The sequence below is a fragment of the Candidatus Colwellia aromaticivorans genome (assembly GCF_003333305.1).
In the GTDB taxonomy this organism is placed as follows: Bacteria; Pseudomonadota; Gammaproteobacteria; order Enterobacterales; family Alteromonadaceae; genus Colwellia; species Colwellia aromaticivorans.
The window spans coordinates 1-57,671 of sequence record NZ_QOLD01000076.1 but is presented as its reverse complement, the minus strand read 5'-3'; the positions used below and the strand labels follow the sequence as shown (position 1 = coordinate 57,671).

Below are 57,671 nucleotides of genomic sequence, written 5' to 3'. Positions count from 1 at the left end.
GTCTAAATCTTTTAGTGGGTGTCTGATGTCCATTAGCACGACTAAGCCTTTTAAACTTTGACGTTTTTCTAAGTATTCACCTAAGGCTTCTTGCCATTTTTTTTTCATTTCTAGTGGCACTTTGGCAAAACCATAACCGGGCAAATCAATTAGGCGTTTATTGTCACCTATTTCAAATACATTGATTAGTTGAGTACGACCGGGAGTTTTACTAGTACGAGCCAAGCCTTTTTGATTGGTTAATGTATTTAATGCGCTTGATTTACCCGCATTTGATCGACCAGCGAAGGCGACTTCAATACCACTGTCTTCTGGTAATTTTCGAATGTCCGGCGCACTAATGGTGAAGGTCGCTTTACTTAAATGTATTGTTTTAGAAGACAAGGGCTTAACTCAGTTGAAAAAGTAAAAGCGCATTATAACGTTTTCTTTTCCTTTTTTTATTAAAAAATAAACAAATTAGTAAAATACTGTGTTTTTTCAGTGATTTTTTCTTAGATTTTGTTACAGACTGTGTATATTAGTGTAAAATGCCGTCACTTTTTATTTATTTAGTTTTTGACAAGCAGAGAGCAACTCAATGAAAAAAATTATCTTTTCACTACTGTTAACCATGAGCGCTGTTAATACAGCAATTGCCGTAGAAGGCAATGTCGATGCGGGTGAGGCTAAAGCGGCTATGTGTGGCGCTTGTCATGGTGCAGCAGGTATTAGTCCTAGTCCTACTTATCCTAACCTTGCTGGCCAACAAAGTGCGTATATCGTTAAGCAATTATCTGATTTTAAATCGGGTGCACGTACCGATATGATGATGGCGCCAATGGCGGCAAATTTATCTGAGCAAGACATGGCTGATTTAGCGGCTTTCTTCTCAAGTCAAAAGCGTGTTAGCGCACAAGCAGCAGCGAGTGATAATAGTTCAGCACCTGCAGCTGTTTCATCAGGCAGTGTAGATATAGTGACGTCAACGCCAGCCAAAGCAATATATGCGGGTGATGTTAAAGCAGGCCAAGAAAAATCAGCTATGTGTGCATCTTGTCATGGTGCTGATGGTAACAGCCCTATTGCTATTTATCCTAAACTAGCAGGTCAAAGTGCTAGCTATGTTGCTAAGCAATTAGCTGATTTTAAATCAGGTGAGCGTGTAGATCCTGTTATGGTTGGCATGGTTGCCGCTTTATCAGAACAAGATATGAATGACCTAGCGGCATACTTTGCTGTGCAAATACCAACAGCAGGTCAAGCTGAAGGCAGTGATATTGGTCATAAATTATATTTTGGTGGTGATGCAAATAAAGGTATTACTGCTTGTGTTGCTTGTCACGGTGTAAAAGGCAAAGGTATGGCTCAAGCTGGCTTTCCTGCACTTGCGGGTCAAAATGCAGATTACTTGAAAAAGCAAATTGCTAGTTTCCGTGAGGGTAGTCGAGGCAATGACCGTAGCAGTATGATGCGTAATATCGCCATTAAATTATCCGATAGTGATATTGATGAGCTAGTCAACTATATGTCTTCGATTAAATAGCATTTATACAGTTATTGTGTGATTTTTATAAAAAGCAGCGTTTATCGCTGCTTTTTTAGTTTATATCCCCTAGAATATTAGTAGCTTAGATATAAAACAAAGTTAGGATGATTTGAATAAAACAAAAAATGCCAAACAATTAATTGCCTGTCGGCAGTGCGATGCATTGTATGACGCTCCAATGCTAAAGCAAGGGCAAAGTACAATATGTACTCGTTGTGGTTGTACCTTGACTGAGCGCAAAGTAGATTCAATAGAACGTGGTTTTTATTGGTCGCTTGGGGGAATTATGCTATCAGTCCCTGCGATACTATTGCCTATTATGGGGGTGACTCTAGTAGGGCAATATCATCATGCCTCATTATTAGATTGTATTTTGGCACTTATTGACCGTGGTTTTTTTATGATTGCCACTTTAGTTTTTTTGTTCACTTTGGCAGTACCCGTTGTTCGTTTGTTGGGCGCTTTTTATATTACCTATAGCTTCAAGTTTAATCGCTTAAGACCGTCACTATTACATTTTTTTCGCGCCTATCACCATTTAGACAACTGGGCGATGCTAAATGTTTTTATGTTAGGTATTGTTGTCTCTATGTATAAACTGCTTGATGATACTGAGCTTTCAGTAAATATGGGTTTGTTGGCATTTATTCTCTGGCTTATCTGTTCAACGATGGCTTCAAGTGCGTTAGACCAAGATTATATATGGCAAGAATTGGAGAATGAATTTGTCGATTAAGACCGCCCAAGAAAGTGGTCTAGCGCTTTGTCCAAAATGTCATAAACTCAACGATATGATGCAGAGCTCTGGCAATAATGCACGAATACAATGTGTGCGCTGTCATGGCATGTTTTACCCACGTAAACCGCGTAGTTTACAATATACTTTAGCGTGGAATGTAGCGGCATTACTCGCCTTTATTCCGGCAAATCTTTATCCAATAATGATTCTTTATTCGATGGGTATTGGCGATCCCAACACGATACTGTCTGGTATTGGTGAGTTTATTGATCATGGACTGTATCCTATTGCCGTCATTATTTTTACTGCCAGCATTATTGTGCCATTACTTAAAATTATAGGCTTGTTTTTACTGGTTTATAGAGTACATACTGGGGTGAGGTTACGACCAGATAAGCACAGTAAATTTTATCATGCATTAGAATTTTTAGGCCCGTGGTCTATGCTGGATGTTTTTGTGGTAGCCTTACTTGTCGCTGTAGTGGAACTTGGCTTTGTAACCTCCGTTGCCGCAGGGCCGGCGATTAATTATTTTACTTTGACGGTCATCTTTACCATGATTGCAGCAAATAGTTTTGACCCACGACTTTTGTGGGATAAAAAACAAGGTAGTGAAAACACTAAGGAAGAAAATGACTATTGATAAATCATTAAATGATAGCAGTGAAAAACTTTCAGCTGAAGTTGTACCACGCCAAGGTATTTCAATTGTTTGGTTTGTACCTTTTATTGCGCTGATTTTTGGTGGATGGTTGGGCATTACAGCCCTGTCTGAACAAGGAACATTTATTACCATTGAGTTTGAAAATGGTACCGGTATTGTGCCAAAAAAAACTGAAATTCGTTATAAAGGTTTGGTTACTGGTTTGGTTGACAAGGTAGTGCCGTCCGAGGATTTACAGTCAGTTATTGCCCATGTAGAAATATCGAAAGCATTTAGTGATTATTTAACTGAAAATACACAGTTTTGGTTAGTCAGTGCTGATATCTCCTTACAAGGGGTTTCAGGTTTAGATACTTTACTATCAGGTAGTTATATTCATATTATTCCAGATACTAACGACGATGCTGATAATCAAGATCATTTCATTGCGCTAAAAGAAGCACCACAACTTGATATGACTACGCCTGGATTACATCTTACGCTGCAAACAAGCGTGTTAGGCTCTATTAGTGAAAACTCGCCGATTACTTTCAAGCAAATTCCAATTGGTTATGTCACTGGTTATCATTACGCAGAAGAAAACCAAGCAATAAATATTAATATTTTTATTGAACAAGAATATGCCCACTTAGTAAAAGAAAACTCATTATTTTGGAATACTAGTGGTGTGCAAGTTACGGCTTCAATATCTGCGGGAATAAAAGTAAACACTGATTCATTAGCGTCTATTATCGCTGGCGGTATTGCCGTTGATACGCTGAGTTATCAAGAAAAATTGTCATCGGCTAAAAATGGTCAAACATTTCCTCTACATGCCGATTTTCAATCGGCAGAAATGGGCTATGAAATTGAGTTAACGTTAGACTGGAATTCAGGCATTAATCACAATGCTACCATTTTATATCAAGGCCTAACTATTGGTGCAATAGAGTCTTTTAGTAAGATAGATCCGAAAAGTAGAAAAATAACAGCCAAAGCTAAAGTGAACCCGAGGGTAGTGCCTTATTTAACGGATCAGTCTCAGTTTTACTTAGTATCACCACATATTGACTTAACGGGTATATCGAATGCTAAAACGCTCGTAAGCGGTACTTATATTAGCATTCGTCCGTCCTTGCAAGGTCAGCCAACAGACAAATTTGTTGTGTTCAATTCTAAGCCACCTTATCAATATACTGAGCCAGGTTTGCATTTAGTACTTCAAGCCAATGATCGTAATTCTTTACAAGTGGGTAGTAATGTTTATTACAAGCAGCAGGCGGTAGGTAGTGTACAAACAGTTGAAACTATTGGTGCTAAGCAGCATTTAATACATATTCATATTGAAAAGGAATACCAAGATTATGTTTCAGTTAATAGTCATTTTTATAACAATTCAGGCCTAAAAATTAAAGCAAACTTGCAAGGTGTTAATATTGAAGCACAATCACTGCAAAGTATTTTAACTGGCGGTATTTCTTTTACTAACTTTGAGCAAGAAGCGAGTGATAGAGGGGTAGTTAATGGAGATACATTTAACTTGTTTGCAAATCAGAAAATTGCACAGCAGCGTATTAGTTTTACTTTAACCACCTCTGCAAATGAGCCTATTAGTGTTAATACCAGAATTTTACACCGTGGTGTTGAAATAGGTGCTATTCATAAAGTTGAAATGCAAGGTGATAATAGTAAATTGTACTTAGGTTTGTTACCAAAATACCAATATATCCTGCGTGAAGGCACGCAATTTTGGTTGGCAAAACCTAATCTTTCTTTATCTGGAGCATCGGATATTGATGCTTTGTTAGGTGGGAGTTATATCACTTTTAATCAATATGCAGAATCAGATGAAGACAAAAAAGATTTTATTTTATTAACGTCACCGCCAGCGAAGCATGCTAGTGCCGCCGGTTTACAATTAAGCTTGTTAAGCGAGAATGCTAGTGTTGCAACACCGGGCAGTAGTGTTAGTTATCGCGGCGTTACCGTAGGACAAGTGGATAATGTTACCTTGGATAAGAAAGCTGATAGGGTACGCGTTAATATCACGATAGATGAAGAACATAAATCGTTAATACAGGCAAGTACACGCTTTTATAATGCTAGTGGCATCACACTAAATGGCAGTTTTAGTGATTTTGTTGTTAAAGCCGAGTCTGTTGATGCCATATTGCGTGGTGGTATTAGTTTTTATAATCCACCCGTTAATTTATCTGGGAATGTTGCGGTTAAAGAATTAGAGAACTTTAATTTATTCGAGCATTTTGAACAAGCTAGCAATGCGGGTTTATCTATTAGCATACACTTTAATGACTTTACGGGGCTGAAAATAAACACCAAAGTTGCTTATCAAGAGCAAGAAATTGGCAGAGTGGAGCGGTTAGTTTTTAATGACGATGAAATTGGTGTTACTGCCCTCGTGCTGTTAAATGATGTAGGGGCAAAATATGCCAAAAAAGGGAGTAAGTTTTGGCTAGTAGAACCGACAATAGGTTTAGTGGGATCGAAAGATGTTGCCCATTTACTTGATGGCGCTTTTATTGCTCTGCTCCCTGATACAGATTTATCAAATGATGTAAAAATTGAGTTTCAAGCATTGGCGATGGCGCCAACAGTGACCCAATTATCTTATGGGTTGAATGTAAAGTTAATCACGCAGCGTTTAGGGTCAATTCGTGTCGGGAATCCGGTGTTATATCGACAAATTACGGTGGGTAAAGTCATTGGTATAGACTTGTCACCAACAGCAGATACGGTGAATGTGTTTATTAATATTGCCAAGCGCTATGAGTCTTTAGTAAATAGCGGTAGTAAGTTTTGGAACACTAGTGGTATTAACATTGAAGCAGGTATTTTTTCGGGTATTAATATCGATTCAGAGTCGATTGAAACACTCATTGCTGGCGGCGTCGCTTTTGCGACTCCAGAGTCTAGTGATAACGATGGCGAGCAAGACAAGCTGAGTTTTACTTTGCATCAAGATGTTGATAGCGATTGGCTCGAATGGCAGCCAAAAATATCTATTGGGCAGTAAATATAAGTCATCAAAGAGTCTGTGCAATAAATTGTGCAACTGCTTCTTCAGGTTGTTTTGCTTCGGTAATGGCTGTTACCACGGCAATACTATCAACGCCTGTTGCTAAAACTTGTGGCGCACGCTCAAGGTTAATGCCGCCAATGGCAACAACGGGAATAAGATCGCTGTTACTCTGCTGGTCATTATCGAGGTCTGTTGATGAGGCACCTTGTTGTCTCAGTGCTAACAATTGTTTTAAGTTACTGATCCCCTGAATTTGCCCTGTCATATCCTTGGTTTTAGTGGGGAAAATTGCCCCAACGGCTAAGTAGGATGGTTGTAATTGTTGTGCTAATAAAAATTCATAGCAGCCGTGAGTGCTAATTCCTAAGCGTAAGCCCGCTTGTTGTATTTGTGCTAAATCGGCATCAGCTAAATCTTCTTGGCCAATATGCACTCCGTAAGCGCTATGCTTTATTGCTAATTGCCAATAATCATTAATAAATAGTCGAGTTTCATAGTCTTTTGCTAAGGCAACTGCGTCAATGATCATCTGCTCTAATTCATCTTTGGCTAAATTTTTCACTCTTAGTTGAATGATTTTAAGTCCTAAGGGCAGTAATCGCTTGAGCCAATACAGTGAGTCGATAACGGGATATAGGCCAAGTTTTTCGCCTTGCAAAGCTAAGCTATTAAAGCTTGGCAAGTTTTGGTTTTTTTGCGTTAATTCATCACTAACTTGTGGAAAATATTGCGCTTGTTTTGGCCATGAAAGTTGCTCGAAAGCACCATAATATTGATGACCGTTTATTGCATTCAGAGGTACCGTTGCAGCTAAGCCTTGATTAATAAATGCTTTACTTAAGGTAAACGCATCGCGCAGTAAATAACCTTGCGCTAAAAAAGCAGCTAATGCGCTAGCAAAGGTACAGCCACCACCATGACTATAATGACTGGCAAGGCATGGAGAGCTAAGTTGATAGCTAATGCTTTGTAACGTTTTGTCTTGGTTATCTTGCTTAATAGTATTTAGTTGATAGTAACACAAATCAATGCAAACGCTGTTAATGTCACTATGTCCTCCTTTAACTACTACGGCATTAATAGCAAAATCTTGGCCTATCTTTTGTGCTAAAACTGCGCTATTTCCTGTGGTATCCGCTAAGGTTTTTGCTTCGATTACATTTGGTGTAATAACATCTATTTGCGTTAATAAAGGTGTTAATTCGGCTAGCGATAGTGTATTGAAATTACCACCAACACTGGCTTGACCAACGGGATCGAACACCGTAATTAATAAACTATTTTCTTGTTTTAATTTAGTAAGAGTTGTCGCTAACCATTGCACTTGCTCAGCGTTGGCGACTAAACCAATTTTGATCACAGTGGGCTTTTTATCCTCAGATAAAATATCAACTTGTTGCTGTAATAACTCAACAGGTACAGCATTAACTGAACGCAAGGTTGTTGAGTTTTGTACCGTATTAGCGGTAATTAAATGACAAACTTCTACCCCTAAGGCATGACCCGTTTTAATGTCTGCAGCTATGCCAGCACCACCGGAGCAATCACTACCAGAAATGGTCCATATTATGGGTTTTTTCTTACTCATATTAATCATGTCAGTCATCAATGTCACTTTTTCATGCGTTTGAATTTAAATAATCTAAATAAAAAAATAGCGTAAAGGCTAAGTTAGTTGACTCTTCTGCAAGGCGAATACGCGGAGCCTAGTTTACTAGGTGAGCATATTCAACGCAGCAGGAGAAGTTAAGTAACGACGTATTTATTAGCTATTCTGGTGCCAAAACGGTGTATCTAGTGTGGGTGTGCTGGGGTGGGCCGTTTGTCGTTGTTGCATCACGCCAGCCACATAAGCTTGTTCACCAGCCTCTAACGCGTGGCTAAAAGCTTTTGCCATTAATATAGGATTATCAGCTAGGGCTACCGCTGAATTGAGTAGTATACCGTCATATCCCATCTCCATTGCCAAGCAAGCATCAGAGGGTTTGCCAATGCCCGCATCCAAAATTAAGGTAGCATCGGGTAAACGTAAGCGTATGGTTTCTAGGTTATAAGGGTTCATCAAGCCTTTACCCGTGCCAATTGGTGATGCCCACGGCATAATTACCTGACAACCTAAATCATAAAGGCGCTGACACAAAACAAGATCGTCGGTGCAATACGGCAGCACTTTAAAACCATCTTTTATTAGCTGTTCGGCGGCATTTAGTAACTCAATAGGATCCGGTTGTAAATTGTAATCATCGCCAATTACTTCCAACTTAAGCCAATTGGTTTTAAAAATTTCACGACTCATTTTTGCCAGTGTTACCGCTTCTTTTGCGGTTTTACAACCGGCGGTATTGGGTAGTAAGTGACCGTTCACTTCGGTTACGACTTCTTGTATGTATCGCCATATTTGTTGACCCGATTGTTCAGCAGGATTTTGACGTTTCAGCGAGAGGGTTACTACTTGTGAGCCACTGGCAAGTATGGCTTGTTTCATCACTTCTGGAGAGGGATAAAGTGCACTGCCAATAAGCAAGCGACTATCAAGCTGGTGCCCATAAATATTAAGCGCCATCATTAACCCCCTTGTATTGGCAATAGCACATCAAGGCTATCGCCATTTTTTACTAAGGTGGTGTCGTAATCTGCTTTACCAACAAAGTCACCATTAAGCGCCACCGCAAAAGTACTCTGTTGTGGTTCAATAAAATGTAACGTTAATGCTGAACTGACACTAATATGTACTTCATGGCTTAACGAGTAGGCTTTGCCGTTAATATGAATATTCATTAAATCATCTCTTCTTGTCGTTGCTCTGTGCGTAAATAATCGCTATAGGGCAAGTTATCGTTGGTATTATTTATCCGGTTATTGACCAGTGCTAACACTTGCCTAAGTACTACAGGGGCAATTAAAAATCCGTGACGGAATAAGCCATTCACCTGTATTAAACTGCCCTTGTGAGTAATTTTCGGCTGATTATCACTAAAGGCTGGTCGACACTGACTAACGTGTTGACGAATATTGGCTTCAGCAAACCCCGGATGCACGCTATAAGCCGCACTGAGTAATTCCATCGCTGAGCGAACCGTCATGGGCGAGTCATCATCGCTTTCTATTTCAGTGGCACCCACTACATAAAAACCTTTTTGCTTTGGTGCGATATAAAGCTGATATCTGGGGTGCATTAACCTTACGGGCCTTGAAATATGTACATCGGGTGCAAATAGCTGAAATAACTCACCACGCACTGAACGTAAATCACTTAATGGTGCACAATCACGCTGACTATTTTTAGATGTTGCGCCTGTGCCTCGACAATCAATCACTAAATCAAAACGCTGGCACTGTTTATCTCCACCGTGCAGGTAACTTATCGTGCGTGTCTCGTCAGTGGTGTTGATTTCATTTTTTATTTCACCCTCTATTCCTATGACCTGACATTCACTTAACCAGTTAAGCTTATTGCCTGAGCTGGTATGTTTATTTTCTTTTTCCAGTTGTTTTCGCAATGCCACTAATAAGCGACGATTACCAATCTGACCTTCTTGCGGAAGATATAAACCCTGATTAAAACTGCGCCCTATTTCAGGTTCTAGCTTGAGTAATTCAGCACGGCTGAGCGTATGTAACGCGTGCTCGGGATAATTATTTTTAAGGTGCTTAATAAAACGTTGATAATCACCTTTATCTTGCTCATGACTTACCATGATGGCGCCCGTTTGTTGAAAAATAGTGTGTTCATCTAAACTGTCGAGCAAAGTTGGCCATAAACGTAATGACTCAAAACCCATACTAACAATATTAGGCTCACAATGAAGTGATTCACCCAATGGTGTTAATAAACCTGCTGCAGCATAGGCAGCACTGTTGTGGGCGAGCTTATTATCCTTATCAAATAAAGTAATGGTTACGCTTTGAGACTGACTTTGTCTAAGCTTTTTGTCCCGAAGCTGATCACCCCGAAGTAAAGACAGGGCGACTAATCGCCCCATCAATCCTGCGCCAACAATGGCAATATTCATCGTTTATCCGCCTAAAATCATATTATTGTCATTCCCGAAGTGCTTGATCGGAGGAGCCAATGGATTCCCGCTTAAAACACCGCGGGAATGACGAAATAACGCTATTCAGCAAGTTGGTAGATTTCACTACCGGTCGCTTTAAATTCAGCAGACTTTTCTTGCATTGCCTGTTCAATGGCTTCGTCAGCCATTCCTTCAGGGAGCAGGGTGATGGTTTCATCAAGCAGCTGAATCTTAATCGCGTTTTTATCGCTCTTACCTTCGAGATTGGCAGCGTATTCTCGTACTTCTTGCGAGATTTTCATTGAGCAAAATTTCGGACCACACATTGAACAGAAATGCGCTACTTTGCCCGACTCTTGTGGCAAGGTTTCATCATGGTAAGCTCTAGCTGTTTCTGGATCTAAACCAATATTAAATTGATCATACCAACGGAACTCAAAACGCGCCTTAGACATCGCATTATCGCGGATTTGTGCACCTGGATGACCTTTCGCTAAATCGCCAGCATGAGCGGCAATTTTATAAGTCATCAAACCTTCTTTTACATCTTCTTTATTAGGTAAACCTAAATGCTCTTTAGGTGTTACATAACAAAGCATGGCACAACCGTACCAACCAATATTAGCGGCACCGATGCCAGAAGTAATATGATCGTAACCAGGGGCAATATCTGTGGTTAATGGACCTAATGTGTAGAAAGGTGCCTCTCCACAATGCGCTATTTGCTCTTCCATATTTTCTTTGATCATATGAAGTGGTACATGACCTGGACCTTCAATAATCGTTTGCACATCATGCTGCCAAGCGATTTTAGTTAACTCACCTAAGGTATGTAATTCAGCAAATTGCGCTTCATCGTTAGCATCGGCTACTGAGCCTGGACGTAAACCATCACCTAAAGAGAATGACACATCGTACTGCTTTAAAATTTCACAGATATCTTCAAAGTGCGTATAAAGAAAGTTTTCTTTATGATGCGCTAAACACCATTTCGCCATAATTGAACCACCACGCGAAACAATACCAGTGACACGCTTGGCCGTCATTGGCACATAACGTAAAAGCACACCTGCGTGAATAGTGAAATAATCAACACCCTGCTCTGCTTGTTCAATTAAGGTATCGCGGAAAATTTCCCATGTTAGGTCTTCTGCAACGCCATTTACTTTTTCAAGCGCTTGGTAAATAGGTACGGTACCAATAGGCACAGGCGAGTTACGCATGATCCACTCACGGGTTTCATGAATGTTACGACCCGTCGATAAATCCATAACCGTATCAGCGCCCCATTTTGCTGACCACACTAACTTCTCTACTTCTTCTTCTATAGAAGAGGTTACTGCCGAGTTACCAATGTTAGCGTTAACTTTAATTAAGAAGTTACGGCCGATAATCATTGGCTCGCACTCAGGGTGGTTAATGTTCACAGGGATAATTGCGCGACCACGAGCTACTTCATCACGAACAAATTCAGCGGTAATTTTCTCTGGAATGCTAGCACCAAATGATTGACCTTTGTGTTGTAGCAGTAAGGTTGCATCTTTTACTTCTTCGCGCTTTAAATTTTCACGAATGGCAATATATTCCATCTCAGGCGTGATAATACCTTGGCGAGCGTAATGCATCTGGGTAACGTTTTTGCCTTTTTTGGCGATACGCATTTGAGGTAAATGTTCAAAGCGAATACTGTCAACACCTTCGTCGGCAAGGCGTTGTTGTGCGAACTTAGAGCTATTAGACTCTAAAAACTCTACATCTCCACGAGCATCAATCCACGCTTCACGTAAACGAGGAATCCCTTGGTGCACATTGATTTCAACATTTTCATCGGTATAAAACCCTGAAGTATCATAAACACATAGTGGTTCATTTTTTTCATATACTGCAGTGTCTTTATTACCACTAACTAAAGTATCAGATAAGGTGATTTCACGCATACCCACTTTAATATCGTGGATTTTACCAGGGACATATACTTTTTTAGAATTTGGGAAAGATTGGTCTGAAACATTTTTTAAGAATGCTTCTGCCGCTTCACGTTTTTCGCGCCGAGTTTGTGATTTTTTTTCTGTATTTGTAATATTTACTGAGTTGGTCATGGTCGCACCTTGTTTTTGTTTTTCTGCTTTATTTAAAATAAAATCAGAGAAAGATAAAAATAGGCGGAGCTTTTGGCAAAAAGAGAATTTAATGACGTGTTGTTAGTAACAGGTTATTATGCTCTTTCTTGTTTCCTACGCAGATATTAATCTGATCAGGTTTTACGGATCCCGCTTTCGCGATCTCAGCCTTTGGCACTCCGACAAGTATTGGGTTAAGTGTTATTAGATAAAACTTAACGAGGCTGATTCTAACTTGAGCAATACTCGATAAGCAAGCATTTTAAAATAGAATAAAAGTTAGTAGTGAATTGTTCACATATTTTTTATCGTTGATGCTAAATAATGATTGATTAAAGATGTTGATATCAAAAGCATCAAAACCACACACTGATAGATTATTGACAAAACCATTGAAATCAATGCTTTGTTGGTACTTTTGACACTATAAAAGGCAAAAAAAAGCAGTAACTGTTTAACAAGTTACTGCTAGTTTCGATAGAATATGTTTACTCTTCGTTTGCTGTTTCGCTATTTTCTGTTGTTTGTTCTACTTCTTGTTCTTTTTTATCTTGATGGTCTTCGCCACCACATCCGCCACAACAACCCATAATATACTCCAATAAGTAAAAATAATGACAGTATAATACCCGAGTAATTTACTCGGGTACTTGATCAAGATCAGGCTTTATCGATTTTCTAAACGATTAAAGTCAAGTAGCCCAGCAGATTCTCCATGATGCTTTTTATACCAAGCATGCAATCTGTCAGCATATACCCAGAAGTTTTTATTGGTGCGGCGCACAGAAAACCTATCTTTAAATTGGCGGTATTCTTCTTCCGTCTCTAAGTGTTCTAAGGCTCCAACAAATTCACCAAGCTGTTGTTCACTCACTTGAAAAAAAGCGTTTGGATAGGTGCCGACAATACCGTTAAGCACTGTTAAATTATCTTTGTCTGGAAGACGCCTATCACTTTCAGAAAATAAATGAGCAACATTCGTATGGGCACTATTATTTATTAAGGTATAAAAAAACTCACCTTGTTTACCATTCACTCGTAAATAACTCACTTGAGGTAAAATACTGACAGGTATTCCCTTTATATTATTGAGACGCATTAACTTATAGTCATTATTATTGGATGAACGGCTAGTTGAGTGATTGTCAGAGTTGGTTGTTAAATTATAGTTGTTTGCTGTTTCATTTTTTGTATAGTGCGCGACTTTTTGTAATAGCTCTTTTTTTGTGTTTTGGCTTTTGTAAGTAATATTGCTTTCTGGCAACTGATAAAAAGTACCGGAAAAAATATAGTCTTTAATTGTATCACTGGTATTTTCATACCAAGATTCATGTACTAGTTTTCGATCTTGCTTAGGTAATAAAGCAATAAAATTACTTTCAGCTTCCATACGCAAAAAATCCATAAATAAGCGGGTTTTTAATTGGTGGCCAACATTACCGTAAACATCAAAACCGGCTACTAATAGATAGTGAATACGCTCCAATAAGGGATAAGTAATGAACCAAGCTGTTTTAGGTGTTTGGCCGATAAATCCTTGTAAAACGGAAGCACTATCAAAATGTCTAAAAATCGTTAAGGTGGCATTAGGATTTCCTTCGCCTGTCCAAATTAAATCGAGATCTAAATCCTGTTGTTTAAAGTTAATTTTTGCCATGTAATTTAGTTTGTTTTCTAGGTATTGCTTTTCACGGTTGGCATATGATCGCCAATACAACAAAGATAACGCTTTATCACTGGTGGCAGCAGGTAATTGTAATAGGTCACTATTGTCATCGATAAAGCTATCGGTGTGATAATTATCAATGCCGTCAGGGTCGGCAAAAAACACCCAGAAATGATCTTCAATGACATTTAAGGCAATTTGCCCACGACAAACCGGGCCTTTAATGAAGTTCATAATTGAAAACTGTGCTTGGTCTAACAAAAATCGGTAGCGAGATTTTGTTGGTAATGCTTTAAATGTAATAAAAGGATTTGATGCGCTCTCTAGTTGATAGCTAGGTAATTGGGTTACTTGATAATCTGGCGTGATAAATAATTTATCTAAGTAATCTAGTTTTGCTAAATCAAAGCGATAAGGCATATGTCGTTTAGCAATGATGCTATCATTATTTTTTAACAGGCGATAATACACCCGTGGTTTATTTTTAGCATTACTATCACCGTTAAATGGTGTATTAAAAGGGCGTCGAGTACTTATAACCACTACATTTTTCTCTGGTGGTGTATGTGATCTGACTAATTTGAAATAATTATTACTACCAGACTCAAAATATAAATTAGCAAGGTATAAGTGCTCGAATAAATAACGGGATACTAACTGTTGTTTATTGTTACTAGCATTTAGCCATTTTTCCCATTTCTTTATGATTTCTTTTTCATTGGCTGTAATGGGGTCAGGTTGTGCTAAAAGAGCGCCATTTTCTATCCATGTACTTAATTGTTGGTGTTGTTCAATATTTAAAGCCGGTAGCGCATATGGCATTCCTGCTAATGGGTATTGGCTTTTATATTGTTGGAATTCTTCTATAGTGGGGCATTGTTGATTTCGGTTTAAAGAAACATCAAAACTACTATCTAGCAAGCTAGTGTCGGGCAAAGGGTGCTGCTGTTTTAACTGTAGCATTTGATACATAACACCGGCATTGGTGTTGGCTGTAGGAGACTGTTGGCGCTCGTTTAAAACAGGAAAAAAACCTTCTTGACGAAATGTTTGTATTTTTTCTTTGTCTACTTTCTCTAACGTACTCAGGCTATGGTTGGCTTTTGCTGTAAGTAAGCGTTCACCATTGTATACTTGGGTTTTATTGGCACCACGCTCTAAACCTACACGGCTCTCCATCTTTAATTGACATGGTGCATCAAAACAACCATGACAAACCACGCAACGATTTTCAATAATAGGTTTAATTATTTTGTTGAAATGATCATTTTGATCCGGCGTTATTTTGCCAGTTATCAAACGATTATTGGCATCTGCTATGCCATAGTGCTTATCATATTCGTATATGCTTAACGTAGCACAGCCAGAAAGAAGTACGAGTATTAAAAGCCATTGATATTGACGCATAAAATTTATGGGTAGCTACAAAGTGAGGCAGTAATTTTATTCTGCTTAACTCTGCCTGTAAAGTGTTCAATAAAGGGAGTTTTTACAGACAAAGTTAAAAACAAAAAAGCTACGCTTGAGTGATTTTTTTAATTAATGGACTTGCGACAACCGTCGCAAAAACTACATAACTACAGGCACAGGCAATTTGAACAATACGGGTATAGAACTTTTCATCAGCATCGGAAGTGCTTAAGGTTGCGCCAAAAACTAAAATGATCACCGTGGTAAAAGCCATAGCATACAACGGAACCATGGGTTTTTCTGAGAATATCGCTTGAGCAAAGCTAATAACGACACATGAAAATAACAACACTAGAAAGATAAAATCAGGTGCCAATGTTAGTAAGTTATACATGGCAATGGCAACTAAGCCACCAATGGTATTGCCAACAAGTAACGCTTTACTCCCTTTAATGCCTGCTACTAAATCAGGTTTTTGGGCGAGCAGAGCAATAAAAGCAAGAATAAGTACGGAACTACTTAGGTTAAAAGCAAAGAAAAATATCATAACGGGCATGATCATTAAGGTGCTTAATATCGCAAATTTCACCCGTTCTGGTTTTTCGGCTAGTAATTGTTCTGTTAACTTATTTTCTTCGAGCTTTTTATTGTCGTTTACTATCTCTTTATCAACAATTAATTCATGCATTAGCATGGTTATCACTAATGAAACAAAGCATGAGAATAAAAAACCAACGGTAAATATATGTGCAATATCCTGGTGTAGCAAGCCCATCATAGGAATGACGGTAAAGCCAACTAACAGCATAGTGATTACTAATTCATTACCGCCTGAATTGTTCCAATAAGAAATCCAAAAAATTAGCAGGGTCATTATTAAAATAAAGACAATAGGAAAGGGCAGCAGTAGCCTAGTAATTATCCCGCCTAAAATAAAAGCGCTAACGATAATAAGGAGAATAGCGACTAGCTTTTTAAAGGATAATTTACCCTTGCTACTACCTAAAAATTTAGCCACAAAAATAGGAGTGATAAACGCAAATGGCCAGTTGGCGACATAGGCAAGTACTATGGCAAACAGTACCCCAATAAAGAAACGTAATATCCTTATTTCTCGTTGGGTTAGGTTAGTAATTGTATGAGGTAATAAATTAGCCAATGTAATGTTCATTATTTATATAAACCTAGCCGTCAATACAAATAAGCTAACTTACTGGTTAGCCAAATTGATATTTTACCCAACCCATTAAGAAGGAAGTTGTTACCTGTATAAGTGATCACATCCGCTTGACCACCTTCTCTTAATAGTTGCTTAGCTACATCGTCATTAAACTTAATGATTACAGTAAAGCGTTGTGCTTCACGCATCCAGCCTGTAGTTTTTCCTGGTGTAGGAAGTTCTCCTTGCACACTTTTGTCAAAGCTAACACCGTAACCAATACTCACAATAATGCCGGAAAACATTTCGCCGGGTGCTGAATCAAGTACTATATCAACGGAATCCCCTTTTTTTATATTGCCAAGGTTATTCTCTCGGTAAGAGGCTTCTATCCAAAAATAATCAGTATCAATAAAGGTCATAATTTTACTGCCTACAGCTGCATAATGACCTACATTAACTTTAGCGTAAGAGATTACACCATCACTTGGAGCGGTAATTTTAGTGCGGTTTAAGTTGAGCTTAGCTTGTGAAAGAGCCGTTAAAGCACTTTGAATTTTAGTATTCTCGCTTCCTTGTTTACCTAATAACTGTTGTGCTTTTTCATAAGATGCTTGAGCATTGATTACATTTTGCTGTGCGCCAGCTAATACACCTCTGGCTTCGTCACCTTGCGCTTTAGAAATTACGCCTTGCGCTTCTACTTGAAAAATTCTATTTGCATTGGCTTCTTTTGCCACTAAGTCGGCTTTTGCTTTTTCTACGTTTGCTTTCGCCGCGGCAACTGATGCTGTATCTGCGCCAACATTCTGTCCTGCTAGTTCTAATTCAATTTGCGCTTTTTCAACGGCTAATTGATAGTCACTTTTTTCTATTTCAAAAAGTAACTCTCCTTTTTTTACTATCTTGTCACCACCAATATAAATTGTTGATATTTTACCTGCTACTTGCGGCACTATAGGTATTATAAAGGAGCGTACTCGCGCTTGATCTGTGGTTGGTGTAATACGGTCACCAATGACATACCAAAGAAAATAGAGTAATGACAGAGCAATAATTATTTTGGTTAACTTTTGGGTAAAGTCTGCTTTGTTTTTTGTTGTTGACATGTTTATCTCGTAATTGTCTAAGGTAACTTAAAAACGTTAAGTGTTTTCAGGCTGAGAGTGAGCTAACCAATCCATCACTAATTGATATCCTAATGCTAATACTACAGCGCCAACAAATAAGCCAATAATACCTGACAGTATCATGCCACCAATAGCACCAAGCAAAATGATAATCATAGGTATATCCATGCCACGGCCTAAAAATATAGGTTTAAGAACAGCATCACTCATGCTTACGATAATACTAAATATTAAAAAAGCGATAGCTGGCGCAGTGTCAGCTATTGAAAAATAATAAGCCGCAATTGGGCCTAAAATTAAAATAGGAGGGAGCTGTGCAATAGCAAGAATAAGTACGGCAATTGCCCAAATACCAGCACCGGGTATGTCTGCTATTAATAAACCAACACCAGAAAGTAAAGATTGAATAACAGCGACGCCAAGCACACCAGTTGCAACACTACGAATGGTAGCAATTGTTGTGGTGATGGTTCTCTCGCCACTCTCATTCATCAATCGTGACATTAGTGCGCTGATACCCTGATGGCAGGCAGCTGATTTAGCCATAAAAACCACGGAAATGATTAATGAAATAATAAACTGGGCAACACTGCCACCAATACCTGCAACGGCAGAAAGTAATGAAGTAGAAAGGCTTTTTATCTGCTCGGAGTATTGACCTGCAACTTTTTGAATATCTTGAGAAGCTGCTTGCCAAAGATCATATGTTTGAGCACCAATTAATGGCCATGCTTTTACGCTTTCATCGGGGCGAGGTATTTTTAATGAACCATCTTCAATTCCTTCATAAAGGTATTGTGCCGAGTCTATAGAGGATGATGACAGGCTGATTGCCGGTAAGGCGATCAGTGATATGCCAATCAAAGCAATAATGGTTGAGGCTAATTTTTTATTACCTTTGAGTATATTACTTAATTTCACATGTAGAGGGTGTAATGCAACGGCTAGAATAGCGCCCCATATAACGATGAGTATAAAAGGCTTTATTATCTGTAAACACCAAAATAAAATTAAAGCGAGTGCACTGAGCTTTATGGCTATATCAATAACACGTCGATTAAATACTAGTTCACTGGTGTTTTCTTGTTGATTGCTCATTTATATCCCCTGTGTTTTATGGCTTTTGTTTTACTTTTTTATGACTTGTGAGGTAGTGTTGACATTCTTGAACCAACTAAACTAGCCACTAAAATGGCAAGGTAAAATTGTCCAATGATTGCTTCCAAATAGACTAAAAATCGTGCCACGGGTAATGTTGGTGCAATATCACCAAAACCTAAGGTGGTAATGGTAACAAAAGAGAAATAGACAAAATCAGGAAATAAGGTAAACCAATGGCTATGCTTTTGCATAACTTGAAATGAGTTGGGAAATTCAAGTTGCAATAACGTATAGGTTACAGCCCAAATCAACCCTAATAATAAGTATAGACAGATCGCGCCTAGTATTTTATTGCCATCAATGTCACCAGTAAATAATACTTGTTTAGCGGTTTTAAAGGCGGTGAAGATGAAAAAACTTAGTAAAAGTAGCAGGTAAAATTGATCAAAACCGGCACTATCAAGCCAGTTAGATGCCATGGAAATGGTTAAAATAGCCAGAGGGAAGATAAAGGTTTTTCTTAAAATAAAGTGCTCAGACTTAACACCCCAAACGGCCACTAGTAATGTGATCACTGTGGTTGATTGCATTAACCGTTGTACCGAATCACCAAAAAACTGTTGTGCTAGTGCAGTGCCTAATAATAAGAGGATTAATGCAAAAGTAAGATAGATAAAATTGTCTTGTTGATCCATTTTCTTCACAATTAATACTCCTTATTTTTCCTATTGCAAGCTAAACAGACAGCTCAATACGTGGCTGTGCATCTTCACTACTATCTATTTTCGGTGAACATAACAATAGTCTTGAAGAGGCAATATTGCCATGCTTGATGATATATTCTTTAAATACCTCTTCACGTTGCTCTGCAATTTCTTTGAGTTGTTTTATCTTACTTTTATCGGTTATTTGGTTGCCTGATTTAAGGTCAATATCTGCAGGCGTACTAACAGCGCAAATATTTACTCGAGTATCTTCTTTATCTTGCATTAAGGCAATAAAGGCTTGTAAATACGCTTGTTGATCTTCATTTATCGCTATTTGTTTAGCCTTATAAGGTAAATCTTCAAAGCGTAATTTTAGGGCGAATTCACCTACCGTCATAGCCGCAGAAACAATATTGGCGTAGGGAATAAAGGTTTTCAATAAGTACTCTTGTGTTGCCATCAATATGGCTTTTTCTGTGATCAAGCTAACAATACTACTCATACCAAATTGCGGGTCGGAAGTGGAGCCGGACAATGGTACATCAAGCTCTACATTACCATGGCTATCTTTTAGCATGCCCATGGCAAGATTTAAGGGTAATGCACCTTGATCTATTAATGCGCCAGTTTCATCACTATCAGCTATGGCAGTTTCTAAGCCTTGTAAGAGTATAACTATATTGCCATCAAGTTGTTCGCCCTTAAGAGTGACGTTAATATCGGTATTGAGTTGGCCACTTTTTAATTCTAATTGCATTGCTTGCTGCGTGTAAGTAGAAACAGCACGAAGGGATAATTCTTTCAAAAAACCGTTAATATGATGTATTGGCTGTTGTAAAAAGGGCTGAGTGAAGCCTTTAAAATCGAAATGGGCGTATTTATTGCTGCGGCCAATTAGCTCAAACGGTGTTTGATTGTCCTTTTTATCTTGGGCGTTACTCAGCGCGCCTAGCGTTAATTTATCAATAAATACGTTTCGTTTACCTGCGGGCTCGACACTATTATCTACAAATGATAATTGATTATCATTGATTAATAAAAATTCATTTATTGATACAATAAAATCGGCCTTTGTGGCATTTATCTCTTGATCAGCTTCTTCTACAACCTCAGTAATTTCTTCTTGCTCTGTTTCTGTTACGGGCATTGTTACTAAATTTGAAATGGCCTTTTCTTTGTTCATAATTATCTGGCTGTGTAGGCTATCAAGTCGTATTTGATTAACCGCTAAGTAGTGCTCACTGATTGTAATATCATTGATGCTAAACTGCTTTAATTGCACTATAGGCGGTAGCTCAGTGTCTTCATTTTTGGAAACTAAAATGTTATCAATAATAAATTCAGCAATCTTTACTTCTGGGATATCGGTAAAGTGAAAGCTCATATCATTTAAGGCTAATTGCTCAAAGTAAGCTAGCTTTTGACTGGGCGTGTTATGATGAACACTGGCTTTATTTAGCGTAAGTTGTCCTTCGCCGCTTAGTTCAATTATTTCACCTTGATTTAAGGTTAATTTTAAGTCACTGATATTTTGCTGTAGTTTTTCTAAAGTAAAAAATTGCTGTTCATAGCCGACAATAAGATTTTTGTTAATTATCTCGGCTTCATTTAAATGCACTTTAATTTGGTCTGTTGTGATCGATATTGATTGTTCACTAACTAATGAAAAAGAGCCACTAAGTTCAGATAAGTCTTCCACGTAACGTTGTAGCTTAGCGATAGGATAGTCAATTATTGCTAGCTGAGTTGAAACCTCTCCTTGACCTTGCTCAAATTCGGCATCGGCATCTAACGTAAGCTCAGTACCATCAATAATACTTTGTAGGTTTATCTTCGCTTGTTGAGATTGTTCACTTGCCTTTACTTGCGTGATTAACAAATTATTAATAACAATATGATGGGGTTTATTATTATTTTCTATATCGATATTAATTTGGCTAAAATCTAATTTTGGTAATATGAGTTGATAATCAAATGACTCAGGTTTAGATTCAGTATCGATGATCTTTTCTTGGTTTGTATTGGTGTTTTCTTTGTTTAGATCAACTCCAGCAATAACAAGTTGCGTTTCTGTTTTATTAATTTTTATGTACGCGTTATCTAATTGAAATTTGCTAATCACTATTTTGTCAAAGAGCAAACGGAATAAGGTTAATCGGATAGTTAATTCATTTATTGAAAGTACTTTCTCCTCTTTATCCAGATAAAGTGTTAAATCGCTAATGGTCAGCTGACTCATAAAAGGGTTATAGCGAATACTCGTGTCAGGAGATAACGTCAATCCTTGCTCAACTAAGATGGGGGAAATGAAGTATTTACTCACTGGCGAAGAAATAGCCCAAATAATAAGATAGAGACCAATAAAGAGCGTAGCAATTATTTTTACGGGTTTACTGAAATAAATAGGCGATTTTTTAACCGAAGAAGAAGCGTTCATATTGGTGAACTTTTATCATAAAGGGAGTTGAATGGTAACAGATAATCCTTTAATTTCATTGTTTTTGGCAAAAATATTACCCTGATGAGCATTAATGGCTTGTTTGGCTATAGCCAACCCTAAACCAGTGCCTCCAGTTTTACGATCTCTAGCAAGATTTACTCGATAAAAAGGCGTGAATAGTTCGGTTAAAGATTCCGGCGGCACACCGATGCCGTTATCAGAAACAACCAAACTAACAAACTGATCATTTACCGATAAACTCACCTTAATTGTGCTGTGTTCAGGGCTATATTTTACCGCATTCGTTACGACATTGTTGATGGCACTAAAAAGTAAATTATGGTCACCTAGAAGCTCAACAGTTACTGTTGAATCTAACACAATTGTGATTGATTTTTCATTGGCAATAAACTGTTCTTCGTAAATGATTTTCTGCACTAAAGCAGTAAAATCAAGATGTGTTTTCTTGATTATTTGCAGAGTATTTTCTAAACGTGATAAGACTAATGCATCTTCAATCATTTGGTTTAAGCGTTCTACTTCTAACTGGCAGCGCTGTAAATATTGCTCGCGAGCTAATTTGGTAGTGGACTCTTGCTGTGCTAAGCCTAGTGCCATTTGTAAGCGGGTCATCGGGGAGCGCAACTCATGGGAAACGTCGCCAAGCAAACGTTGTTGTGCACTTTGATTTTGTTCTAACTGCTCAGCCATTTGATTAAAGCTGTTAGCGAGTTGGCCTAATTCATCATTACGCTTTGTTACTCCTTTAACACGAGTTGCTAAATGTCCTTTACCTAATTCTGTAGTGGCTTTTTTTATGGTTGCAATAGGTTTGCTAAAAGAGCGTGCTAACAATAAACAAAGTATAAAACTAATAAGAACAGGAATTGCAACGCGAGCCCAAGAAGGAAGCTCTTGCACAAGTCGTCCAAAGTTTCGTTTATGCTGTTTTCTTGAAATGAATAATTGATATTTTTGTTTATTGATTTTTATTAAAACCGGGCCAACCAAACGAGTATGAGAAAAATTACTGGTAATCGCTTGATCGAATATCTGTTCATTAAGATAGCGCGTAAGCGCTTGCTGATGCTTTGGGGGTAATAGAAACATACTTGAAACGGTTGGATTATTATCAAGACTTTTAAACCATAGGTTAAAGGGGGCTTTGATAAATTGCTGCAGTTTTGTTTGTAGCAGTTTGTCGATATTTTTTATCTTACTTCGCTCAATTTTTCTTGCCGTATTGTGGAGCTTGCGAAGTTCATCATGCAGCGGTGCTTGGCTAATGACTGTATTGTAAGCTTCATTCGATAACTGATGTGAAATAAAACGGGTACTAAAAATAGACGTGATAGCTATAAGCCAAAACCACGTGAAGAGTTTGATGCTAAAAGAGGAAAATAATACTTTAATTTTTGTAGAGGGTTTTATAGGCATAAATTTTAACTACTTTCGCCTGTTAGAAACAAATAGCCAGCACCGCGTACTGTTTTGATCTTTTCAATTGCACAATAAGGATCAAATTTACGGCGAATATTGCTAACATGGACGTCAATACTGCGATCGAACGGCGCTAATTTTCGACTGAGCACTTGTTTTGAAAGTGTATCTTTGGCGATGATCTGTCCGTGATGTTCCATTAGTATAGTTAAAATTTGATACTCAGTTCCTGTCAACATTATAGGGTTAGTATGGCAAGTAACTATTCTTGTCGCATGATTAAGCTCAATGTTATTAACCGTTAATGTTGAATTTTCACCGTGTAAAGCTTGTTGGTTTTGTTGGGTTACGATATTAATACGACGTAAAATGGCATGTATACGGGCTAATAACTCTTGGTGGTGAAAAGGCTTGGCTAAGTAATCGTCAGCACCCAACTCTAAACCCCGTACTTTATCATTGTTATCTCCTTTAGCGGTCAGCATTAGAATAGGGGTTTTATATTCGCTGCCAAGAGCTTTTAACACTTCAAAACCATTGAGTTTTGGCATCATTACATCAAGTAAAATAAGATCAAATTTACTCTTATAAGCTAGCTCTAATCCAGACTGGCCATCAAAACAGCACTGAACAATAAAACCTTGTTGGGCTAAATAATCGACTAATAGCTCAGCTAATTCATGATCATCATCAATGAGTAATATTTGTTTTTTATTCAAGAGAAACTCCACATGTGTTCGTACTGCCATCTTATCTTATTCATTATCGTCTTATGGTTCATCCTTGCAACCTTTACTCAATCTTTACATTCACTTTACGTATCTTAGCATTGCATTATCTATACTGATTAACAGTTATACCAATTAAACTTATTTTTGGAGAATATTATGAAGATGGCTAAACCAATGAAAACTATTTTTTCAACTGCAGCGGTTTGTATCGTTATAGCCTTTGTAAGTGTTGCTAGTGTTAATGCCTCAGACAATGACATTGCTCTTGATGCTCCAAGAGACCATAAAGAGCATAAGCACCAAGAACAAAAGCATAAGATGAAGCGTATGGCCAAAGCCTTATTATTAAGCGAAGAACAACAAGTTGAAATAAAAGCAATAAAAACGCAAGCAAAAGAACAACATCAAACTTTACGTGCGTCGATGAAAGAATTTAAAGTAGCAGAGAAAAAATTACTGCGAACAGCAACATTTGATGAGCAAGCGTATAGTGCTCTACATGATGCATACCAACCTATTTTTGCACAATTAGCGTTAATTAGAGTGAAAGCTAAACATGCTGTTTTTAATGTTTTAACAACAGAGCAACAAGAGAAATGGCTGAAAATTATGGAACATAAAAAAGATAAAGGAAATGCTAAAAAGAGGCATGGTTAAATTTTTATACCTATTTTAATAACTAGTTGTTCTAATTATTAAATAAATAACGAAGTAGTTGGCTGTTTTAACCAGTATAAATGATCACATAGTTCGTGAGATTGGTATTACTTCAATTGGTATTAAACAGCGTAAAACTGCATTTTGAATGGTTACGGGTATATAAGTGAAGTGTATTAGCTTTGTAAGCTAAAAGAAAACACTTTAGCCATTTGGCTTTCTACTGGTTTTTCATCAACTTTGGCAGGTAAAAAACGCCATTTTTCAATCGCAGTTCGTATTGATTTTTTGAAGTAATTGATTTTGTTGTGTTGAGCAAATTTGATGTTTTTTATCTGACCATCAACATCAATGGTAAAGTCTACTTTTACATCTAATTCAATTCCTTTACGCTTTGCCACACTAGGGTAAATAGGAACAACTTTTTTAACTTGTTCTGCGCTACGCCATACAGGTGATATGGGGACAATTGACTTGTTTACGATGAGAATAGGCTGTACCCATTCTTCCTTTTGTCTTGAAATATGATCAACAAATATTGTACTTATATTTGTTTTATTATTGGTATGGGGTAAGTCATTTTTTTTACTATTCACGCTAGATGAATCAGAAATCTGTACAGAATTTGGGCCTTTTATCGTTTTAATTTGTTCAGTGTTAGCTGTTTTGGTCAGAGGCGAAATTGCTAATGTTTCAATTTCTTGTGGGTATGGGGTCGGGATTAATGATAATTTGCTATTAGAGTCGCTACGTTCAAGTGCTTGCTTAACCCTTGAAGTCTTGGAAGAGGTCAGCGCTTGTTGCTGAGTCGCAATAATTAACTGTTCTTCTATCACTGTTGTAGTAAGCGTTTGACTATTTTCTTGTTGCTGTCTGGTTAAGGTATCTTGCGATTGAAATGGTATTGTTAGGCCGGTGGTACGCGCTATATTTGACTTACTTGCTTGGTAGGGTATCAATAACTGTTGAGCAATAGAACTATTAGGTATTACATTGTCTGTATCGGTAATGTTCTTTTGTGCATTAGTCGTATTATCTGAATGCTGCGATGGTTTTTCATTGTACCAAATGTCGAGTAATGGCATGGTCAAAAGCTGCTTGCTTGACAATAGTAATACTGAAAATACGATAGTCAAACTAGCAAACCACTTACTGATGTTGTTTTTGGGTGCACAGTGATGATCAACTAAACGAATAACACGTTTTTTTAAATCACCACCAGAGGCGGCCATTGCCATATTAGGAATCGTATGATGATGTGCTTTAGTACATAAAGAGGCTGTGTCAGCTAAAGTATGGGCATAGGCAACGGCATCACCACAGTGTTGTACGGCAATATCATCGCTGCAATATTCACGTTCATTACGCATTTGTTTAGATACCCAGTGTACGGCCGGATGAAAAAACAATAATATTTCCACTAATGTTTGAAAAAAGTTAACTAAATAATCATGACGGCGAATATGGGCTAATTCATGTAAAAGCAACATTTCCAATTGTGGAGTACTTAAGCCGCTTACCATGCTAGCAGGTAGTAAAACCACCGGTTTAAGCCAACCAATCGCCATAGGTACTTCAATTTTTAATGAGATTAATAATCGAGGTGTGATAGTTAAATGAATTTGATTGGCTAATTCATTGAATCGAGCTTGTAGTTTGTCACTGGGTGCAACCGTGTTTTGTTGTGGCAAGTTATTTACATGGCACATCTCAAATAATAATTTCCCTGCTAGCAGGAAAATTGTTGCTAACCAAAAAATTGCGACATAAGGTAATAATGAAGGCAGTAATACGGTTAACTCGTTATAGCTAAAAAAGGCATTAGGCTGTTTTAATTCTTGTATAAAATCACTTAAAGCTAATGAGTTAGCTAATGTACTAGCGGCAGAGCTTTCAGTTTGATAGATAATAACAAAAGTAATTATCGGTAATAACAAGTTAGCTGACATTGCCAAAGTTGACAAAGCGTAGCGTAATTGAGGTTTATGATTGTTGAGAATAAGTAATGCAGACTTTAAAACCGCAGCCACTAACAACCCTTGCCACATAAAGTGCAATAAAGTCAGTGATAAACTGGTTAAAAATGGGCTTGTCGATAAAAGTGTTAGCATTGGTTATTTAAGGGTTATTTTTCTAAAGAATTAAGTAATTGACGAATATCATCAATTTCTTCAGCAGAAGTTGACTCATCAATAGCGCGCATAACTAACTTTGATGTTGAACCACCAAAAGCTTTACTAATCAAATCTTTAATCAAAGATGATTGCGTATTTGTCTCACTGTCAGCTGCAGCGTATACATGAGCACGATTAGTTTCGTCGCGAACAACAAGTGCTTTTTCATGCATTATTTGTAATATTTTTAAGACAGTTGTATAACCAGTTTTCTGTGTGGTACTCACAGTCTCATGTATTTGTCTAACGGTAGCTGGACCCATCTGCCAAAGAATATTGAGTAAAGTTAACTCAGCTGCTGTTGGCTTTACTGCTGATTTATCGCGCGCCATGTTTTGTTTGTCCTTTAATGGAATGTTAATAGCTTAATGCTTAATTTAATAGTAAAAGAGTTCGAAATTACGAATGGAGTCGTAATAACTATATACTCATCCTATCCTGTGTTGAATTAATGAGCAACTTTTTATTTTTCATCACCATTGTCAGGCATTAGGTTTGCATATTTCTCACCTAAACGAGTAACGGTTTGTGGACCCGCTTCAGGGATAAATTCAACCATATTAGGTGCAAAGGTGCTAACAACGGTAGAGCCTAATTTAAATCGACCCATTTCATCGCCTTTTTCAAAAGTTATCGCATCAACACCTTTTGTTGGATATTGCCATCTGAAAATATCACTACCTGCTGGCGGGGTAATAGTACCTGCCCATGTGGTTTCTATACTGGCGACAATAGTTGCGCCAACAAGCACCATGGCTAAAGCGCCATGTTCGGTATCAAAAATGGTTACTACGCGTTCGTTACGCGCAAATAAATTGGGAACATTGTTGGCCGTTAACGGGTTAACTGAAAATAATTCCCCTGGGACATAAATCATTTCACGCAATGTTGCTGCCATTGGCATGTGAATTCTATGGTAATCTTTTGGCGCTAAATAGATGCAAGAAAACTTACCTTTTTGAAAAGGAGCAGCAGTTCTAGAATCGCCACCTAATAAAGAGGTTAGGCTGTAGTTAAAGCCTTTTGCTTGAATAAGCTTGCCTTCAACAATGTCACCTTGCTGTGAAATTGCGCCATCAACGGGATAACATAAAAAATCACTATTGGGATCAATTGTACGAGCTCCTTGCTCTAATTCCCGGGTAAAAAAGTCGTTAAAAGTTTCAAAGTCACTGGCTTTTTTAAGTTTAGCTTCACTCATATTTATACCATAAGCGTTGATAAAAACATCAATCAATTTAGTGGTTAGCCAACCCATTTTAGCTGCCGCCAATTTACCCACTAAACGTGAAAGGGCATGCTTTGGCATTGCATATTGTAAAGCTATTTTAACTTTGTCACCGATTGTATTTCTTGTAGGTGAAGAGTTTACAGGTAATGAACTTGAAGGCATATTTGAAGGTATGTTTTCTGAAGACACTTTATTTCCTTTAATTTATTAATCGATTAGTCATTAAATCGTGAAGTTAATTTGTTGTCGCCTAAACTGGCTAAAATTCGTTGAAAGCTTGCTAGCCGCTTAGGGTTAATTTGCTGTTCACTAGCACCGGTTAATGCACAACCAGGATCGTTGATGTGTTTACAGTCTCTAAATTTGCATAGGCCCATAAACTCTTCAAACTCTTTGAAGCCATTTAAAACTTGTTCAGGCGTTAAGTGCCACAAGCCAAACTCTCGAATGCCGGGAGAATCAATTAAATCACCGCCATCGTCAAAATGATATAACCGGGCAACGGTAGTAGTATGCTGCCCTAAACCGGAATTTTGTGATACTTCTTTAGTAACCACGCCGAGATCAGGCATTAAAGCGTTAACTAAGGTTGATTTTCCCACACCAGATTGACCAACAAAAATACTGATATGTTGATTTAGCTGTGCTTTTATTTCGCTAATACCTGCATTTGTTTTACTGCTCGCATAAAGCACTTGGTAGCCAATATCGCGATAAATCTGTAACTGCTGCTCAATCTCATCCTGTTCTACTTGGCTTAGTTCGTTAAATAAATCGGTTTTATTTAACACGATAATAGGGGTAATTCCTGTTTGCTCTGCGGCAACTAAATAGCGGTCGATGATGTCACTATTAAAGGCCGGCAATAGTGAAGAAACTATCAATATTTGGCTGATATTAGCGGCAATGGGTTTTACGCCATCATAAACATCAGGACGGCTCAGTACGGTGTCACGTTCGTGCACTGCTTCAATAATACCGCGAATACTGTGCAGTGTTTCTTTGCCTAAGCGCCAAAGTACCTTGTCACCACAAACTAATGAGCGAATAGAACGACGTAAATTACAGCGATAAACTATACCATCAGCACCTTCAACATCCGCGTGTTGGCCAAAGCGGCTAATGATTATGCCATTTTGTGTCATGCCTAAATCATCATCTTGCCATTGTATTTTGTCTGGTTTATCTACTTTGACACGTAATTTTTTGTCATGATTAGCTTTAATACGACGTTGTTGACCGTGAGTTAGTTTTTTCTTTGCCATACTATTGTTGTGGCCAGATAAGATCGATCATTTTATTTAATCCTAATTATTTGTCAGCTATTATACTTACTATTACTAGCTATTGCTTGCGCAATTTATAATACCAAGGCTGATATTCATTAAACTTGGTACAAGGGACACTTATGATGACATATAACGACACCAATTTAATTTGGCTTGATTTGGAAATGACAGGGCTAGAGCCTGAGATTGATGTGATATTAGAAATAGCAACGATTGTTACCGATAGTCAGCTAAATATCTTAGCTGAGGGGCCTGTCTTTGCTATTAATCAGTCGGATAAAGTGCTCGATAATATGAGCGACTGGTGTATTGAACATCATGGTCAATCAGGTTTGACGCAACGTTGTCGAGATAGCGAAGTGAGCCTAGCAGAGGCTACTGCACAGACGATAACATTTGTTGAGCAATATGCACCAAAGGGTAAATCACCTATGTGCGGTAATAGCATAGGGCAAGATAGGCGTTTTATTAATAAATACATGCCTGACTTTGAGGACTGTTTTCATTATCGTAATGTAGATGTGAGTACGGTAAAAGAGCTTGCTCGCAGATGGAAACCAGAAGTGCTAGATAAAGTTGTTAAAACAGGCGCACATTTAGCTTTAGATGATATTCGTGAATCTATTGCTGAGTTAAAAGTGTATCAAGAGCATTTTTTTAAGATCTAAGTTAATTTGATCGAAAGTGAGAAATAAGTGATTATGAAAATGGTCACTAATGCATGGAGAACTAAAGCGTTTTACTCTTTGTTGAGTAGTATTTGCTTAGAGTGACTAGGCTACACACGACTCGCCGCGATTAAAATGCTTTTATCTCGAACAAAATTTAACCACGAAAGATCAAAAAAACCTACTAGTAAGACGATTCAATACAGAGGACAACTAGCCAGTAGGGCGTTTTAAATCAAAGTGAGTAAACAATGAAAATACTATTAATTGTAGCGCATGCACCTTCTGAAATTACACAATTAATGGCTAATGCGGTTTAGAAATGGGCACAGCACCCTGATATTGAACAGGTCCAAACGCGTCGGATTCCACCATTAGAAGCACACCGGAGGATGCCATTAGCATATGAGAATTTATACTGAAATTTTTGTATATTTTGATCTACAGCGGATATGGATGGAACAACCACCTTACGTTAGAATTTTCCCTATAGTTGACGTTCACCATAGATGAAACAATCAGCTTATTCAAGATAGCTCATTATATAATTACCACCTAGCGTACATACAGCAAAGCTGTGACACCAATTAATTCAGAACATGCGTACCGGACAAAAGACGGAATGTGCTAGAAATAACAGCACCACAAAGTTTTTCCATCAGCCTTATTAACAATAAAACTTGCAGGTCAGACCAGTTTGATTGACAATAACATTATCAATCACCCTAATGGTCAGTAAACATGACAAATCGTTTTAGCTCATTTGTTAATAAAGTAAATAAAGCTCCGAAATTCATGCAGTCGTTTTTATTAACAACTTTTTTCACCTCACAGGTTAAATTTGCAGGAACCACAGGCGTTAAAATTGAAAAGGTAACTCACCAGCAAACGATATTATCATTAAAAAACAAAAAATCAGTACAAAATCATATTGGTGGCATTCATGCTATTGCGGCGGCGGTATTAGCTGAATCGGCCACTGGCATAGTGTTTGGCATGAATGTACCTGATGATAGAGTGCCATTATTAAAGTCGATGACAGTAGAATATGAACGAAGAATGCAAGGTAGTTTAAAAGCGGAGGCAAATTTAACTGCAGATCAAATTAGTATGATTGAGCAACAAGAAAAAGGTGATATAACCGTGCCCGTTATTATCACGGACGATTCGGGAAAAATGCCTATCCTATGTGAAATGCAATGGGCTTGGGTGAGTAAAAAACGTTAATTAACATTCGGTACGCTATTACTTTGCTTATGGTTAATACCAATTGAATTAATGAATGCACCACTTAGCGAGAATTAAAAGGCTTAGAGGCAAGGCATTGATTGAAGAGAATGGTTATTCCCTTGTCAAAATCAATAACGCCGCATGTAAGCCTTTTAAACTCGCCCTTCGGGAGTTTCGTAGCAAACTGATAACATCACAAAATGAATGAAATATAGAATAACTATGTTTAACTCATTTTGTTTGTTCTAAGCTCGCTACGTAACTCTAAGTTGGTCGATTCATTATTTCAATTGGTATAATACCCGCGACCATTCACAATGCACTCTGAATCGAGTATTGTGAATGATTACGGGTATAGTATAAACTAAAGCGACAAAGGAATTTAAAACAAAAATAACAGCTATGAGTAATACTGAGGACTTGTCTGATCAAAAACCAATCGAACAAGAAGATGAACGACAAACACTGTCTTTGACTACAAAGCCATTGCATAGACAATTTTCTACAAAGTTAGTCGCGCTATTGCTAACAATTATTATTGCGTTAGCATTAATATTTACTCTGTTTTATCAGCAAAGTGAGCGTAGTCGTTTTTTGATTGATGGTGAATTAACGCCTTTAAAGCAACAATTTGAGCAGCTACAAACGTTACAAAAAGCAGATTACCTTGTTAATGAATTATTGTTTACCAATAGCGGTATAAATTTTATAGAATTACAGACAGAGTTGATTGCACTAAATAGACGATTATTACGACTAGAAAGTTTACATACTCATTTATATCAGCAATGGTTAAATACGAATAAATCGGCTAGTGATATTGTGATGCGTATCCAACAAAATCATGGGCGTAATGAACAGTTAAAGCAAAGTAGTATTATTCAATTACAATTAATGTTGTTTTCGGTCACGCCGATAATTAATAAAAAAACAGCCCAACAAGAATTACTTTTCAAACAACTTCAAACTGATCAGGTAAATGACAATCTCACGTTCAGCCGAGCTAATGCTTATGTTAGTGCTATTCGACAATTAGATGATTTACAGCAGTTAAAGAGTTTATTGGCAAAAGTATTAACCAGTTTTGAGCAACTGACTATTCATACAAGTATGGACGATTTTTATTTACTACGTTTAGGAGTAGAACAAATTATTGCTCAACATAACGCTTTAAAAATAGATGATAAAACTAAAGCTACGGTTGAATTTAGCCAGCAAATAGACACATTTGAAGACCTTGTAATAACTCAACAAAGGGCGTTAGCAAAATGGCAAGGTTATATTCGTTTGGCACAAAGTTATCAACTTGACTTAAAAATGCAAAAAAATCAATTGATGCAGATATTAGTTGAGCCACAAGAAAAAATAATAACTCATGCTTCTGGTATGCTTAATGATTGGTTAGTGAAGTTTAAAATCAATGTAACTCAAAAAGAATTGTCAATAATACTATTCTTGGCTATTTGTTTATCTATGCTCGTTTTTTGTTTTCTACTGTGGCGCTTACGTGAGCAAATTAAATTAGCAGCTCAGCAGAGCGTGGTGTTAATAAACAAAAGTATCCACGCTGAAAATAGTGGCGATATTCAGGCTAATTGCGCCGAAACTCAGGAAATAATGCAGCAAGTGCAAAGTATTGCTAAACCTGTTCATAATGAGCAAGAATTTCAGCAACTACTTCAACAGTGTCAAACACATCAACAGGTTATTGATGAACAAGCGCAGTTATTGACTGCGTATACCCAAAATACCGATCAACAACAGTTAGATACTAGCGAACAAGTTGCATTCAATCTTAAGGGTGAATTACAGCGATATAAACATTTGGAAGAAAAGGTTCTATCATTTATACAACATCAACAAGCTAAGTTGATTAATACGCCAATCAATAATGAAACAATCAAATTGGTTCAATTTCCTGCTTTAATTCCCGTTTATGAACAATTAAAACAGTTTTACCTAGCAAGTGATATACGCTCAGAAAAAACGGTGCTAACACTTGTTGATGTAAACTTAGTTGATGAAATACATGCCATTTTAATGAATAAGCAGACTGAACAGCAAAAATTTAATAATCAGTTATATTTTAGCTATGATGAGCAGCTATTAGAACAGGCTAAGCTCGACTTTCGTTTGTTTCAACAGTTAATGCACTTACTAATTGATATCGTTTTAGTGGACTGTCAAGGCGCTCAATTACATCTTCATTTACAGTTGCAAGATAAAAGTGGAGGTCAACAACTAGTACACTTCGTAGTAAAAGTCAGAGATGAAGCAATAGAGACTTTGCCCGATTTAGTTACGCTATTGATTAACTATCAAAAGACTGTTTCGCAAGAATCACCATTGGTGGAAATACTTAACATTCTATTCACTAAGCAACATGGTGAACACATTATCGCTCATCTCATTGATGACGGTTTTCAGCTTAGCTTTGAATTACCTTTGGCTATTGCTTCTTCACCTGTATTTAAAGAACAGCAAGAGACTAAACTTGATGGCATTAAGGTTATGTTGTTATCGAGTAATAAAATGCTAACAGGGTTACTTGAAAAATTAATTCACTCTGCTTCAGGTAAATTTGAAGTGTTGGCTCGTATTGATAGTTTTGAGCAACAACTTAACGCGAAGTACCTTAGTAAACATAAACTTGATTTATTAATAGTGGCTAGCGATGTCGCACAAATAAATATTGATTTAATAACACGACAACTCGATAGTTTGCCTAACTCTCTGCAGCCTAAATTGATGTTGTTGCAATCAGCAGAATTAAGTTTAGATGGTTTTGGCTTTTATTCTCAGGCAGAGCAATTATTGTTTAAAGATGTGTTTTTACAAAACATTAAAGGATTGCTTATAGGTGAAGCGACTACTAATCAGTTACTTTCACCAGAGCAATGCCAACAAAGTCATTATTTGGCAAGTGAGTTACCCGTGGTACTCGCGGTACATTCGCCTCAAAAACATCAAAATTTCCAACGATTATTACATTGGCTAGGTTTACAAGTGCATGTTGTTTCTCATGCTGACGCTCAGCGGGAACTGTGGGAAACAGGCTTGTATTGCATACTTTTCACGGAATTTACTGAAACTTCATTATTAGAAATGGTGAGTAAACCGTTAGTGGATGTCGCTGTTTTTAGTTTAACGGATGATATTCCTAGCTCAGAGAGTAATACATACTTTGATGATTGGCATATAAGGCAGTTAGTTGCACAGTCTACATTAGCAGACTTGAGAGTTGTGTTAGCGCCTTGGCTGAAATACATTAAGCCATTAGACATCCCTAAAAGTTCAGTGTTAACTTTACCTGAAAAACCAATAAAAAGTCTTGATGATGGCTATAATGAGGGGGTGATTACTGAGCTTGTTGCTTCCCTTGCTGAGGATAACAAAAAAGCTGTTTTTGATTTCTCACAATATTTACATCATCAAGGCTCTGTCGAGTTAGCATTATTCATGCTGGATGATTATGCGCAAGCTAACCATCAGCAACTTGATGTTTTGATTGATGCAATTAAAGTAAAAGATTTTGATAAAGCCAAAGAAGCAATTATTGATTTACGATTGAATGCTAAAATATTAGCTGCTTCAGAATTAGAGCTATTATGCTCTCAGTGGTCAAAATTACTCAGTGGTAATGACACATCTAATAGTTTAAATGAAGTGAATGCTTTACTTAAAGAGACTAGAGCAGCATTGACTGCTATTGATAGCTATGCTGAAAGCATCTAGTGTTGGTATATACCCGTTCCACTTGAAGATGCATGATTCAGCTGGAATTAGAAACGCTTTTAGGCAAGGCATTGATTGAAGAGAATGGTTACTCCCTTCTCAAAATCAATAACGCAGCATAAAGCGTTTCTAAACCAGCCCTCGGGGAAGGCTGAGCAAATCATACTCTGCGTTACATTTCTTTTTAAGGGAATAACCCTTAATAAAAAAATGTGCCTTGATTATGAATCGCTCAGACTTCCTGAAACGAGCATCTTCAAGTGGAACGGGTATAGTAAGTAGCAATATTAAGCATCTCTGGGAAGTCCCTTCTCAATAGAGCGAATTAATCGGGCATTAAGCCTTTCATTAGCATTATTGTGCTCTAGTAACTTTCGTTTATTTTGTTGAGACAGTGCCCAATAGATATGTTCAGCGACCATCGCTGATGCGGTGGTCAATTTTTGCTCTAGTGCGGTAACAATATTTGTATTAAAAGGCGCATTGCCCAATGCCACAGCAATGTTGCGTTGCCAGCTTTGAAAGCCAATTCTGCGAATGGGTGAACCTTGTAAGTTGTCTAAAAAATAGTCTTCGCACCAAGAAAATAATTCCAGCAATGTTACCTCGTCGAGGTGATGTCTTGCTTGAAAATCACTTTCTAAACTTAACTTGGCATATTTATTCCACGGACAAATCAGCTGACAATCATCACAGCCATATATTCTATTTCCCATTAAAGGTCTAAGCTCTAACGGTATTGGGTCTGGCGATTCTATCGTGAAATATGAAATACAACGACGTGCATCCACTACATAAGGTTCAACAATAGCTTTGGTAGGACAAATCTTAATACAAGCAACACAACTGCCACAATCATTGCTTGTGGTGCTTTTATCTGTAGTATCAACCACGCTTACGGGTAAAGGAATATCGATCAATAACTCACCTATAAAGAACCAAGAACCTGCCTCTTTATTGAGCAATAAACTGTGTTTCCCTATCCAACCTAAACCGGCTTTTTCAGCTAACGGCCGTTCTAAAATGGGTGCAGAGTCGACAAAAGGACGGAAATTAAAATCATCACCTTCAAGATCTTCAAAGTAGGTTGTTATTTTTTTTCCTAGTTGCTGTAAACGTTTGCGCATTAACTTATGATAATCACGACCAAGCGCATAACGACTGATATAAGCGTGATTTTTTGATTTTAATATTTGCGCACATTTTGCTTGAGTTGGTAGGTAATCTAACCGAACACTGATGGCTCTGATAGTGCCTATTTCTAATTCGGCAGGGCGGGCACGCATTAAACCGTGACGAGCCATGTAATCCATATTACCGTGATAATTGTTGGCTAACCACTGCTCAAGCGCTTGTTCATGTTTTGATAGGTCGATATCGGTAATACCTAATTGAGAAAAACCTAATTCTTTGCCCCAACACTTGATTTTTTCCACCAATGCAGGATAGTTGATATCAGGATTATTAACCGTTGTATTTGTCATTATTGAAAAAGTTAACCAAATTAGCGCAAGGTGCAAAAGTATTAATACTCATGTTACCTCGAAATGCACGGTTCAGCGAGAGTTAAAAGGCTTAGAGGCAAGGCATTGATTAAAGAGAATGGTCATTCAGGAGAATGTGCTCCTGCATTCTCTAGTAACACCATCCATGTAGCGTCCTTGTCAAAATCAATAACGTAGCATATATGCCTTTTAAACTCGCCCTAAGGGGAATTCTGAGAAAATCATGCTCAGCGTTGTATCTTTTATTAAGGGATCAACCATTAATAAAAAAATACGCCTTGATCATGCATTACTCAGGATTCCTGAAATGCACATTTTGAAGTATCATGAGTATATGAATTTATCACAACTACCCTTAGCAAAACATAACTGGCATTGTGCGTATAGTGCCAAGCAGGTTTTGAACAATGAATCCGGTGTTGCGCAAAGGCAACAATTAGCGCTGTATCAATTAATGGAAAAAGCTGGAAGTGCGGCTTTTGAAGAGTTACAGCAACATTGGCCTAACGCTCAATCTGTTTTAGTTTTATGCGGCAAAGGCAATAATGGTGGTGATGGCTTTGTTATTGCCCGCCTTGCGCATTTAGCCAATATGCACGTTACAGTACTTTTAACCTGTGATGTGAAAAGTGTTAAAGGCGATGCCTTACTTGCTTATCAAAATATGGTTTCAGCGGGAATGACTGACATTGTGACCGAGAATGTCATTGAACAAGTAGAGCTGTTTTCTGGCGATATGATTGTTGATGCATTATTTGGTATTGGTTTTTATGGTTCGTTAGCTACTCCAATGCAGCAGTTAATTGCTGCGATAAACGCTAATAAATCGGATGTGTTGAGTGTTGATATCCCATCCGGCCTATGTGCAACTACTGGTTTTGTTGAGAGCCGCATAGCCGTTATTGCTAAGGTTACAGTAACTTTTATTGTTTATAAACAGGGCTTACTAACAGGGCAGGCAGCAAATTTTGTCGGTGAATTGATATTGGCTGATTTATTACTGGGAGACGCCTTTAAGCAGCAAGTGGCTTGTCATCACTATTTTCAAAAAGAATATCCTTTATATGATGGTGTCAGTTTTTTAACAAAACGTCTTAACACGAGTCATAAAGGTACTATTGGGCAGATTCTAGCGGTAGGTGGTGGTGTAGGTATGCCAGGCGCTATTCGTTTAGCGAGTGAAGCAGCGCTAAGAAGTGGCGCGGCGTTAGTCGCGGTATGCTGTCACCAAGATAATCAGGCGTTAGTATTTAATGGCCGGCCCGAATTAATGCTAGCACCTAGTAATGCCAAAAAATTAGCAAATTCTTTAGCAGTGAACAATGCAAAAGTTTTATTACTAGGGCCGGGGTTAGGGCAAACTGACTGGTCACAAAGGCTGTTTGATTTGATCGTAACCCCTTTTATCAACGGCAAAAAAAATGGAAATATAATACTTGATGCTGATGGTTTAACCTTGTTAGCTAAAACAAATTATTTTTGCTCTCGTTGGGTATTAACGCCACATCCAAAAGAAGCGGCAACGCTACTTGGTTGTGATACGGCAACAATTGAAGCAAATCGTTTTCATGCGGTGCAAGCTATTGCTAAAAAATATGGCGGTATTTGTGTTTTAAAAGGTGCCGGTACTTTGATTTCTGACGGGAATACTGTGGTGATTAATAGTACAGGTAATGCCGGTATGGCTACTGGCGGTATGGGTGATGTATTAAGTGGTGTTGTCGCAGCGTTAATTTTACAAACCGAAAACTATTTTGTTGCCACCTGTTTGGCTGTGTATATTCATGGCGCAGCAGGTGATATTATTGCGGACAGACAGGGGCAGCGCGGTATGTTAGCTAGCGATTTATTTGTACCATTGCAACGGCTAGTTAATCTTCATATCGAATGAATAGAACTGAATGAACAAAATCAAATGAAAAAACTTGAATATTTTTTAGCAGATGAACGCGCAACCATTGCTGTAGGTGACAGTTTGGCCAAAGTAGTATTAGCTCAGAATGAGCAGAGTGATAAAGCACAGCCAGCATTGATTGTGTACCTAAATGGTGACTTAGGAGCAGGAAAAACTACCTTAACCCGTGGGTTTGTACGTGGTATGGGGCATAAAGGTAATGTAAAAAGCCCTACCTATACGTTAGTTGAACCTTATGAGTTGCCACCATGGCAAGTATATCATTTTGATTTATATCGCTTAGGTGATGCTGAAGAGCTCGAATACATGGGGATTCGTGATTATTTTGCTGAAAATTGTTGTTGCTTTATTGAATGGCCTGAAAAAGGCGCAGGAATATTGGCTAAAGCTGATATAGTAATTGAACTTGATTATCAAGATGAGCAACGCACGGTAGTATTAGATGCTTTTACTGCGCGTGGTGAAGCCGTTTTACAGCGCTACTCACAGCTTCAAAAGTAAAGTTGAAATTTTTTAAAGATTACATGTTTAAAGGTTGAATATGCGGTTGTTATCACTATTATTTACAGGATTGCTTTGGCTAACAATGGCTGTGGCATCATTGACAGTAAATAATGCTGTCGCAGGTAATGCTACAATCATAAATAGTATTGATGGTATTCGTGTTTGGCCAGCACCAGAAAATACCCGTATTGTTTTCGATCTTAAAAGTAAACCTGATTATAAATATTTTAGTTTAAGTAAACCTAACCGTTTAGTCATTGATTTTAGTAATACTAAAAATAGTGTCGCTCTGAAAAACTTAGCGAGTCATGACCCTCGTATTAAACTGTTTCGTACTAGTAGCACCAAATCAAAATCTAGTATTCGGTTAGTGTTAGAATTGACAAAATCTTACCAACTAAGCGTTTTTTCTTTAGCGCCTGCTGGACAATATGGTAACCGTTTAGTTATTGATTTATACGACAAAAACCGATCCACTAAAATAGCATCTAAGCCTAAAACCAGCTTGGGTGATATTATTATTGGTATTGATGCCGGCCATGGTGGTGAAGACCCTGGTTCTATTGGTGCTAAAGGAACTTATGAAAAACGAGTAACCTTAGCGATTGCTAAAAAATTACAAATTTTAATCAACAAAGAAAAAGGCATGAAAGCGGTTATGATTCGTTCTGGCGACTATTATGTCGATTTAAATCGTCGCACTAGCTTAGCAAGGAAAAAACATGTTGATTTTTTAGTCTCAATTCATGCCGATGCTTTTCGTACTTCAGGCCCTAGCGGTGCTTCTGTTTGGGTTGTGACACAAAAACGTGCTGAGTCTGAATTATCGCGATGGCTATTAAAGCGAGAACAAAAATCTGAATTACTAGGCGGTGGCGGCGGTGTTATTAAAAATACGTCAGACAGTCATTTAGCTTTAGCCTTGGCTGATATGAGTAAAGAGCATTCTTTAGGGGTAAGTTTTGGTGTTGCTAATAAGGTTATTTCTCAGTTAAGAAAAATAACTAAAATGCATAAAAAAACACCTCAAGATGGTAACTTTGCTGTATTGAAATCGTCAGATATTCCGTCAATATTGGTCGAGACTGGCTTTATCTCGAATCATAAAGAAGAGAGAAATTTAACCTGGTCTAAACATCAGCAATCATTAGCAAGTGCAATTCACAGTGGTATTCGTAATTATTTCATGGCACATCCATTAACGGGTAGTTATTTTGCTTCCGTTGGTTATAAACGTCATAAAGTGCGTAGTGGAGAGTCCTTATCGGTATTAGCGCACCGCTATAATATTTCAATGGCAAAATTGAAATCGGTAAACAATTTAAAATCTAATGCTTTACGCATTGGCCAAACCCTGAAAATTCCTCGAGCGGGATGATTTTTTTGAACCGACAGTTTTTGAGCATTACTATACTCATGTCACCTCGAAATGCTCGTTTCAGCGTGAATTTAAAGGCTTAGAGGTAAGGCATTGATTGAAAATAATGGTTATTCAGGAGAACGTGCTCCTTCATTCTCTAGTAAGCTCCATCCATCAATAAAAAAATGCGCCTTCATTATGATTCGCTCAGGCGTCCTGAAACAGACATTTTGAAGTATCATGAGTTTATACTATGACCATTGAAATACTACCCGCACGTTTAGCCAATCAAATTGCTGCCGGAGAAGTGGTAGAAAGACCTGCTTCAGTGATTAAAGAATTAGTTGAAAATAGCTTAGATGCTGATGCCACAGCCATTCACATTGAAGTGGATAAAGGTGGCGTTAAACGTATTCGTATTTCAGACAATGGCACCGGCATTGCTAAAGACGAATTAACCTTAGCACTGAGTCGTCATGCGACGAGTAAGATAAAAAGCCTTAATGATTTAGAAGCGATTAATAGCTTAGGTTTTAGGGGTGAAGCGTTGGCGAGTATTAGTTCCGTGGCACGTTTAACTTTAACGTCTAAACCTCAAAGTCAGCCAACCGCTTGGCAAGCGAATGCTGAAGGCCGAGATATGGCGGTGACGATTACCCCGGCGGCACACCCTGATGGAACAACCATTGAAGTACTGGATCTGTTTTTTAATACGCCAGCTCGGCGCAAATTCTTACGTACTGAGAAAACTGAATTTAATCATATCGATGAGGTTATTCGTCGTATTGCTTTAGCGCGTTTTGATGTCACTTTTACGTTAACTCATAATGGCAAAACTATCCGCCAATATCGAGCTGCGACCAATAAAGCACAAAATGCTAAGCGTGTCGCTATGGTCTGTGGGCAAAAGTTTATAGACCATGCCATTGAGATTGATTGTCAACACGATAATATGCGCTTTACTGGTTGGCTTGCTAAACCGAGTTTCGCCCGTAATCAAAATGACCTCAGTTATAGTTATGTTAACGGACGTATGATGCGCGATAAGTTAATTAATCATGCTATCCGTCAAGCGTATGCCAATTTATTACCTGCCGATACCTATCCTGCTTTTGTCTTGTTTTTAGCGCTTGATTATCGTGAAGTTGATGTGAATGTGCATCCGGCTAAGCATGAAGTGCGTTTTCATCAAAGTCGTTATGTACATGATTTTATTTATTCAGTTTGCCACAAGGCGCTAATGAGTAAGGGGTTAGATTTAGATCTTAATGATGAAGTGCAAACGACTCCATCAGCTGAGTTTTTAAAAGAACCGTCAAAAACGCCTAGCATGGACAATGTGCAATACACACGCCCAGATTATATTCAATCTTTGCAGCAGGTTAAGGAAGCTACTTATACGCCTAATGTTGGCAAAGGACACTTTGGTCAACGTGATTCGGTAACCCGTACTGCTGTTCAAAACTATCAACAATTAATGACGCCTGCTATTGCCGTTGAACATGAGGAACAAGCCATTGATGAAAAATCGTCTGTGCTATTTAACAGCGATAAGTCTGAAGAGTGTTTTTTTCTCGCAATTAAACAAGGTAGTTACGGTGTTTTTAAGCATCAAAACAGCTTGCACCTGCTATCTCTTTTTGAGTTGGCGTATCAGATTAATAAAAATAAAATTGCAAAAAGTTGGCAGCAAAGCCGATCAGATTCCACCACTAATTTAGTTAGCCAACCATTATTATTGCCTGTTGTGTTAACGCTTTCCAAGCAACAAATGAATACCGTTAAAAACCATCAAGCACTGCTTGAATTAGCAGGTGTTTTTTGTGTCATTCAAAATCAAACTAACGGTAAGCAACAATTACAAATACGACAGTTTCCAGCCATATTGCGCGATAGGGACGTGAGTACCAGTTTTATTACTATTATCGAAGCATTATTATCAAAACTCGAAAATGACAGTAATCATCCAAAAATTGACTTTGATAGCTATATTGTTTGTGCGATTGCCAGCGCGATGATTGCTACTGAATATAGTGTAGAGCAAGCACAAGCTTTGTGGTTAAGTGCTAAAAAAGAGTTGTCAGATGAATTAATCGAGACGGTACTCTTGAATTCTGTTCCCCTTGACCTCACATCTGAAATTAAGCAATTAAAGGCTAAGTTACAAACAAAGAAGAATTAACCTGTGTCTGATAATAGTTCATCAATAAAGCAACCACCTGTTATATGTTTAATGGGCCCAACTGCGTCGGGTAAAACTGCTTTAGCATTGGCTTTGTGTGACGCGCTGCCGTGTGACATTGTTAGTGTTGATTCGGCATTAATTTATCGTGATATGGATATTGGTACTGCTAAACCAACCGATGAAGAATTGGCGAAGTATCCACATCGGTTAATTAATCTTCGTGATGCAACGCAAAGTTATTCAGCGGCTGACTTTTGTCATGATGCCTTAGCTGAAATTGCAAGAATTAGAGCGAACAACCGTATACCTTTATTGGTAGGCGGTACAATGATGTATTTTAAAAGTTTGATTGAAGGTATTTCACCTTTGCCGGCTGCTAACAGTGATATTCGTCAACAAATAGAAGTAGAAGCCGAACAAAATGGCTGGCAGGCCATGCATGAACAATTACAGGAAGTTGATAGCATTTCAGCAAAACGAATACATCCCAATGATCCTCAACGTATTACTAGGGCATTAGAAGTATTTCGATTGACGGGTAACACATTAACACAATTAACTGAAATAAAGGGTGCTAAGCTCGATGGTGATATTTTACAATTTGCCATCACACCGAAAGAACGTAGTACGTTACATGCACGAATAGAGCTTCGATATCAGCAAATGATAGAGCAAGGCTTTGAGCAAGAGGTTATAAAACTTAAAGCGCGCGGTGATTTAAATGAAAACTTACCGTCTATTCGTTGTGTTGGTTATCGACAAATGTGGCAATATCTCAATGGCGAGTTTGATCATAAAGAGATGGTTTTTCGCGGGGTTTGTGCTACTAGGCAATTAGCGAAACGACAGTTGACTTGGCTCCGCAGCTGGCAAAGTTTGCACTGGCTAACCACAGACGATAAAACAAATTTGGCACAAGTATTATCATTAGTTGGCAAATGTTCACAATGATGACTATAAATATAATATATACTCGCTATCATTAAGCAATAGTAAACTATTGGTGTATAGTTAATTGGTTATATGCTGAGGATTAGTACAAATAACATTTATTATTAGTCAAAATACTTTTGATTAATTACTTAATAATAAAAAAAAGGAGCCATATAATGGCAAAAGGTCAATCTTTACAAGACCCATTTTTGAATGCGTTACGTCGTGATCGTATTCCAGTTGCAATATATTTAGTCAATGGTATTAAACTACAAGGACAAGTAGAGTCATTCGATCAATTTGTTATTTTATTGAAAAACACGGTAAGTCAAATGGTGTATAAGCATGCTATTTCGACTGTAGTTCCTGCTCGCGCTGTAAACACAGCGCCTATGGCTAATCACACAGATTCGGACGAATAGTCAAAATTTTCAATATTGATAATGAGTTTCATGAAGATATATAGGTTTAACGCAGTTGTTTGATCGTTATCAAGCAGGTGAACAAGCAGTGCTTGTTCACCTTGATTTTCCTGATGAAAGCACCCGAGAAGATTTAACAGAATTCAAAATGTTAGTCTCTTCTGCTGGCGTGAACGAATTAACGGTTGTCACTGGTAAGCGAAGTACCCCACACCCCAAGTTTTTTGTTGGTTCAGGCAAAGCGGAAGAAATAGCCGACGCGGTTCGTTTATATGAAGCTGACGTCGTATTATTTAATCACAGTTTATCTCCATCCCAAGAAAAAAACATTGAAGCATTGTGTCAATGCCGAGTGATAGATCGTACAACACTCATTCTTGATATTTTTGCTCAACGGGCTCGCACCCATGAAGGTAAATTACAAGTAGAGCTGGCGCAGTTACGTCATATCAGTAGTCGTTTAATTCGAGGCTGGACTCATCTAGAGCGACAAAAAGGTGGTATTGGTTTACGGGGACCAGGTGAAACACAATTAGAAACGGACAGACGTTTATTGCGAGATCGAATAGTTAATATTCGTAAACGTTTAGAAAAAGTTGAAAAACAACGGCAACAAGGGCGGCGCTCAAGAACTCGAGCTGAATTGCCAACCTTATCATTAGTTGGTTATACCAATGCTGGCAAGTCGACGTTATTCAATGTATTAACTCAATCGGAAGTCTATGCAGCAGATCAATTGTTTGCCACACTTGATCCAACGTTAAGACGTATCGAACTTGAAGGTGTTGGCGGTGTTATTTTAGCTGATACTGTGGGTTTTATTCGTCATTTGCCGCATGATTTAGTTGCGGCATTCAAGGCAACATTAACTGAAACTCGTGAAGCTGAATTATTACTGCATGTCGTTGATATATCAGATGATAGACGTAGTGAAAATATTGAACAAGTTGAATCTGTATTAGCTGAAATTGAAGCAGATGAAGTACCACAGCTAATCATTTGCAATAAAATTGATAACTTAGATGATGTTGAACCGAGAATAGATCGTGATGATCAAGGTCGTCCGATAAGAGTTTGGCTATCAGCACAAGCTAATATTGGTATCGATTTATTCTTTATCGCCTTAGCAGAGCGTTTGGGTAATCATGTTGTACAGCAACAACTAGCAATACCACCGAGTGCAGGAAAATTACGCGGTATATTATACAAGTTAAATTGTATTAAAGAAGAATCTTACGATGAACAAGGTATTTGTCATCTAGTTGTTAAGTTACCGAAAAGAGAATGGAACCGATTGGTAAAACAAAATACCAATCAAATAGAGCAGTTTATTGTAAAATAATGTGTTAATACTCATATAGAGTCTTATAAAACAAATCTTTTTATCATAAACTGAATGTAAATATTATGCTTCAACTATGCCTTCCTCATACCTTGTATAAACGGAACAAATTACCGTTTGCTAAGCGTTTGTCGAAAAAGCTTGTTGAGTGAATAAAAAATACTAATTTAATAACCTAGCGGAGAGCAGCATGGCTTGGAATGAACCGGGGAATAATGATAAAGACCCCTGGAAAAACAAAGGCGGAAAAAACCAAGGGCCACCAGATTTAGACGAATTACTGAATGATTTAGGTAAAAAAGTCACTGGCATTTTTGGCGGAAAAGGTAATGGTAAATCTACTGGCGGTTCATCTGGGTCAGGTAAAAGCTTTTCTACTATAGGCATAAGCTTAGTGCTAATTATTGCCATAGTTGTTTATGCTTTTAGTGGTTTTTACACCATCAAGGAAGCTGAAAAAGGCATCGTGCTTCGTTTCGGTCAATATTCAGGTACTGTAGATCCAGGTATTAATTGGAAGTGGACTTTTATTGACCGCATAATTCCTGTTGATATGCAAAGTACGCGTGATATGCCATCTTCAGGTTTTATGTTAACACAAGACGAAAATGTTGTTCGCGTAGAAATGCAAATACAATACCGCGTTGTAAATGCGCGTAATTATATTTTTAGTGTTACTAATGCTGATGACAGTTTAAACCAATCACTTGATAGCGCACTTCGTTATGTTGTAGGTCATGCCGTTATGGATGACATTTTAACAAGTGGTCGTGAAGCTATTCGTCAAAGTGTATGGGAAGAGTTAGAGAAAATCATCGCTCCTTATAACCTAGGTTTAATCATTGTTGATGTTAACTTTAAAGATGCACGTCCGCCAAATGAAGTGAAAGATGCTTTTGATGATGCGATTTCAGCACAAGAAGATGAAGTTAGATTTCTACGTGAAGCGGAAGCTTATGCGCGTGGAATTGAACCGCGAGCACGTGGCCGCGTGAAACGTATGGAGCAAGAAGCTTTAGCATATAAATCGCGAACTGTTTTAGATGCAGAAGGTGAAGTAGCGAAGTTTAATAAGCTCTTACCCGAATACCTAGCTGCTCCTGAAGTTACGCGTCAACGTTTATACATTGCCACAATGGAAAAAGTTTACAGTAATACAAGTAAAGTTATGGTTGATGTAGAAGGCGGTAATAATATGATGTACTTACCTTTAGATAAGATCATGCAACAACAAAACACTACTAATCGTAATAATACAGCGGTTAAGTCTTATGCACCAGTGAGCCAGCAAAGTAATAATTCCGCGCCATCATCATCATCAAATCGTGCTGATAGATTCAATAATGGGAGCAACTAGCATATGAAAAACCTTTCCATTGCAATAATATCATTGTTACTTGTATTAGTAGTTTCATCAGTCTTTGTTATTTATGAGGGTCAGCGTGGCATTGTGTTTGAATTCTCTAAAATCAAACGAAATAGTGACACAGGTGAAATGATGGTATTTGAACCAGGGTTACACTTCAAAATACCATTTATTCAGTCAGTAAGAAAACTTGATGCCCGTATTCAAACCTTAGATGAAGCAGCAGACCGCTTTGTTACAGCCGAGAAAAAAGATCTTATAGTTGATTCTTTCGCAAAATGGCGCATCGTTGATTTTTCTACTTATTACCTTCGAACATCGGGATCAATTGATAATGCCCGTGCGTTACTTAAACAAAAAGTGAATAATGGTTTAAGAACTGAGTTTGGTAATAGAACCATCAAAGAAATTGTTTCTGGCGATCGTGATGATATTATGACGAAAGCACTAGAAAGCGCTTCAAGTAGCCGCGAAGACTTGGGTATTGAAGTAGTTGACGTACGTATTAAAGCAATAAACTTACCTACTGAGATAAGTAACTCTATTTACGAGCGTATGCGTGCTGAGCGAACTGCTGTTGCTAAAGAGCATCGTTCAAAAGGTCAAGAGCAAGCTGAAATAATTCGTGCAACAATTGATGCAAAAGTAACAGTTATGTTGGCTGAAGCACAAAAATATGCTTTCACTACACGAGGTGAAGGTGACGCATTAGCTGCTAAAATTTATTCTGACTCTTATACCAAAGATGCTGAGTTTTATCGTTTCTACCGTAGTCTTCAAGCCTACGAAAAAAGCTTTAATAGTAAAAGTGATATCATGGTTGTTAAGCCTGATAGTGACTTCTTCCATTATTTAAAAGATGGCAGTGACACTAAAAAGTAGAAATAATTTAATTATTTTGAAAAAAGCCAGCATTATTGCTGGCTTTTTCATTTGTAATACTCAGTAGAAACTATGTCTAGAGGTAATTTATGGCGGATACATTATTGTTAGCTTTTGGTTTAGTGCTAATTATTGAAGGGTTAGCTCCTGCATTATTTCCAAATAAATGGCGTGCGTATCTACGTAAGTTAGCTGAGCAACCAATAACAGATATCAGAAATATAGGTTTGTTTGTTTTATCCTTGGGAATTATTGTTATTTGGTTATCACAATAATAGCGGCTTAATTATAAAAAAAACTAACTGTAACCACTTGATATTACGGGTCATCTCATAATAATGAGAAAAACCATGCATTTTTTCTTGGACTAAATATTTATTTTTGTTAGAATCTTCGCCTAATTTTCTTATGAAATAGTCAAAATGGGCAAAAACGTAGTTGTTCTAGGTACCCAATGGGGTGACGAAGGTAAAGGTAAGATTGTAGACTTACTAACCGATAAAGCAAAATATGTCGTTCGCTATCAAGGCGGGCACAATGCAGGTCATACGCTAGTTATTGACGGTGAAAAAACCGTATTACATTTAATACCATCAGGCGTTTTACGTGAGAACGTTAAATGTATGATTGGTAATGGTGTTGTCTTATGTCCTAAAGCTTTGATGACAGAAATCGAAATGCTTGAAGCTAAAGGTGTTCCAGTACGTGAACGCTTGCTTATTAGTGACGCATGTCCGTTAATTCTTCCTTATCATACAGCTCTAGATGCTGCACGTGAAATTGCACGCGGAGCAAAAGCTATCGGTACTACAGGTCGTGGTATTGGTCCAGCGTATGAAGACAAAGTTGCTCGTCGCGGGTTACGTGTTGGTGATCTTTTTTGTGAAGAAACTTTTGCTGCTAAATTAAAAGAAATTATTGAATATCACAACTTCTCTTTAGTTAACTACTATAAAGCTGATCCAGTAAGTTATGAAGAAGTATTAGCTGATGCACTTGCAGTAGCTGACATAATTAAAAAAATGACAGCAGACGTATCAGAAATACTTGATCAGGCGCGCAAAAATGGTGACTCAATCATGTTTGAAGGCGCGCAAGGTACATTGCTTGATATCGATCATGGTACTTACCCTTACGTAACCTCTTCAAATACTACCGCGGGTGGTGTTGCTACTGGTTGTGGTGTTGGTCCTCGTCACTTAGACTACATTCTTGGTATTACTAAAGCATACACCACGCGTGTTGGCTCTGGTCCATTTCCTACAGAATTAGATGATGAAGTTGGTAATCATTTAGGTACGGTTGGTCATGAATTTGGTGCAACTACGGGTCGTGAGCGACGTTGTGGTTGGTTTGATGCTGTTGCAATACATCGTGCAATCCAAGTAAATAGTATTACTGGTTTTTGTTTAACTAAGCTTGATGTGCTTGATGGTTTAGAAACATTAAAAATATGTACCGGTTACAAAACACAGTCAGGTGATATCATCACTGTACCACCAACGGCAGCTGAAGGTTATGAGAAAATAACACCAGTATATGAAGCAATGCCAGGTTGGACTGAAAATACAGTAGGTGCAACGTCAGTTGATGCTTTACCAGCAAATGCGCTAGCTTATATTAAGCGTATTGAAGAAATTACGGGTATACCTGTTGATATTATTTCAACGGGTCCAGATCGTAATGAAACCATTATTAAAGTGAATCCTTTCGTTTAATTCCTAAATGGTTGAAATCTTTCTAAAAACCAATCTTCGGGTTGGTTTTTGCTTTTCTGCCATACAAGTGATTCTTATACCAAATGAAATAATGAATGATCTATTCATTATTTCATTTGGTATTAATCATTATCATTAATCTGACTCAATAAATGATTAAATTTAATAACTAGACAAAAAAATCATCCACACAATAAGCTTAGATTTATATTAATTGGCATACATTAATTGAGCTGAGTGAGTTTGAGTATCCTGCATAACACGGGTATATGTATGTTTACTATAGCTTACAGCGCTGTTATATAGTTAAATAGCCTTGTATTAGAAACACACTATAAAGTACGATAATTGCAATAAAATCAATGATTTAATCTTCACTGGATATTCGCTGAATATTCATTTTAAATAATATACAAACGCATTTGGGAACTACCATGACAGATCTTCGTCAACAAGCACTTGATTACCACGCTTTACCTACACCGGGTAAAATCAGTGTTTCATTAACTACAGCGGCTGAAACTAGTGAGGATCTATCATTAGCTTATAGTCCCGGCGTTGCTGAGCCAGTAAGAGAAATAGCTGCTAATCCTGATGATGTTTATAAGTATACTGCAAAAGGTAATACGGTTGCTGTTATCACTAACGGTACTGCTATTTTAGGTTTGGGTAATTTAGGCCCAATGGCAGCTAAACCAGTAATGGAAGGTAAATCATTATTGTTTAAACGCTTTGCTAACATTGACTCGTTTGATATTGAAGTAAAACACAAAACAGTGGAAGAGTTTGTTAATACCGTTGCGAATATTGCCGATAGCTTCGGTGGTATAAACCTTGAAGACATTAAAGCCCCAGAATGTTTTGTTATTGAAAAAGCCTTAATTGAACGTTGTAATATTCCAGTCTTTCACGATGATCAACACGGTACTGCCATTGTGACTGCTGCGGCTATGATTAACGCTTTAGATATTCAAGGCAAAGATATTAAACAGGCTAATGTTGTTTGTTTGGGAGCAGGTGCTGCGGCAATTGCTTGCATGGAATTATTAATTAAGTGTGGTGCTCAGCGTGAAAAAATCTATATGCTTGATACTAAAGGCATAGTGCATAGTCGCCGTAATAACTTAAATGAATACAAAAAACTTTTTGCGAATAATACAGACAAACGAACTTTAGATGATGCCATTGAAGGTGCTGATGTATTTGTTGGCGTGTCTGGTCCTAATTTGTTGAGCCCTGAACAAGTTAAATTAATGGCACCTAATCCTATTATTTTTGCTTGTTCAAACCCTGATCCAGAAATAAAACCTGAATTAGCGTTAGCCGCTCGTGATGATGCGATTATTGCTACGGGTCGTTCTGATTATCCTAATCAAGTTAATAATGTCTTATGTTTTCCTTTTATCTTCCGTGGTGCTTTAGATGTTCGTGCTCGTACTATCAACGATGAAATGAAAATTGCAGCCGTTCATGCTATTAGAGCAATAGCAAAAGAAGAAGTACCTAGTGAAGTTTTAGCTGCATGTGGGGAAACTGAGCTAACTTTTGGTCGAGACTATATTATACCGAAACCAATGGATTCGCGTTTATTGGCTGCTGTCGCTTTAGCGGTAGCAAAAGCAGCGGTAGATTCTGGTGTTGCAGCGTTACCCTTACCTGAAAATTACATGCAGTAATTACCACCTAGGTGAAAACATCAAAAGACTGTTAATATTAATCCTATTAGGAGTCTTTTTTCTGCCTATGCTTTTCTACACAATAAAGGTTGTTCAAAAATAGTTAAAACTACCTGCTGATCAATATACTGTATTTGGTAAAGTTGTTGGTAGTCTTGTTCAGATAATGGCGCAATGGTTTTTTTAGTTAATAAAGCGACTAACCGTGGCGTGGTCTTACTGTGCCCAACGACTAAAGTGTTTGCTTTTTGTTGTTGTATTTTTAAGCTAAGTTGTTCTAAGTATTTAGGGTTATAATTTTTTATCGCTATTTTTTGCTGGTTTGCTAGTGGCGTTGCGGTTTGCATGGTACGTTGGGTGTGAGTGCTATAAATATGAGTGATATTTGTTTGAGATAATAAACTGGCTAGTTGTCTTGCGCGTGCTTTACCACAAACTGTCAGTGCTGGATTTTTTAAATCGTTGAGTTTTTCAGCATGACGTACTAAATAAATACTATAATTATTTGCGAAAGTAGAAAAGCTACTTAACAATAAATAAAAAAACAAAATGGACAAAATACTTTGCCCATCTAAGTTTTTATGGAAGCTCATTAGAACAACCTATTCAAGCCATTTAATGCGGCTACGCGGAATGCTTCAGCCATTGTTGGATAATTAAAGGTTGTTTCAACGAAATATTCAATAGTATTACCACCATTTTTTTGCTGCATAATAGCTTGACCAATGTGAATAATCTCAGCCGCATTTTCACCAAAACAATGAATACCTAAAATTTCTTTTGTTTCACGATGAAATAATATTTTTAAGCTACCAATGGCACTGTTGCCTATTTGAGCACGGGCAAGGTGTTTGAAAGATGATCTACCTACTTCGTAAGGTATTTTTGCGGCAGTTAATTGCTGTTCAGTTTTACCCACTGAAGACATCTCGGGGATGGTATAAATTCCAGTTGGAATATCTTCAATTAATTGCGCTTGAGTAGGAAGCTTAAGCATATAACCCGCAGCAATTCTCCCTTGATCATAAGCAGCACTTGCCAAGCTAGGATAACCTATTACATCTCCTACGGCATAAATGTTATCTACCGCTGTTTTATACTGGTTATTTATTTCTAATGAGCCTCGAGAATTTGGCAATAAACCGGTATTTTCAATGGCAAGGGTATTGGTATTTCCGCTTCTACCGTTAGCAAACAAAATGCAATCGGCTTTCATTTTTTTACCTGACTGAAGTGTTAGTACCACACTATCATCCGAAGCAACAATTGACTCGTATTCTTCATCATGACGAATAACAATACCGCAATTCCAAAAATGATAGCTTAAAGAGTCGGTCATCTCTGCATCCATGAAAGACAATAATCGATCACGGGTATCAATTAAATCAACTTTACAGCCTAATCCCCTGAATATAGAGGCGTATTCACAACCGATAACACCCGCGCCATAAATAATAATGCTTTTTGGATCGTGCTTTAATGATAAAATGGTATCGGAGTCATAAACCCTCGGATGGTTAAAATCGACATCATCTGGGCGGTATGGTCTTGAACCAGAGGCAATCACAATATTATCAGCAGTCAAAAATTCTTCGGCGCCGTCTTCACTAGTAATCTTTAATGTATTTTTATCTACAAAGGTGGCCGAACCATGAAAAACATCCACATAATTACGGTCATAAAAGCCAGCACGCATTCTTACTTGGTCTCTAATTACTTTGGTGGTGTGCTGTAAAATATTCTCAAAGGTCAGTTTTACTTTTTTTTCGGAAGGATTAAATAAAGGATTGGAATTAAACTCAATCATACGCCTAACTGAGTGTCTTAGGGCTTTTGAAGGAATGGTTCCCCAATGTGTACAACCGCCACCTACTTGATGATGGCGTTCAATCATAGCAACTTTTTTATTTTCTTTTGCTAATTTCATCGCGGCACCTTCTCCTCCAGGCCCCGTACCAATAATTATTGCATCGTAATCAAAGTTAGTTTGAAGTTTTTTTTGTTTGGTTTCCGTTTTCGTTTCAGTATCCGTTTTTGTTTTAGTCAAAAGACTTCCCTCAAATTCTGCTAATAGTATTTATTCATATAAAAATGACAAATATGATTAAGAAAATTTTAACAGGATTTTGAAGTAAATGATAATAGTGCTAACACTTATTATATACTCAAACAACTTCAAGCTGCCTGATTCAGTTGGAATTAGAAACGATCTAGGCAAAGCGTTGATTGTGGAGAATGGTTACTCAGGAGCATATTCTCCTGAATAACCATTAATAAAAAGATGCGCCTTGATCTTGAATTGCTCAGCAGTCCTAAACAAGCATTTTTAAGTCGCTTGAGTATACTGATTATTAGGCTAGTTTAGCTGTCATCATTTGCCAGCGATGACGCTGTGCTATTAAGTGTCGATTTAATTCTTTATATTGAATCATTAAATCTGACTTTTCTACTTCAGCAAGAACCAGCTCTCGTTTGGCGGTAAGTAACTTTTTTCGTACTTGATAAAAATCGTTTATCTTACTAATCAGTAAATCATACTCTTGTTGTAAACTGATAAGAGCCTGCTCAGCATTAGGATGCGCACTGAGCTTTTCTTTACTCCGTTTAAGCGTCATAGAAAGTCGCATTTTTTCAACTTTATCCTCTGGGCTCGTCCGTAACTTTTTAGTTAGCCCCACCCATTGGCAGGCTTTAATTAGCCATTTAGTTGGGTCAAATTGCCACCAGCGAATACCATTGCGATAATCATTTTCAAAAATATGGTGATAGTTATGATAACCCTCGCCAAAGGTGAGGAAAGCTAAGAAGCCGTTATCTCTAGCAGTATTTTTATCTGTATAGGTTTGCTTACCCCAAACATGGGCTAATGAGTTAATAAAAAAAGTCGTGTGGTGGCTGAGAACTAATCGTAAAACACCAACCAATAATAAGCTATTTAGCATATTGCCATGCCATAAACCAAAGGCAATAGGTATACCAAAATTCATCGCTACGACTAATAGCAAATAATATTTATGTTGCCACATTACTATAGGGTCTTTTTGTATATCACGAGCATTTTTATAATCGTGATAATTATGAGCATGATACTCGCGGCACATCCAGCCTATGTGCGAATACCAAAACCCCATTTTGGCTGAATAGGGATCAATGTCGTTATTGTCTACATGCTTATGATGAATTCTATGATCTGACGACCAATGTAATATACTATTTTGTAAGGCAAAAGCACCACCAAGAGCAAAAATAAACCGCAAACTCCAATGAGCTTCAAAAGCTTTATGTGACCAAAGACGATGATAACCTGTGGTAATTGACATGCCACAATAAACAAAACAGATAATGGCAAAAACTATTTCAGTAGAGTCAAACCCGTAAGTTAACGCTCTATAGGGAACAGCGATGATTGCTATTAAAAAAGTGACTGCAAAAACAATAACATTAAGCCAAATGATTGCGGGTTTATTCATTTCATATCCAGTAGTAAAATAAAGCAAAGTAGTTTAAGCGTACACGTGTACGCTATTTTATATTGTACTGTATCATTAGGCCAGTCAAGATGATTTATTCTTTTTTTGAAGTTGAGCGACGAAACTGACATTAATTATAGATTACAGTATGATTAGCGCAGAATGTTTTTAAACGAGTTATAGCCATGAGCGGTGTTCGCGCGCAACAAAAAGAAAAAACCCGTCGATTATTAATAGATGCTGCGTTAAAACAGTTGAGCGCAGAGCGAAGCTTTTCTAGCTTAAGCTTACGAGAAGTAGCTAAAGAAGCAGGGCTTGCGCCAACCTCTTTTTATCGTCACTTTTCTGATATGGACGAACTAGGGCTGACTTTAGTTGATGAAGCAGGTTTAACATTAAGGCAACTAATGCGCCAAGCTCGCCAACGTATTGCTAAAGGTGGCTCTGTGATACAAATATCCGTTGCTACTTTTATGGAGTTAATTGAAAGTAATGGTAATGTATTTAGGCTATTATTGCGTGAGCGTTCAGGCACATCAGCAGCATTTCGAGCGGCGGTAATTAGGGAGATTCGTTATTTTACTATGGAGCTATGTGACTATTTACAACAGGCGAATGATCTTGAAGGTGAAGTAGCTTATATGCAAGCGAATGCTGCAGTAACCATTGTTTTCAGTGCTGGCTCTGATGCACTGGACATAGATGATAAGGCTGAGCGCGATGAATTATCAAAACAAACAATTCAACAATTACGCTTTATCGCTAGGGGCGCGGCTGAGTTGAGTGATCGCCGTAAAGCGGTAAGAAAAAGGAAATAGGTTACTTGAAAGAAGTAACCTATTTGCTATTTATGATGTACTTAACCTGAACTCGGTTTAAGACATAGTTAACATATTGAAATTAAACTACAAATTAATTTATACTAACTCTAGCTTGATAATTTTGCTTAATTAAAGGCAAATTTACGCGTCAATAGCTTGCCTATTGCAAGTGAATTTAACGCAGAAGTAAGTAAAAATAACTGCTAGAGAAACATTTGTTAAGCCGAGCTCAGGTTACTTCTAAAAGAAGCGCTATTTACGGGTAAGTATCATGCCTACTTCAATATGGTCTGTATAAGGGAATTGATCGAATAAGGCGAATTTTTGAATGGTATGCGTGTGGCTTAATTGAATTAAATTGTCTTTCAAGGTATTTGGATTACATGAAATATAGATGATTTTATTAAAGCGACTCACTAATTCAACACTATCTTCATCTAAACCTGCTCGTGGTGGATCAACTAATACAGTGTCGTAATTATAGGTTGTTAAATCAAACCCCTCTAAGCGCCTAAACTTACGCTCGCCATTCATGGCTTGGCTAAACTCTTCACTAGACATACGTACAATATCAATATTATCAATATTATTTGCCTTTATATTTACTTGTGCTGACCTGACAGATGTTTTAGAAATTTCAGTACCTAATACACGGTCAAAGTTTTGTGCTAGCGCAATACTGAAGTTACCATTACCACAATATAATTCGATCAAATCACCCTGTGCACCAATAGTTGCTTGTTGAGCCCAAAGTAACATTTGCTTATTAACGCCACCATTTGGCTGAGTGAAACTATTCTCTACTTGTTGATAAATGAAAGTATTATTGCCTACTTGTAATGACTCCATGACATAATCTTTATCAATTATAATCTTTTGTTTCTTCGCGCGACCAATAATATCTACAGGTGCAATTGAAGATAACTGCTCTTTAAGCGCTTTAGCTGCATTTTCCCATGTAGGCTCTAGCGGTTTGTGATAGAGCATACTAATGAGTAACTCGCCGCTTAGTGTTGACAGGAAATCGACTTGAAACAATTTATAGCGAAGTTCCTTATTATCTTTAATTAAGTTCAGTAAAGCTTTCATTGCTTGATTAATTAACAGGCTTGCTACAGGGAAGTCATCAACTCGAAATTTTTCCTTGGTCGCACTATTAAACATAATATAATAAAGATCATCACCTTCATGCCACACTCTAAATTCTGCACGTAGTCGATAGTTCAATGGCACAGAAGGGAAGGCTTGCGCTTTAGGAACATTGAAACAAGAAAATAACTCTGTCATATCATGCTGTTTTTTCGATAATTGCTTTTCGTAGTTATCGGGATGGATATGATCAAACATGCTTGAGCCTATATATAATTGGAGATAGAAATAAATAAGAGCGCAAATTCTACTCTCGCTTATATTATTGTCTAGGCTTTTTTGGGATTAATTTAATGGAGGGAGTAAATAAGACGAAAAATAAAAAACCTATTAATAAATGAAATATTAATAGGTTTATTGATAATTATTTATTAAAGGCAGGATCAATCGATAGGTTCAGTACGCTCAGGACGTTCTTTAGCTTCTCTTACTTTTAATGTACGTTGTTGAAACTCTGTGTCGTTCAATGCACTAATCGCCTTATCAATGTCACTTGTGGCCATTTCGACAAAACCAAAGCCACGACGTTTTCCAGTATGCTTGTCTTTCATCAATCTAACCGATTGCACAATACCGTGATTAGAAAATAGCTCTCTAATTGCTGTTTCATTAGCACGGTAGGGTAAATTCCCAACATAAAGGGTTTTAACATCCTCTGAAGATTTTTGTGCCGGCACGCTGGTATTATTGGTACTCGAAGCGTTATTAGAAGAACTACTAAGTAAAGGGGCAATAAAAGCACTGATAAAAACAATAAGTGAAACAACAACAGAGCTATTTGAAATAGTACTAGTAATAATGAAAGCAATGATAGCAAAAACAAGGGCTATAATTACGGTTGAGATTTGCGGAGACTTCATAATGAATACCTAATTATTATTTTAATTTATATGTGCATAAAAGCAAAAAGTGAAATTCTATGTTACCCACCTTTTATGATAGTGCAACAATAAGTGTAAAAAACATGCAATAAATCAGCTTAAGAAGTTAAATTGCCTTATATATACACGTTTAGTGTAATTAATCTTCGAACAAATAAAAGATCAAAAATAAGGCTTGATCCCTGTGGCTAGATCTATACAATGCGCTCCAGTTCCAAGGGGTAACCCAAAGAGCTGTTTTGAATAGTTAACTCATCGCTTTTGAAGTGAATCAGTTAACTTAACGTTTTACTTTTAGTTTAAGTAATGCCGGCTTTAAAAGTTTGTAAAAACTTTTAAAAAAGAGTCGGAAAAACGTTGACATCAAAACTTGGAGGCGTACAATGCGCATCCTGCTTCGGGCAAACGGCAACGTTAACCAAGAAGCGCAAAGCGAGTAACGAATGCGATTACTGCTATCTCTTCGGAGAGTTCTTTAACAATTAGTTATCATGCAATTTGTGTGAATACTCACATTAACTTGTTTTTACATAGTTCTTCACTTTTCGAAGTGAGAACAAAATAAAACGCTTAATGAATGATGTTCATGCAAATAAATACAGTTACTTATCTTTAGTTAGGTAGGTAACGACTATGTAATGCGCTATTTACTTTCGGGTAGATAGCACGACAGAATTCATTGAGCAGT

General features: G+C 37.6%; 45 protein-coding genes, 1 pseudogene and 1 riboswitch (1 of these 47 running past the window's edge). Of the genes and pseudogenes, 22 read left to right on the top strand and 24 right to left on the bottom strand.

Annotation, left to right across the window (positions count from 1 at the left end):
- A protein-coding gene (gene yihA / locus DWA31_RS12695; RefSeq protein ID WP_114326950.1) for a ribosome biogenesis GTP-binding protein YihA/YsxC crosses the window boundary here: on the bottom strand, window positions 1-384 show its 5' portion. The gene continues 237 nt to the left of window position 1, outside the view; 384 of the gene's 621 nt are visible here — the first part of the coding sequence; its start codon is at window positions 382-384; its stop codon lies beyond the left edge, outside the window.
- A 196-nt stretch (window positions 385-580) separates the two neighbouring features.
- Between yihA and DWA31_RS17880 the strand changes: the two are divergent.
- The 5 genes and pseudogenes from DWA31_RS17880 to DWA31_RS12675 all read left to right on the top strand — a co-directional run.
- Window positions 581-865: pseudogene (locus DWA31_RS17880) on the top strand (c-type cytochrome); the annotation flags it as partial.
- 90 nt (window positions 866-955) lie between these two features.
- Window positions 956-1,525 carry a c-type cytochrome gene (locus tag DWA31_RS17875; protein WP_425451890.1) on the top strand — a complete coding sequence of 190 codons (570 nt, stop codon included), beginning with the start codon at window positions 956-958 and terminating at the stop codon, window positions 1,523-1,525.
- 112 nt (window positions 1,526-1,637) lie between these two features.
- Window positions 1,638-2,264: a paraquat-inducible protein A gene (locus DWA31_RS12685; RefSeq protein ID WP_114326948.1), complete on the top strand. Its 627-nt coding sequence runs from the start codon at window positions 1,638-1,640 to the stop codon at window positions 2,262-2,264.
- Window positions 2,254-2,910, top strand: coding sequence for a paraquat-inducible protein A (locus DWA31_RS12680; RefSeq protein WP_168427338.1), 657 nt, complete (start codon window positions 2,254-2,256; stop codon window positions 2,908-2,910). The genes DWA31_RS12685 and DWA31_RS12680 overlap by 11 nt, the downstream gene beginning before the upstream one ends.
- On the top strand, window positions 2,900-5,944 hold the full coding sequence (locus tag DWA31_RS12675; protein ID WP_114326946.1) for a PqiB family protein: 3,045 nt from the start codon (window positions 2,900-2,902) through the stop codon (window positions 5,942-5,944). The genes DWA31_RS12680 and DWA31_RS12675 overlap by 11 nt, the downstream gene beginning before the upstream one ends.
- Window positions 5,945-5,954: 10 nt before the next feature.
- Here the strand turns inward: DWA31_RS12675 and thiE are convergent, their stop codons facing one another.
- The 13 genes from thiE to DWA31_RS12610 all read right to left on the bottom strand — a co-directional run bounded on the left by thiE (window position 5,955) and on the right by DWA31_RS12610 (window position 23,858).
- Window positions 5,955-7,556 (bottom strand): thiamine phosphate synthase, encoded by a 1,602-nt coding sequence (gene thiE, locus DWA31_RS12670; protein ID WP_245942616.1) that lies wholly within the window; start codon window positions 7,554-7,556, stop codon window positions 5,955-5,957.
- Window positions 7,557-7,715: 159 nt separating this feature from the next.
- Window positions 7,716-8,516, bottom strand: a complete 801-nt coding sequence (locus DWA31_RS12665; protein ID WP_114326945.1) for a thiazole synthase — start codon at window positions 8,514-8,516, stop codon at window positions 7,716-7,718.
- On the bottom strand, window positions 8,516-8,728 hold the full coding sequence (gene thiS, locus DWA31_RS12660) for a sulfur carrier protein ThiS (protein ID WP_011041126.1): 213 nt from the start codon (window positions 8,726-8,728) through the stop codon (window positions 8,516-8,518). The genes DWA31_RS12665 and thiS overlap by 1 nt, the downstream gene beginning before the upstream one ends.
- Window positions 8,728-9,963, bottom strand: a complete 1,236-nt coding sequence (locus tag DWA31_RS12655) for an FAD-dependent oxidoreductase (protein ID WP_114326944.1) — start codon at window positions 9,961-9,963, stop codon at window positions 8,728-8,730. The genes thiS and DWA31_RS12655 overlap by 1 nt, the downstream gene beginning before the upstream one ends.
- 101 nt (window positions 9,964-10,064) lie before the next feature.
- On the bottom strand, window positions 10,065-12,065 hold the full coding sequence (gene thiC / locus DWA31_RS12650; protein ID WP_245942615.1) for a phosphomethylpyrimidine synthase ThiC: 2,001 nt from the start codon (window positions 12,063-12,065) through the stop codon (window positions 10,065-10,067).
- Window positions 12,066-12,180: 115 nt separating this feature from the next.
- Window positions 12,181-12,278: riboswitch (TPP riboswitch) on the bottom strand.
- Between the two features lie 475 nt (window positions 12,279-12,753).
- Window positions 12,754-15,159 carry a fatty acid cis/trans isomerase gene (locus tag DWA31_RS12645; protein WP_114326943.1) on the bottom strand — a complete coding sequence of 802 codons (2,406 nt, stop codon included), beginning with the start codon at window positions 15,157-15,159 and terminating at the stop codon, window positions 12,754-12,756.
- A 109-nt stretch (window positions 15,160-15,268) separates the two neighbouring features.
- On the bottom strand, window positions 15,269-16,333 hold the full coding sequence (locus DWA31_RS12640; protein ID WP_114326942.1) for a DUF2955 domain-containing protein: 1,065 nt from the start codon (window positions 16,331-16,333) through the stop codon (window positions 15,269-15,271).
- 20 nt (window positions 16,334-16,353) lie between these two features.
- Complete coding sequence (locus tag DWA31_RS12635) at window positions 16,354-17,430, bottom strand: HlyD family secretion protein (protein WP_114326941.1); 1,077 nt, start codon at window positions 17,428-17,430, stop codon at window positions 16,354-16,356.
- Window positions 17,431-17,466: 36 nt separating this feature from the next.
- Window positions 17,467-18,549, bottom strand: a complete 1,083-nt coding sequence (locus DWA31_RS12630; RefSeq protein ID WP_114326940.1) for an AI-2E family transporter — start codon at window positions 18,547-18,549, stop codon at window positions 17,467-17,469.
- 38 nt (window positions 18,550-18,587) lie between these two features.
- Window positions 18,588-19,247: a potassium channel family protein gene (locus tag DWA31_RS12625; protein WP_114326939.1), complete on the bottom strand. Its 660-nt coding sequence runs from the start codon at window positions 19,245-19,247 to the stop codon at window positions 18,588-18,590.
- Window positions 19,248-19,287: 40 nt separating this feature from the next.
- Window positions 19,288-21,696 carry a DUF748 domain-containing protein gene (locus DWA31_RS12620; RefSeq protein WP_114326938.1) on the bottom strand — a complete coding sequence of 803 codons (2,409 nt, stop codon included), beginning with the start codon at window positions 21,694-21,696 and terminating at the stop codon, window positions 19,288-19,290.
- 15 nt (window positions 21,697-21,711) lie between these two features.
- Window positions 21,712-23,136, bottom strand: coding sequence for an ATP-binding protein (locus DWA31_RS12615; RefSeq protein ID WP_114326937.1), 1,425 nt, complete (start codon window positions 23,134-23,136; stop codon window positions 21,712-21,714).
- A gap of 5 nt (window positions 23,137-23,141) precedes the next feature.
- Entirely contained in the window at window positions 23,142-23,858 is a 717-nt protein-coding gene (locus tag DWA31_RS12610; protein WP_245942614.1) for a response regulator transcription factor, read from the bottom strand.
- A gap of 168 nt (window positions 23,859-24,026) precedes the next feature.
- Between DWA31_RS12610 and DWA31_RS12605 the strand changes: the two genes are divergently transcribed.
- Window positions 24,027-24,527 (top strand): Spy/CpxP family protein refolding chaperone, encoded by a 501-nt coding sequence (locus DWA31_RS12605; protein WP_114326935.1) that lies wholly within the window; start codon window positions 24,027-24,029, stop codon window positions 24,525-24,527.
- A 176-nt stretch (window positions 24,528-24,703) separates the two neighbouring features.
- Here DWA31_RS12605 and DWA31_RS12600 read toward each other — a convergent pair whose 3' ends face one another.
- The 4 genes from DWA31_RS12600 to rsgA form a co-directional block, all read right to left on the bottom strand.
- Window positions 24,704-26,638 (bottom strand): M56 family metallopeptidase, encoded by a 1,935-nt coding sequence (locus DWA31_RS12600; RefSeq protein ID WP_114326934.1) that lies wholly within the window; start codon window positions 26,636-26,638, stop codon window positions 24,704-24,706.
- Between the two features lie 14 nt (window positions 26,639-26,652).
- The gene (locus DWA31_RS12595) at window positions 26,653-27,033 is read right to left on the bottom strand and encodes a BlaI/MecI/CopY family transcriptional regulator (RefSeq protein ID WP_114326933.1); all 381 of its coding nucleotides are present in this window, start codon (window positions 27,031-27,033) and stop codon (window positions 26,653-26,655) included.
- A 131-nt stretch (window positions 27,034-27,164) separates the two neighbouring features.
- Window positions 27,165-28,094: an archaetidylserine decarboxylase gene (gene asd / locus DWA31_RS12590; RefSeq protein WP_114326953.1), complete on the bottom strand. Its 930-nt coding sequence runs from the start codon at window positions 28,092-28,094 to the stop codon at window positions 27,165-27,167.
- 53 nt (window positions 28,095-28,147) lie between these two features.
- Window positions 28,148-29,197 carry a small ribosomal subunit biogenesis GTPase RsgA gene (rsgA, locus tag DWA31_RS12585; RefSeq protein ID WP_114326932.1) on the bottom strand — a complete coding sequence of 350 codons (1,050 nt, stop codon included), beginning with the start codon at window positions 29,195-29,197 and terminating at the stop codon, window positions 28,148-28,150.
- 146 nt (window positions 29,198-29,343) lie between these two features.
- Between rsgA and orn the strand changes: the two genes are divergently transcribed.
- The 3 genes from orn to DWA31_RS12565 all read left to right on the top strand — a co-directional run bounded on the left by orn (window position 29,344) and on the right by DWA31_RS12565 (window position 34,854).
- Window positions 29,344-29,889: an oligoribonuclease gene (orn, locus tag DWA31_RS12580; RefSeq protein ID WP_114326952.1), complete on the top strand. Its 546-nt coding sequence runs from the start codon at window positions 29,344-29,346 to the stop codon at window positions 29,887-29,889.
- A gap of 795 nt (window positions 29,890-30,684) precedes the next feature.
- Window positions 30,685-31,116, top strand: coding sequence for a DUF4442 domain-containing protein (locus tag DWA31_RS12570; RefSeq protein ID WP_245942613.1), 432 nt, complete (start codon window positions 30,685-30,687; stop codon window positions 31,114-31,116).
- A 405-nt stretch (window positions 31,117-31,521) separates the two neighbouring features.
- Window positions 31,522-34,854 carry a hypothetical protein gene (locus DWA31_RS12565; protein ID WP_114326930.1) on the top strand — a complete coding sequence of 1,111 codons (3,333 nt, stop codon included), beginning with the start codon at window positions 31,522-31,524 and terminating at the stop codon, window positions 34,852-34,854.
- A gap of 287 nt (window positions 34,855-35,141) precedes the next feature.
- On the opposite strand, the gene queG is transcribed toward DWA31_RS12565, so the two are convergent.
- Complete coding sequence (gene queG, locus DWA31_RS12555) at window positions 35,142-36,338, bottom strand: tRNA epoxyqueuosine(34) reductase QueG (protein WP_114326929.1); 1,197 nt, start codon at window positions 36,336-36,338, stop codon at window positions 35,142-35,144.
- Window positions 36,339-36,582: 244 nt separating this feature from the next.
- Here queG and DWA31_RS12550 point away from each other — a divergent pair, with 244 nt between their 5' ends.
- The 12 genes from DWA31_RS12550 to DWA31_RS12495 all read left to right on the top strand — a co-directional run bounded on the left by DWA31_RS12550 (window position 36,583) and on the right by DWA31_RS12495 (window position 50,662).
- Window positions 36,583-38,250, top strand: a complete 1,668-nt coding sequence (locus DWA31_RS12550; protein ID WP_114326928.1) for an NAD(P)H-hydrate dehydratase — start codon at window positions 36,583-36,585, stop codon at window positions 38,248-38,250.
- Window positions 38,251-38,274: 24 nt separating this feature from the next.
- Window positions 38,275-38,775: a tRNA (adenosine(37)-N6)-threonylcarbamoyltransferase complex ATPase subunit type 1 TsaE gene (gene tsaE / locus DWA31_RS12545; protein WP_114326927.1), complete on the top strand. Its 501-nt coding sequence runs from the start codon at window positions 38,275-38,277 to the stop codon at window positions 38,773-38,775.
- Between the two features lie 40 nt (window positions 38,776-38,815).
- Window positions 38,816-40,156: an N-acetylmuramoyl-L-alanine amidase gene (locus DWA31_RS12540; protein ID WP_114326926.1), complete on the top strand. Its 1,341-nt coding sequence runs from the start codon at window positions 38,816-38,818 to the stop codon at window positions 40,154-40,156.
- A 235-nt stretch (window positions 40,157-40,391) separates the two neighbouring features.
- Window positions 40,392-42,320 carry a DNA mismatch repair endonuclease MutL gene (gene mutL, locus DWA31_RS12535; protein WP_114326925.1) on the top strand — a complete coding sequence of 643 codons (1,929 nt, stop codon included), beginning with the start codon at window positions 40,392-40,394 and terminating at the stop codon, window positions 42,318-42,320.
- A 3-nt stretch (window positions 42,321-42,323) separates the two neighbouring features.
- Window positions 42,324-43,274 carry a tRNA (adenosine(37)-N6)-dimethylallyltransferase MiaA gene (gene miaA, locus DWA31_RS12530; RefSeq protein ID WP_114326924.1) on the top strand — a complete coding sequence of 317 codons (951 nt, stop codon included), beginning with the start codon at window positions 42,324-42,326 and terminating at the stop codon, window positions 43,272-43,274.
- 158 nt (window positions 43,275-43,432) lie between these two features.
- Complete coding sequence (gene hfq, locus DWA31_RS12525; RefSeq protein ID WP_114326923.1) at window positions 43,433-43,678, top strand: RNA chaperone Hfq; 246 nt, start codon at window positions 43,433-43,435, stop codon at window positions 43,676-43,678.
- A gap of 55 nt (window positions 43,679-43,733) precedes the next feature.
- On the top strand, window positions 43,734-45,020 hold the full coding sequence (gene hflX, locus DWA31_RS12520; protein WP_114326922.1) for a ribosome rescue GTPase HflX: 1,287 nt from the start codon (window positions 43,734-43,736) through the stop codon (window positions 45,018-45,020).
- A gap of 190 nt (window positions 45,021-45,210) precedes the next feature.
- Window positions 45,211-46,377, top strand: coding sequence for an FtsH protease activity modulator HflK (gene hflK, locus DWA31_RS12515; RefSeq protein ID WP_114326921.1), 1,167 nt, complete (start codon window positions 45,211-45,213; stop codon window positions 46,375-46,377).
- 3 nt (window positions 46,378-46,380) lie between these two features.
- Entirely contained in the window at window positions 46,381-47,268 is an 888-nt protein-coding gene (gene hflC, locus DWA31_RS12510; RefSeq protein ID WP_114326920.1) for a protease modulator HflC, read from the top strand.
- 89 nt (window positions 47,269-47,357) lie between these two features.
- Window positions 47,358-47,543 (top strand): DUF2065 domain-containing protein, encoded by a 186-nt coding sequence (locus DWA31_RS12505; protein ID WP_114326919.1) that lies wholly within the window; start codon window positions 47,358-47,360, stop codon window positions 47,541-47,543.
- Between the two features lie 147 nt (window positions 47,544-47,690).
- Window positions 47,691-48,986 carry an adenylosuccinate synthase gene (locus tag DWA31_RS12500; protein WP_114326918.1) on the top strand — a complete coding sequence of 432 codons (1,296 nt, stop codon included), beginning with the start codon at window positions 47,691-47,693 and terminating at the stop codon, window positions 48,984-48,986.
- A gap of 434 nt (window positions 48,987-49,420) precedes the next feature.
- Entirely contained in the window at window positions 49,421-50,662 is a 1,242-nt protein-coding gene (locus DWA31_RS12495; protein ID WP_114326917.1) for a malic enzyme-like NAD(P)-binding protein, read from the top strand.
- 65 nt (window positions 50,663-50,727) lie between these two features.
- On the opposite strand, the gene DWA31_RS12490 is transcribed toward DWA31_RS12495, so the two are convergent.
- The 3 genes from DWA31_RS12490 to DWA31_RS12480 form a co-directional block, all read right to left on the bottom strand.
- Window positions 50,728-51,255: a SixA phosphatase family protein gene (locus tag DWA31_RS12490; protein WP_114326916.1), complete on the bottom strand. Its 528-nt coding sequence runs from the start codon at window positions 51,253-51,255 to the stop codon at window positions 50,728-50,730.
- Window positions 51,255-52,709, bottom strand: coding sequence for a Si-specific NAD(P)(+) transhydrogenase (gene sthA, locus DWA31_RS12485; protein ID WP_114326915.1), 1,455 nt, complete (start codon window positions 52,707-52,709; stop codon window positions 51,255-51,257). Before sthA ends, DWA31_RS12490 begins: the two co-directional genes overlap by 1 nt.
- 304 nt (window positions 52,710-53,013) lie before the next feature.
- Entirely contained in the window at window positions 53,014-54,132 is a 1,119-nt protein-coding gene (locus DWA31_RS12480; RefSeq protein WP_114326914.1) for an acyl-CoA desaturase, read from the bottom strand.
- 185 nt (window positions 54,133-54,317) lie between these two features.
- Between DWA31_RS12480 and fabR the strand changes: the two genes are divergently transcribed.
- Window positions 54,318-54,950, top strand: coding sequence for an HTH-type transcriptional repressor FabR (fabR, locus tag DWA31_RS12475; RefSeq protein WP_114326913.1), 633 nt, complete (start codon window positions 54,318-54,320; stop codon window positions 54,948-54,950).
- Between the two features lie 255 nt (window positions 54,951-55,205).
- Here the strand turns inward: fabR and trmA are convergent, their stop codons facing one another.
- Complete coding sequence (gene trmA / locus DWA31_RS12470; protein WP_114326912.1) at window positions 55,206-56,300, bottom strand: tRNA (uridine(54)-C5)-methyltransferase TrmA; 1,095 nt, start codon at window positions 56,298-56,300, stop codon at window positions 55,206-55,208.
- Window positions 56,301-56,485: 185 nt separating this feature from the next.
- On the bottom strand, window positions 56,486-56,962 hold the full coding sequence (locus DWA31_RS12465) for an RNA recognition motif domain-containing protein (RefSeq protein ID WP_114326911.1): 477 nt from the start codon (window positions 56,960-56,962) through the stop codon (window positions 56,486-56,488).
- Between the last annotated feature and the right edge of the window lie 709 nt (window positions 56,963-57,671).

Coding starts and splice junctions, on each gene's coding strand:
- DWA31_RS12540 (WP_114326926.1), top strand. CDS start 38,816: ATGCGGTTGTTATCACTATTATTTACAGGATTGCTTTGGCTAACAATG.
- DWA31_RS12505 (WP_114326919.1), top strand. CDS start 47,358: ATGGCGGATACATTATTGTTAGCTTTTGGTTTAGTGCTAATTATTGAA.
- hflC (WP_114326920.1), top strand. CDS start 46,381: ATGAAAAACCTTTCCATTGCAATAATATCATTGTTACTTGTATTAGTA.
- DWA31_RS12570 (WP_245942613.1), top strand. CDS start 30,685: ATGCAGTCGTTTTTATTAACAACTTTTTTCACCTCACAGGTTAAATTT.
- rsgA (WP_114326932.1), bottom strand. CDS start 29,197: ATGGCAAAGAAAAAACTAACTCACGGTCAACAACGTCGTATTAAAGCT.
- hfq (WP_114326923.1), top strand. CDS start 43,433: ATGGCAAAAGGTCAATCTTTACAAGACCCATTTTTGAATGCGTTACGT.
- DWA31_RS12465 (WP_114326911.1), bottom strand. CDS start 56,962: ATGAAGTCTCCGCAAATCTCAACCGTAATTATAGCCCTTGTTTTTGCT.
- fabR (WP_114326913.1), top strand. CDS start 54,318: ATGAGCGGTGTTCGCGCGCAACAAAAAGAAAAAACCCGTCGATTATTA.
- DWA31_RS12490 (WP_114326916.1), bottom strand. CDS start 51,255: ATGAGCTTCCATAAAAACTTAGATGGGCAAAGTATTTTGTCCATTTTG.
- trmA (WP_114326912.1), bottom strand. CDS start 56,300: ATGTTTGATCATATCCATCCCGATAACTACGAAAAGCAATTATCGAAA.
- DWA31_RS12550 (WP_114326928.1), top strand. CDS start 36,583: ATGCTCAGCGTTGTATCTTTTATTAAGGGATCAACCATTAATAAAAAA.
- DWA31_RS12480 (WP_114326914.1), bottom strand. CDS start 54,132: ATGAATAAACCCGCAATCATTTGGCTTAATGTTATTGTTTTTGCAGTC.
- tsaE (WP_114326927.1), top strand. CDS start 38,275: ATGAAAAAACTTGAATATTTTTTAGCAGATGAACGCGCAACCATTGCT.
- DWA31_RS12675 (WP_114326946.1), top strand. CDS start 2,900: ATGACTATTGATAAATCATTAAATGATAGCAGTGAAAAACTTTCAGCT.
- mutL (WP_114326925.1), top strand. CDS start 40,392: ATGACCATTGAAATACTACCCGCACGTTTAGCCAATCAAATTGCTGCC.
- hflK (WP_114326921.1), top strand. CDS start 45,211: ATGGCTTGGAATGAACCGGGGAATAATGATAAAGACCCCTGGAAAAAC.
- DWA31_RS12495 (WP_114326917.1), top strand. CDS start 49,421: ATGACAGATCTTCGTCAACAAGCACTTGATTACCACGCTTTACCTACA.
- DWA31_RS12640 (WP_114326942.1), bottom strand. CDS start 16,333: ATGAACATTACATTGGCTAATTTATTACCTCATACAATTACTAACCTA.
- DWA31_RS12655 (WP_114326944.1), bottom strand. CDS start 9,963: ATGAATATTGCCATTGTTGGCGCAGGATTGATGGGGCGATTAGTCGCC.
- thiC (WP_245942615.1), bottom strand. CDS start 12,065: ATGACCAACTCAGTAAATATTACAAATACAGAAAAAAAATCACAAACT.
- DWA31_RS12605 (WP_114326935.1), top strand. CDS start 24,027: ATGAAGATGGCTAAACCAATGAAAACTATTTTTTCAACTGCAGCGGTT.
- DWA31_RS12620 (WP_114326938.1), bottom strand. CDS start 21,696: ATGAACGCTTCTTCTTCGGTTAAAAAATCGCCTATTTATTTCAGTAAA.
- DWA31_RS12625 (WP_114326939.1), bottom strand. CDS start 19,247: ATGGATCAACAAGACAATTTTATCTATCTTACTTTTGCATTAATCCTC.
- DWA31_RS12500 (WP_114326918.1), top strand. CDS start 47,691: ATGGGCAAAAACGTAGTTGTTCTAGGTACCCAATGGGGTGACGAAGGT.
- DWA31_RS12565 (WP_114326930.1), top strand. CDS start 31,522: ATGAGTAATACTGAGGACTTGTCTGATCAAAAACCAATCGAACAAGAA.
- DWA31_RS12665 (WP_114326945.1), bottom strand. CDS start 8,516: ATGATGGCGCTTAATATTTATGGGCACCAGCTTGATAGTCGCTTGCTT.
- queG (WP_114326929.1), bottom strand. CDS start 36,338: ATGACAAATACAACGGTTAATAATCCTGATATCAACTATCCTGCATTG.
- thiS (WP_011041126.1), bottom strand. CDS start 8,728: ATGAATATTCATATTAACGGCAAAGCCTACTCGTTAAGCCATGAAGTA.
- DWA31_RS12600 (WP_114326934.1), bottom strand. CDS start 26,638: ATGCTAACACTTTTATCGACAAGCCCATTTTTAACCAGTTTATCACTG.
- DWA31_RS12635 (WP_114326941.1), bottom strand. CDS start 17,430: ATGTCAACAACAAAAAACAAAGCAGACTTTACCCAAAAGTTAACCAAA.
- DWA31_RS12630 (WP_114326940.1), bottom strand. CDS start 18,549: ATGAGCAATCAACAAGAAAACACCAGTGAACTAGTATTTAATCGACGT.
- thiE (WP_245942616.1), bottom strand. CDS start 7,556: ATGACTGACATGATTAATATGAGTAAGAAAAAACCCATAATATGGACC.
- DWA31_RS12595 (WP_114326933.1), bottom strand. CDS start 27,033: ATGGCGCGCGATAAATCAGCAGTAAAGCCAACAGCAGCTGAGTTAACT.
- orn (WP_114326952.1), top strand. CDS start 29,344: ATGACATATAACGACACCAATTTAATTTGGCTTGATTTGGAAATGACA.
- DWA31_RS12615 (WP_114326937.1), bottom strand. CDS start 23,136: ATGCCTATAAAACCCTCTACAAAAATTAAAGTATTATTTTCCTCTTTT.
- asd (WP_114326953.1), bottom strand. CDS start 28,094: ATGCCTTCAAGTTCATTACCTGTAAACTCTTCACCTACAAGAAATACA.
- DWA31_RS12645 (WP_114326943.1), bottom strand. CDS start 15,159: ATGCGTCAATATCAATGGCTTTTAATACTCGTACTTCTTTCTGGCTGT.